General features: G+C 64.9%; 55 protein-coding genes and 1 tRNA gene (1 of these 56 cut by a window edge). 42 read left to right on the top strand and 14 right to left on the bottom strand.

The features are described 5' to 3' along the window. Positions 1-555, bottom strand: the start of a protein-coding gene (locus tag QM712_RS20470) for a flagellar hook-length control protein FliK (protein WP_415024949.1). Its footprint begins 1,050 nt before the window's first position; the window shows 555 of its 1,605 coding nt (coding positions 1-555); the start codon lies at positions 553-555; its stop codon lies beyond the left edge, outside the window. A gap of 346 nt (positions 556-901) precedes the next feature. On the opposite strand from QM712_RS20470, the gene mnmA reads away from it, so the two are divergent. The 4 genes from mnmA (at position 902) to QM712_RS20450 (ending at position 3,858) form a co-directional block, all read left to right on the top strand. Next, complete coding sequence (gene mnmA / locus QM712_RS20465; RefSeq protein WP_415024948.1) at positions 902-2,083, top strand: tRNA 2-thiouridine(34) synthase MnmA; 1,182 nt, start codon at positions 902-904, stop codon at positions 2,081-2,083. 247 nt (positions 2,084-2,330) lie between these two features. Further along, entirely contained in the window at positions 2,331-2,969 is a 639-nt protein-coding gene (locus QM712_RS20460; protein WP_415024947.1) for a class I SAM-dependent methyltransferase, read from the top strand. A 168-nt stretch (positions 2,970-3,137) separates the two neighbouring features. Continuing rightward, positions 3,138-3,500, top strand: a complete 363-nt coding sequence (locus QM712_RS20455) for a hypothetical protein (protein ID WP_415024946.1) — start codon at positions 3,138-3,140, stop codon at positions 3,498-3,500. Positions 3,501-3,781: 281 nt separating this feature from the next. Further along, positions 3,782-3,858, top strand: a tRNA-Met gene (locus QM712_RS20450). Positions 3,859-3,980: 122 nt separating this feature from the next. Here the strand turns inward: QM712_RS20450 and QM712_RS20445 are convergent. Then, the gene (locus QM712_RS20445; protein ID WP_415024945.1) at positions 3,981-4,151 is read right to left on the bottom strand and encodes a hypothetical protein; all 171 of its coding nucleotides are present in this window, start codon (positions 4,149-4,151) and stop codon (positions 3,981-3,983) included. A 50-nt stretch (positions 4,152-4,201) separates the two neighbouring features. On the opposite strand from QM712_RS20445, the gene hemC reads away from it, so the two are divergent. The 3 genes from hemC to QM712_RS20430 are packed head-to-tail and all read left to right on the top strand — an operon-like array spanning position 4,202 to position 7,953. Further along, positions 4,202-5,194 (top strand): hydroxymethylbilane synthase, encoded by a 993-nt coding sequence (hemC, locus tag QM712_RS20440; protein WP_415024944.1) that lies wholly within the window; start codon positions 4,202-4,204, stop codon positions 5,192-5,194. Positions 5,195-5,197: 3 nt separating this feature from the next. Further along, positions 5,198-6,223 carry a magnesium chelatase ATPase subunit I gene (bchI, locus tag QM712_RS20435; RefSeq protein ID WP_415024943.1) on the top strand — a complete coding sequence of 342 codons (1,026 nt, stop codon included), beginning with the start codon at positions 5,198-5,200 and terminating at the stop codon, positions 6,221-6,223. Further along, entirely contained in the window at positions 6,220-7,953 is a 1,734-nt protein-coding gene (locus tag QM712_RS20430; RefSeq protein ID WP_415024942.1) for a magnesium chelatase subunit D, read from the top strand. Before bchI ends, QM712_RS20430 begins: the two co-directional genes overlap by 4 nt. Here QM712_RS20430 and hemE read toward each other — a convergent pair whose 3' ends face one another. Continuing rightward, a complete protein-coding gene (hemE, locus tag QM712_RS20425; protein WP_415024941.1) occupies positions 7,954-9,000 on the bottom strand; it encodes a uroporphyrinogen decarboxylase in 1,047 nt (348 codons plus the stop codon). A 158-nt stretch (positions 9,001-9,158) separates the two neighbouring features. Between hemE and QM712_RS20420 the strand changes: the two genes are divergently transcribed. Genes QM712_RS20420 through QM712_RS20400 form a run of 5 tightly spaced genes read left to right on the top strand, consistent with a single transcriptional unit; the run spans position 9,159 to position 13,803 of the window. After that, complete coding sequence (locus QM712_RS20420) at positions 9,159-10,073, top strand: alpha/beta fold hydrolase (RefSeq protein ID WP_415024940.1); 915 nt, start codon at positions 9,159-9,161, stop codon at positions 10,071-10,073. A 51-nt stretch (positions 10,074-10,124) separates the two neighbouring features. Further along, complete coding sequence (gene bchO, locus QM712_RS20415) at positions 10,125-11,024, top strand: alpha/beta fold hydrolase BchO (protein ID WP_415024939.1); 900 nt, start codon at positions 10,125-10,127, stop codon at positions 11,022-11,024. A gap of 57 nt (positions 11,025-11,081) precedes the next feature. Further along, complete coding sequence (locus QM712_RS20410) at positions 11,082-12,623, top strand: phytoene desaturase (protein WP_415024938.1); 1,542 nt, start codon at positions 11,082-11,084, stop codon at positions 12,621-12,623. Continuing rightward, a complete protein-coding gene (locus QM712_RS20405; protein WP_415024937.1) occupies positions 12,620-13,663 on the top strand; it encodes a phytoene/squalene synthase family protein in 1,044 nt (347 codons plus the stop codon). Before QM712_RS20410 ends, QM712_RS20405 begins: the two co-directional genes overlap by 4 nt. Beyond that, on the top strand, positions 13,660-13,803 hold the full coding sequence (locus QM712_RS20400) for a hypothetical protein (RefSeq protein WP_415024936.1): 144 nt from the start codon (positions 13,660-13,662) through the stop codon (positions 13,801-13,803). Before QM712_RS20405 ends, QM712_RS20400 begins: the two co-directional genes overlap by 4 nt. Here the strand turns inward: QM712_RS20400 and QM712_RS20395 are convergent. Both QM712_RS20395 and crtD read right to left on the bottom strand, forming a co-directional pair. Beyond that, a complete protein-coding gene (locus QM712_RS20395; RefSeq protein WP_415024935.1) occupies positions 13,800-14,552 on the bottom strand; it encodes a hydratase in 753 nt (250 codons plus the stop codon). The two genes, QM712_RS20400 and QM712_RS20395, sit on opposite strands and share 4 nt — an antisense overlap. Positions 14,553-14,665: 113 nt before the next feature. Next, entirely contained in the window at positions 14,666-16,195 is a 1,530-nt protein-coding gene (gene crtD / locus QM712_RS20390; RefSeq protein WP_415024934.1) for a 1-hydroxycarotenoid 3,4-desaturase CrtD, read from the bottom strand. 119 nt (positions 16,196-16,314) lie between these two features. On the opposite strand from crtD, the gene QM712_RS20385 reads away from it, so the two are divergent. From QM712_RS20385 to QM712_RS20330, 12 genes are all read left to right on the top strand, one after another. Continuing rightward, entirely contained in the window at positions 16,315-17,184 is an 870-nt protein-coding gene (locus tag QM712_RS20385; protein ID WP_415024933.1) for a polyprenyl synthetase family protein, read from the top strand. Positions 17,185-17,202: 18 nt separating this feature from the next. After that, positions 17,203-18,339: a methyltransferase gene (locus QM712_RS20380; RefSeq protein WP_415024932.1), complete on the top strand. Its 1,137-nt coding sequence runs from the start codon at positions 17,203-17,205 to the stop codon at positions 18,337-18,339. 83 nt (positions 18,340-18,422) lie between these two features. Further along, a complete protein-coding gene (gene bchC / locus QM712_RS20375) occupies positions 18,423-19,361 on the top strand; it encodes a chlorophyll synthesis pathway protein BchC (protein ID WP_415024931.1) in 939 nt (312 codons plus the stop codon). Next, a complete protein-coding gene (locus tag QM712_RS20370; protein ID WP_415024930.1) occupies positions 19,358-20,356 on the top strand; it encodes a chlorophyllide a reductase iron protein subunit X in 999 nt (332 codons plus the stop codon). Before bchC ends, QM712_RS20370 begins: the two co-directional genes overlap by 4 nt. A gap of 14 nt (positions 20,357-20,370) precedes the next feature. Further along, complete coding sequence (gene bchY, locus QM712_RS20365) at positions 20,371-21,948, top strand: chlorophyllide a reductase subunit Y (RefSeq protein WP_415024929.1); 1,578 nt, start codon at positions 20,371-20,373, stop codon at positions 21,946-21,948. Next, on the top strand, positions 21,948-23,396 hold the full coding sequence (bchZ, locus tag QM712_RS20360; protein WP_415024928.1) for a chlorophyllide a reductase subunit Z: 1,449 nt from the start codon (positions 21,948-21,950) through the stop codon (positions 23,394-23,396). The genes bchY and bchZ overlap by 1 nt, the downstream gene beginning before the upstream one ends. Positions 23,397-23,432: 36 nt before the next feature. Continuing rightward, positions 23,433-23,657, top strand: a complete 225-nt coding sequence (locus QM712_RS20355; RefSeq protein WP_415024927.1) for a hypothetical protein — start codon at positions 23,433-23,435, stop codon at positions 23,655-23,657. Between the two features lie 116 nt (positions 23,658-23,773). After that, a complete protein-coding gene (pufB, locus tag QM712_RS20350; RefSeq protein WP_415024926.1) occupies positions 23,774-24,004 on the top strand; it encodes a light-harvesting antenna LH1, beta subunit in 231 nt (76 codons plus the stop codon). A gap of 14 nt (positions 24,005-24,018) precedes the next feature. After that, a complete protein-coding gene (gene pufA / locus QM712_RS20345) occupies positions 24,019-24,207 on the top strand; it encodes a light-harvesting antenna LH1, alpha subunit (protein WP_415024925.1) in 189 nt (62 codons plus the stop codon). A 101-nt stretch (positions 24,208-24,308) separates the two neighbouring features. Next, entirely contained in the window at positions 24,309-25,154 is an 846-nt protein-coding gene (gene pufL / locus QM712_RS20340) for a photosynthetic reaction center subunit L (protein ID WP_415024924.1), read from the top strand. Between the two features lie 12 nt (positions 25,155-25,166). After that, entirely contained in the window at positions 25,167-26,093 is a 927-nt protein-coding gene (gene pufM, locus QM712_RS20335; protein WP_415024923.1) for a photosynthetic reaction center subunit M, read from the top strand. 21 nt (positions 26,094-26,114) lie between these two features. Further along, complete coding sequence (locus QM712_RS20330; protein WP_415024922.1) at positions 26,115-26,789, top strand: heme oxygenase (biliverdin-producing); 675 nt, start codon at positions 26,115-26,117, stop codon at positions 26,787-26,789. Here the strand turns inward: QM712_RS20330 and QM712_RS20325 are convergent. Both QM712_RS20325 and ppsR (QM712_RS20320) read right to left on the bottom strand, forming a co-directional pair. Continuing rightward, positions 26,786-28,963 carry a GAF domain-containing protein gene (locus QM712_RS20325; RefSeq protein WP_415024921.1) on the bottom strand — a complete coding sequence of 726 codons (2,178 nt, stop codon included), beginning with the start codon at positions 28,961-28,963 and terminating at the stop codon, positions 26,786-26,788. The two genes, QM712_RS20330 and QM712_RS20325, sit on opposite strands and share 4 nt — an antisense overlap. Before the next feature lie 20 nt (positions 28,964-28,983). Next, positions 28,984-30,345 (bottom strand): transcriptional regulator PpsR, encoded by a 1,362-nt coding sequence (gene ppsR, locus QM712_RS20320; RefSeq protein ID WP_415024970.1) that lies wholly within the window; start codon positions 30,343-30,345, stop codon positions 28,984-28,986. A gap of 318 nt (positions 30,346-30,663) precedes the next feature. Between ppsR (QM712_RS20320) and QM712_RS20315 the strand changes: the two genes are divergently transcribed. Then, positions 30,664-31,122, top strand: a complete 459-nt coding sequence (locus QM712_RS20315; protein WP_415024920.1) for a c-type cytochrome — start codon at positions 30,664-30,666, stop codon at positions 31,120-31,122. A 9-nt stretch (positions 31,123-31,131) separates the two neighbouring features. Here QM712_RS20315 and QM712_RS20310 read toward each other — a convergent pair whose 3' ends face one another. From QM712_RS20310 to QM712_RS20285, 6 genes are all read right to left on the bottom strand, one after another. Further along, positions 31,132-31,395, bottom strand: coding sequence for a hypothetical protein (locus QM712_RS20310; RefSeq protein ID WP_415024919.1), 264 nt, complete (start codon positions 31,393-31,395; stop codon positions 31,132-31,134). Between the two features lie 17 nt (positions 31,396-31,412). Next, complete coding sequence (locus QM712_RS20305) at positions 31,413-32,615, bottom strand: geranylgeranyl diphosphate reductase (protein WP_415024918.1); 1,203 nt, start codon at positions 32,613-32,615, stop codon at positions 31,413-31,415. Continuing rightward, the gene (locus tag QM712_RS20300; protein WP_415024969.1) at positions 32,612-33,955 is read right to left on the bottom strand and encodes a BCD family MFS transporter; all 1,344 of its coding nucleotides are present in this window, start codon (positions 33,953-33,955) and stop codon (positions 32,612-32,614) included. The genes QM712_RS20305 and QM712_RS20300 overlap by 4 nt, the downstream gene beginning before the upstream one ends. Then, complete coding sequence (chlG, locus tag QM712_RS20295; RefSeq protein WP_415024917.1) at positions 33,955-34,857, bottom strand: chlorophyll synthase ChlG; 903 nt, start codon at positions 34,855-34,857, stop codon at positions 33,955-33,957. The genes QM712_RS20300 and chlG overlap by 1 nt, the downstream gene beginning before the upstream one ends. A 6-nt stretch (positions 34,858-34,863) precedes the next feature. Continuing rightward, on the bottom strand, positions 34,864-36,294 hold the full coding sequence (ppsR, locus tag QM712_RS20290; RefSeq protein ID WP_415024916.1) for a transcriptional regulator PpsR: 1,431 nt from the start codon (positions 36,292-36,294) through the stop codon (positions 34,864-34,866). A 75-nt stretch (positions 36,295-36,369) separates the two neighbouring features. Further along, positions 36,370-37,269 carry a B12-binding domain-containing protein gene (locus QM712_RS20285; RefSeq protein ID WP_415024915.1) on the bottom strand — a complete coding sequence of 300 codons (900 nt, stop codon included), beginning with the start codon at positions 37,267-37,269 and terminating at the stop codon, positions 36,370-36,372. 233 nt (positions 37,270-37,502) lie between these two features. Between QM712_RS20285 and bchF the strand changes: the two genes are divergently transcribed. From bchF to QM712_RS20205, 16 genes are read left to right on the top strand one after another with little or no spacing between them, the layout of a single operon-like run. After that, positions 37,503-38,111 (top strand): 2-vinyl bacteriochlorophyllide hydratase, encoded by a 609-nt coding sequence (gene bchF / locus QM712_RS20280; protein ID WP_415024914.1) that lies wholly within the window; start codon positions 37,503-37,505, stop codon positions 38,109-38,111. Further along, positions 38,108-39,379: a ferredoxin:protochlorophyllide reductase (ATP-dependent) subunit N gene (locus QM712_RS20275; RefSeq protein ID WP_415024913.1), complete on the top strand. Its 1,272-nt coding sequence runs from the start codon at positions 38,108-38,110 to the stop codon at positions 39,377-39,379. Before bchF ends, QM712_RS20275 begins: the two co-directional genes overlap by 4 nt. Beyond that, complete coding sequence (bchB, locus tag QM712_RS20270; protein WP_415024912.1) at positions 39,380-40,936, top strand: ferredoxin:protochlorophyllide reductase (ATP-dependent) subunit B; 1,557 nt, start codon at positions 39,380-39,382, stop codon at positions 40,934-40,936. Then, positions 40,911-44,498: a magnesium chelatase subunit H gene (locus QM712_RS20265; RefSeq protein ID WP_415024911.1), complete on the top strand. Its 3,588-nt coding sequence runs from the start codon at positions 40,911-40,913 to the stop codon at positions 44,496-44,498. Before bchB ends, QM712_RS20265 begins: the two co-directional genes overlap by 26 nt. After that, positions 44,495-45,403 (top strand): ferredoxin:protochlorophyllide reductase (ATP-dependent) iron-sulfur ATP-binding protein, encoded by a 909-nt coding sequence (gene bchL, locus QM712_RS20260; protein WP_415024910.1) that lies wholly within the window; start codon positions 44,495-44,497, stop codon positions 45,401-45,403. Before QM712_RS20265 ends, bchL begins: the two co-directional genes overlap by 4 nt. Beyond that, positions 45,403-46,104 (top strand): magnesium protoporphyrin IX methyltransferase, encoded by a 702-nt coding sequence (gene bchM, locus QM712_RS20255; protein WP_415024909.1) that lies wholly within the window; start codon positions 45,403-45,405, stop codon positions 46,102-46,104. Before bchL ends, bchM begins: the two co-directional genes overlap by 1 nt. Further along, positions 46,101-47,531 carry a PucC family protein gene (locus QM712_RS20250; RefSeq protein ID WP_415024908.1) on the top strand — a complete coding sequence of 477 codons (1,431 nt, stop codon included), beginning with the start codon at positions 46,101-46,103 and terminating at the stop codon, positions 47,529-47,531. Before bchM ends, QM712_RS20250 begins: the two co-directional genes overlap by 4 nt. Before the next feature lie 18 nt (positions 47,532-47,549). Further along, a complete protein-coding gene (puhA, locus tag QM712_RS20245) occupies positions 47,550-48,326 on the top strand; it encodes a photosynthetic reaction center subunit H (RefSeq protein WP_415024907.1) in 777 nt (258 codons plus the stop codon). Then, positions 48,323-48,973, top strand: coding sequence for a photosynthetic complex putative assembly protein PuhB (gene puhB, locus QM712_RS20240; RefSeq protein ID WP_415024906.1), 651 nt, complete (start codon positions 48,323-48,325; stop codon positions 48,971-48,973). The genes puhA and puhB overlap by 4 nt, the downstream gene beginning before the upstream one ends. Before the next feature lie 9 nt (positions 48,974-48,982). Beyond that, complete coding sequence (gene puhC, locus QM712_RS20235; protein ID WP_415024905.1) at positions 48,983-49,441, top strand: photosynthetic complex assembly protein PuhC; 459 nt, start codon at positions 48,983-48,985, stop codon at positions 49,439-49,441. Further along, complete coding sequence (locus QM712_RS20230) at positions 49,438-49,743, top strand: hypothetical protein (protein WP_415024904.1); 306 nt, start codon at positions 49,438-49,440, stop codon at positions 49,741-49,743. Before puhC ends, QM712_RS20230 begins: the two co-directional genes overlap by 4 nt. Next, entirely contained in the window at positions 49,740-50,804 is a 1,065-nt protein-coding gene (gene acsF, locus QM712_RS20225) for a magnesium-protoporphyrin IX monomethyl ester (oxidative) cyclase (RefSeq protein WP_415024903.1), read from the top strand. The genes QM712_RS20230 and acsF overlap by 4 nt, the downstream gene beginning before the upstream one ends. A 12-nt stretch (positions 50,805-50,816) precedes the next feature. Beyond that, complete coding sequence (puhE, locus tag QM712_RS20220) at positions 50,817-51,761, top strand: putative photosynthetic complex assembly protein PuhE (protein WP_415024902.1); 945 nt, start codon at positions 50,817-50,819, stop codon at positions 51,759-51,761. Between the two features lie 32 nt (positions 51,762-51,793). Next, positions 51,794-53,005, top strand: a complete 1,212-nt coding sequence (hemA, locus tag QM712_RS20215) for a 5-aminolevulinate synthase (protein WP_415024901.1) — start codon at positions 51,794-51,796, stop codon at positions 53,003-53,005. 8 nt (positions 53,006-53,013) lie between these two features. Continuing rightward, positions 53,014-53,898 (top strand): oxygen-dependent coproporphyrinogen oxidase, encoded by an 885-nt coding sequence (gene hemF / locus QM712_RS20210; protein WP_415024900.1) that lies wholly within the window; start codon positions 53,014-53,016, stop codon positions 53,896-53,898. Between the two features lie 28 nt (positions 53,899-53,926). Next, positions 53,927-54,406, top strand: a complete 480-nt coding sequence (locus tag QM712_RS20205; RefSeq protein ID WP_415024899.1) for a hypothetical protein — start codon at positions 53,927-53,929, stop codon at positions 54,404-54,406. 44 nt (positions 54,407-54,450) lie between these two features. On the opposite strand, the gene QM712_RS20200 is transcribed toward QM712_RS20205, so the two are convergent. Continuing rightward, complete coding sequence (locus QM712_RS20200; protein ID WP_415024898.1) at positions 54,451-54,882, bottom strand: hypothetical protein; 432 nt, start codon at positions 54,880-54,882, stop codon at positions 54,451-54,453. Between the two features lie 416 nt (positions 54,883-55,298). Here QM712_RS20200 and QM712_RS20195 point away from each other — a divergent pair, with 416 nt between their 5' ends. Then, positions 55,299-56,180 carry an AraC family transcriptional regulator gene (locus QM712_RS20195; protein WP_415024897.1) on the top strand — a complete coding sequence of 294 codons (882 nt, stop codon included), beginning with the start codon at positions 55,299-55,301 and terminating at the stop codon, positions 56,178-56,180. The last annotated feature ends 230 nt before the right edge of the window (positions 56,181-56,410 follow it).

Genomic DNA, 56,410 nt, shown 5'->3' with positions numbered 1-56,410 from the left:
CTGGTTGGCCGCCGCGTTCGGATCGACCGGCACGACGGGCGCGGCGACGACGATCGCGTTCGGATCCGGCACCGCGGCTTGCGTCTGATCGGTCTGCGCGGCCGCAGCGGCATCCACCGCGTTGCCGAGGCTGTCGCTGCCGTCGGTCTTGTCGCCCTTCGTGTCCTCGGACTTGTCGGCCGACTTGGCGCCCGATGCGTCGGACTTGTCCTTGGTCTTGCCGGCCGGCTTGGCTGGATCGGCGGTCGCGTCGTTCGCGGCGGGGGCGGACGAATCGGTGTTGTCGCTCGCCTTGCTCGATCCGGACCGGTCGGTGGAGGAGGAGGTGTCGCGCGCGCTCTTGTCGGAGGACGAACTGGTCGGATCGGTACGGCGCGGCGTCGTGTCCTGCGTCGAGGACGACGCGCTGTTGCCGATCGCCGAATTGTTGCTGTCGACCAGCGCGCTGAACGGGCTGCTGGTGGACGAGCTTTGCGAGGCCTGCGACCGGGCGGCCTTCTGCGACGCGCTCGGCACCGGCACGCTGGCAGCGACGTCTGACGTTACACCAACCACAGGCAACCCCTTGAAAACATCTTCGGGACAAGAGGTAGCAAGGAGTGGGCCAGCGTCACGTTCCCCGGCTTTATCTATGAAAATCAATACTTTAATAATATCGTGCACCCCTCCGGCGAGGCCCGTGAGCCCGCGCGTTTCTGCCTCCCGGCAAGAATTGCCCTAAGCTGGCCTGCCCTGCGATTGCTTCACCGGAATGCCGCCTATATTAAAGAGGTGCTCTCAGCCGCTTTCGACCGGGCAAGCCGCCCCCGCGGGAATTCTGGTTCCCCGGGACCTCGGCCGTCCCGGCCAAAGGTAATCGCGGATCGCCCAACGCCGCCGCCGGATTCAATATCGATCAGCCATGCTCAACAGTCTGGATATCGAAGGCCGTCCGCAGGACACCAGGGTCGTCGTCGCCATGTCGGGCGGCGTCGATTCCTCGACGACGGCTGCGCTGCTGAAGGCTGAAGGCTACGACGTCGTCGGCATCACGCTTCAGCTCTACGACCATGGCGCCGCGACCCATCGCAAGGGCGCCTGCTGCGCCGGCCAGGACATCCACGACGCCCGCGACGTCGCCGCCAAGCTCGGCATTCCCCACTACGTGCTCGATTACGAGGACCGTTTCCGCGAGTCCGTCATTGACAATTTCGCCGACAGCTACGCGCTCGGCGAGACGCCGGTGCCGTGCATCGAGTGCAACCGCTCGGTCAAGTTCCGCGATCTGCTGAAGACCGCGCGCGAACTCGGGGCGCATGCGCTCGCCACCGGCCATTACGTCGCCTCGCGCCGCCTCGACAACGGCTCGCGCGCGCTGGTCTGCGCGGCCGACAGCGACCGCGACCAGAGCTATTTCCTGTTCGCGACCACGCGCGAGCAGCTCGATTTCCTGCGCTTTCCGCTCGGCGACATGACCAAGCCCGAGACGCGCGAGCTCGCGCGTCGCTTCGGCCTCGCGGTCGCCGACAAGCACGATAGCCAGGACATCTGCTTCGTGCCGACCGGCCGCTACACCGACATCATCACCCGCCTGCGTCCGAACGCGATGGATCCCGGCGAGATCGTCGATCTCGACGGCCGCGTGCTCGGCCGGCACAGCGGCATCGCGAATTTCACCGTCGGCCAGCGTCGCGGCCTCGGTATCGCGTCCGGCTCTCCGCTGTTCGTGGTGCGGCTGGATGCAGCAAACCGCCGCGTCGTCGTCGGCCCGCGCGATGCGCTGAAGATGCACCGCATCGTGCTGCGCGACGTCAACTGGATCGGCGATGGCGACATCGACCGCGCCATCGGCAACGGCCTCGAGATGTTCGTGCGCGTGCGCTCGACCCGCAGCCCGCAGCCGGCGTGGCTGCGCGGCGCCAACGGCCAGTACGAGGTCGAACTGGTCGCCGGCGAGGAGGGCGTTTCGCCCGGCCAGGCCTGCGTGTTCTACGACGCGCCCGCCGGCCAGGCGCGCGTGCTCGGCGGCGGCTTCATCCAGAGCGCCGCCGCGAAGGCCGCGAGCAGCACGGCGCGGCCGCTGGTGGAAGCGGTCCGCGGCTAACTTGCCGTGATCGGTCTCAACTGCTACCGCGATGGACGTGCACCCCTTTCTCCCACGTGCGGGGGAAGGGTTCGGGGAGGGGGCTCTCTCCACCAGCGATGTCTCGCCAGCGGAACCAACCCTCTCACCCTGCACGGCGTGTCGACCTCTCCCGCAAGCGGGCGTGGCGCTAGACCGAGTTCGGGGCTGACTTCGATCTCACCAAACGATCGTCAGGGTTAAGTAGAGTATCAGGCAGGGCAGGGGCATGGCAGCAGACATCTCGCGGGCCGGGGTCGAGAAGGCCTATGGCCGTTGGGCGCCGGTCTACGATCTCGTGTTCGGCAAGGTCTTCGACGCCGGGAGGCAGTCGACCATCGCCGAGGCCGACCGCATCGGCGGCCGCATCCTCGACGTCGGCGTCGGCACCGGACTGTCGCTCTCGGACTACGCGCGCACCACCAAGGTCTGCGGCGTCGACATCTCCGAGCCGATGCTGCGCCGGGCGATCAAGCGCGTGCGCGAGGAGAAGCTCGACAATGTCGAGGTGCTCTCGGTGATGGACGCCAAGAACCTCGCCTTCCCCGAAAACTTCTTCGACGCGGTAGTCGCGCAATACGTCATCACCGCCGTGCCCGATCCCGAAGGCACGCTCGACGAGTTCGTGCGCGTGCTCAAGCCCGGCGGAGAGCTGATCCTCGTCAACCACATCGGCGCCGAGAAGGGCCTGCGACGGCTCTCCGAGCTCGCCTTCGCGCCGCTCGCGCGCCGCCTCGGCTGGCGCCCGGAATTTCCTTGGGCGCGTCTCGTCAATTGGGCCGGCAAGCACGGCGGCGTCACCTTGGCCGAGCGCCGCCCGATGCCGCCGATGGGCCATTTTTCGCTGATCCGCTACCACAAGGCCTGATCGCGATTTTTCGCGGCGTTTGTTCGCTGTCGCCGCGAAACCACATGCTTAGAGTCCGCCGCAGCCGGGCGTCTGAACGATGCGCCGCAAGCGTGACGCGGTCTCAAAGGCTGCATCACTTCGCGCCGCTGCTTGGAACATCAGCCCCGATCCGCGCGTTGGCCCCCCATGCGCACGACATCAAACATCATTCTGGCCGGCCTCCTGATCGCCGCCTCTGGCGCAGCGATCGCACAGGCCCCGCCCGCCCCGGCGACGCCGCCCCAACAGACCGCGCCGCCGTCCCCGCAACGCGCCGCCGACTGCGTCCCACAGGACCGCCCGAACCGCGCCACCGCGCCTGACGGAACCACCACCGGCCAATCCCGGGAACCGCTCGGCGACAAGCTGGCCAAGTCGGACGGCGTGCTGTGTCCGCCCTCCGGCGTCGATCCCGAGATGCACGCTCCGGCGCCGAGCACCGACGGCAGCATGCCGGTCATCCCGCCGCCCGGCAGCCCCGGCGGCGACCCCACGGTCAAGCCGAAATAACGGCGATTCCGCCTTCCCGATCTCGTCATGCCCGGGCACGTCCCGGGCATTCGCGTTCCCGCGCGGGTGCGGAGAGGCGCGGCCGGCCGGTACGAGCCCGGTCCGGACCGTCATCGCGCCGAAAATGCCAATATTCCCGTGAGCTTGTCCGCCTAAGCGGCTCGGCGGAGGCTGAAGCCTTGGCGAGGCGGAAGGCATCCCACTCAGCTTGACTTCCCGCCGCCCCCTTCCTTATATGCCGCGCGTTCGCGAGATCACCGTTTCGGCGCTCGCGACCCTGTGGCGGGGTAGCTCAGCTGGTTAGAGCACGGGAATCATAATCCTGGGGTCGGGGGTTCGAGTCCCTCTCCCGCTACCAAACGTACTATTTTCCAAGCTCGCGATTTCCTGCGATTGCCCGCACCTCCAGGGTGGTGCCGAATGGCTCAGGCGCAATGCTCGCGACTGGCCGTTCTCGAGCCGATCTTCAGCGCTTCTTTGTCACTGTTTGACGGTCATGCCCGGCTCGAAGCCCGCCGACAATTCGGCAGCGAACGACTGAAGTGCCAGTTTTCCGATGCAGGTTTCCGGACCGCGCGGGCGGTTGTCCTGTTCTCTTTGCGCGCAATATCTCCAGTCCCCAGTCCACTCTCCGTTGACGAAATCGTCCAATCTGCATAACGTCAACTAAAGTTGACATTTGCAGCTCGATCGGAGCCGGCGTGTCGGGACAGAGCCTTCGGATTGGGACGCGCAAGAGCGGCGCCATGGCCCGGGCGCAGACGGAAGAGATTGCGCGCCGTCTGCGCAGCGAGAACGAGAATCTCGACGTAGCGATCATCAAGTTCGAAACGCCGGGCGATCAGGATCAGTCCAGCCGGCTCGCGCGCCACGGCGGCAAGGGCGGCGCGTTCGTGGTGGGGATCCTCAGCGCCATCCATCGCGGCGAGCTGCACGCGGCGATGCATTCGCTGAAGGACCTGCCGGGGAACGAGGGCACGCCTAGTCTTGTCGTCGCAGCGGCGCTGCCGCGCGATGCGGCCAACGATCGCCTCGTGCTTCGTCGCGGCCTCTCACTCGAGGAGATGCGAAAGTCCCACGGTATGGGCTTCAAGATCGGTACCAATGCCGTGCGCCGCGCGGCTCACGTGCGACGCCTGTTTCCGGAAGCCGACGTCATTCATTTTCGCGGCGCTGCCGACACGCGGATCAGAAAGCTCGACAATGGCGAGATGCAGCGTCTCGCCGATGCGCGCGAGGTCGGCCCCGACGACGCGCTGGTGGTGGCGCGATCGGGATTGCAGCGCATCGGGCTTGCCTCGCGCATCGCCCGTGATTTCTCGCCTGTCGAGATGCTGCCCGCGGCAGGTCAAGGCATCGTCGCCGTCGAATGCGCGGAGCGGGACTGGCCGACACGGATGCGGCTCGCGTGGATCGACGATGCCCCGTCGCGCTTGAGCGCCGAGGCCGAACGCGAGGTGCTGTGGGTGCTGAACGGCCACTGCAATTCTCCGATTGCCGCGCATGCCGTCCTGTCCGGACACGACATGACATCGTTCGCGTCGGTGCTCGACGAACAGGGCGGTCAGTTGATTGAAACATCGCGGTGCGGGCCGGCGAACCGTCCCCGCGAACTTGGCCGCGCGGTCGGCTTTGACTTGCTCGACAAGGGCGCGGCCGATCTGATCGCGCGGTGCAGGCCGGAGGACGATTAGCTCATGGCAATGGTGTTCCCATTTTCCGCGATCGTCGGCCAGGACGAGATGAAGCTCGCGCTGATGATCGCCGCCGTCGATCCGCGTGTCGGTGGTGTGCTCGCATTCGGCGATCGCGGCTCGGGCAAGTCGACGGCCGTGCGCGCGCTTGCCGCGCTGCTGCCGACCATGCGTGCGGTCGTGGGCTGCCGCTACAGTTGCGATCCGGCCGACGCGACCTCGCAGTGTGATGATTGCAAGGCACGCGCGTCCAAGGGGAAGCTGAAGTCGCATCCGGTGCCGGTGCCGGTGGTCGATCTGCCGCTCGGCGCGACGGAAGATCGCGTGGTGGGCGCGCTCGATCTCGAGCGTGCGCTGGCGCATGGCGAGAAGACCTTCGAGGCTGGCCTGCTGGCGCGCGCCAATCGCGGATTCCTCTACATCGACGAGGTGAACCTGCTGGAGGATCATCTGGTCGATCTGCTGCTCGATGTCGCCGCTTCCGGTGAGAATGTGGTCGAGCGCGACGGGCTCAGCATCAGGCACCCGGCCAAGATCGTGCTGGTCGGCACCGGCAATCCCGAAGAGGGCGAGTTGCGGCCGCAATTGCTGGATCGCTTCGGCCTTTCGGTCGAGGTGAAGACGCCGGGCGATCTGCCGACGCGCATCGACGTGATCAAGCGTCGGGATGCGTTTGAAAGCGATCCGGCCGGCTTCGTCTCGCAATGGGCGAGGGAGGAGTCGAAGTCGCGCAAGCGGATACAGGTTGCGCGCGAACGGGTCGATGCGATTGCGGTGTCCGACGCGATGCTCGCCAGGGCGGCGCAGCTCTGCATGTCGCTCGGCACTGACGGCCTGCGCGGTGAGTTGACGCTCATGCGCGCCGCGCGCGCGGTCGCGGCGCTCGAGGGCGCAAAGGCAGTCGGCGAAGATCATCTGAAGCGTGTTGCGCCGGCCGCTCTGCGCCATCGGCTACGCCGCAATCCGCTCGACGAATCCGGATCGAGCGTGCGGGTCGAGCGCGCGCTTGCCGAATGCTTTGCCGCATGAGCGCGGGTGCGGACATCTGGTCGGATGCGGTGACCGCGGCCGCCTTGTTCGCGGTCGATCCTGTCGGGACCGGCGGCATCTGCATTCGTGTGGGTGCCGGCGCGGTCAGGGATCGCTGGCAAGACGTCCTGCGAAGCTGCTTCCCGCCGTTCATTCCGTTCCGGAAGTTGCCGCCGTCGATTTCCGAGGACCGGCTGCTCGGCGGCCTCGATCTGGCCGCAACGCTGCAGGCGGGACGCCCGGTCGTGCAGCGCGGGCTATTGGCTGATATCGATGGCGGTGTGCTGCTTGCGGTGATGGCCGAACGGCTGTCGCCGGCCACGGTGGTGCATCTGAATGCTGCGATGGATCGTGGCGAGATCGTCGTCGAACGCGACGGCGTGTCGCGACGAGCATCATCGCGCTTCGGCGTCGTTGCGTTCGATGAGGGCCTCGAGGATGAACGGACACCATCCGCGTTGTGCGATCGTCTCGCGTTCCACATCGACCTCCAGCCTCTGTCCAACGCTGATATCTGCTCCGCCGGCGTCGAGGCCGAGGATGTGATGGCTGCGCGGCTCCGCCTGGGGCAGGTGACGCTGGCGGCAGACTCGATCGAAGCCCTGTGTCACGCGGCGGCATCGCTTGGCATCGCATCGCTTCGCGCCCCGCTGCTCGCCGTCCGCGTGGCGCGCGCAGCGGCAGGGTTTGACGGTGAGGAGGTGGTGCAGCGGACACATCTCGAACTCGCCGCACGATTGGTCCTGGCGCCGCGCGCCACCACGCTGCCTTCGACGCCCGAGCAGAGCGCCGAAACCGCGCCCGATCAGGAGCCCGGCGAGGCGGACAACAGGCAGGAGGATGACATCCCGATCGAGGATCTCGTGCTCGAAGCCGCCCAGGCCGCAATCCCGCCCGACTTGTTGAAACGGTTGCAGGAAAAGAGCTTGCACGGACCTCGCAACATCAGTGTCGGCAAGCAGGGGCAGTCAAGAGCAGGGCCGCGACGCGGTCGGCCGATCGGCGTCCGCCGTGGCGAACTCGGCGCCGGCGCCCGGCTCAACCTGCTGGAAACGCTGCGCGCAGCCGCGCCCTGGCAAGCGCTTCGCCGGGGCAAACAGTCGGGCGGGACGACCCGCCTGCTGATCCGCAAGGAGGATTTCCGCATCAAGCGCTTCAAGCAGCAGAGCGCGACGTCCACGATCTTCGTCGTCGACGCCTCCGGCTCTTCGGCCTTGCAGCGGCTCGCCGAAGTCAAGGGCGCGATCGAACTGCTGCTGGCCGATTGCTACGTGCGGCGTGACGAGGTGGCCTTGATCTCGTTCCGCGGCCAGACGGCTGAGTTGATCCTGCCGCCGACGCGTTCGTTGACACGGGTCAGGCGCAGCCTTGCGGCGCTCGCCGGCGGTGGCGGAACGCCATTGTCGGCGGCCATCGCCTCGGCGACCACGCTCGCGGTCGCAGTGCGCGGCAAGGGCCATTCGCCGACGGTCGTGTTGATGACGGACGGCCGGGCAAATGTCGCACGCGACGGCAGCGGCGGACGTGCCGTGGCCGAAGCCGAGGCGCATGAGGCGGCGCGGCAATTATGCGTGAGCGGTATTCCCGCCGTCGTCATCGATACCTCGCCGCGGCCGCAGCCGCAGGCCGAGAAAATCGCGGTGGAGATGCGGGCGCGCTATGTCGCGTTGCCCTATGCCGATGCCGCGCGGCTCTCGCGCGCGGTGCAGGCCAACATGTCCTTGGGATGATCAGGCGCGATGATCGCGAACACGCTGCAGCATTCGCTCCACATGCGCGATCGGCATCTCGGGCTGGATGCCGTGGCCAAGATTGAAGATCAACCGGCCCCGGCCGTAGTTCGTCAGCACCTCGTCGACGGCGCGATCGAGCGCATCGCCGCCGGCAATCAGCGCCATCGGATCGAGATTGCCCTGCACGGCGACGCGGCTCTGCACGCGCTCGCGGATCAGCCGCGGCTCCGCGGTCCAGTCCATGCCGACGGCATCGACGCCGGTCCGCTCAATGTAGTCGGGCAGCAGCGCGCCTGCGCCGCGCGGAAAGCCGATGATCTTCGCGCCCGGACTCCTTGCGCGCACGCCGGCAACGATGCGCTGCGTCGGTTCGATCGACCAGCGCGCAAATTCATGCGGCGGCAGGACGCCGGCCCAGGTGTCGAAGATCTGCACGGCGTCGGCGCCCGCCTCGAGCTGTGCCGAGAGATAATCGATGCAAGCCTCCACCAGTACGTCCACCAGCGTCGCGAACGCTTTGGGCTCACGGTAGGCGAGCAGCCGCGCCGGGGCCTGGTCGGAAGTGCCTTTGCCCGCGATCATGTAGGTTGCGACCGTCCAGGGCGCGCCGCAGAAGCCGAGCAAAGTGACGCTTGGCTTCAACTCGCGCCTGACCAGCCGGAGCGTTTCATAAATTGGCGCAAACACGGATGCGTCGGCCTCGCGCGGCAGGTCGGCGATGTCCTCGACGCGATCGAGCGGATCGAGGCGTGGGCCTTCGCCGGCCTCGAACCGGACAGTGCGGCCAAGCGCATGGGGAACGACCAGGATGTCGGAAAACAGGATCGCCGCGTCGAAACCAAAGCGCCTGATCGGCTGCAGCGTCACCTCGGCGGCCAATTCCGGCGTGAAACACAGATTGAGGAAGCCGCCCGCCTTGGCGCGAACCTCCCTGTATTCAGGCAGGTAGCGGCCGGCCTGCCGCATCATCCAGATCGGCGGCACGGCGGGGCGCTCGCCCGAGAGGACGCCGAGCACCGGTTGATGGGAACGAACATCAGTCAACTTGCGTTTTCAGCATTTGGTGACAAGGTGTCTTGTCACTCTGATACTCCAACGGCGCCGTTTGGCCAAGCGTGAGCCCGCCGGGGATAGCGAGAGGACCGTCGATGCAGCAGATCTCGTCCATGGCGAGCGCCACGAACTCGGCGCGAGAGGCGGCAATGCCCGCGCCACTCCCTGGCAGGCGCGTCGAGCTGGCGGATCGACGCGCCGGCCGGCTCATGCTGTATGGAGAAGCCAAGGCATCGTCAGGCGCAACAGCGACGCCGCCTTTGCTGCTGGTGCACAGCGTCAATGCCGCCGCGACGGCTTACGAGATGAAGCCTCTGTTCGAGCACTACCGCAGCCAGCGTGCGGTCTATGCCTTGGACCTTCCCGGCTTCGGCCTGTCCGACCGCAGCAACAGAAAATATACGCCGCGGCTGATGACGGATGCGATCCATGCCGCTGTCCACGACATTCAAGCGGCCCACGGCGATGGCGCCATCGACATCGTCGCGCTGTCGCTGGGCTGCGAGTTCGCGGCACGCGCCGCGACCGAGGCGCCGAACGCGTTTCGCAGCATCGCGCTGATCAGCCCGACCGGCTTCGATCGGCGCTCCGCCCGCGCCGCGACGCATAGCGGTGGCAATGGTACGCGCGCGATGCCTTGGCTGCATGGACTGCTGAGCGTTCCCCTGTGGAAGCGCGGCTTCTTCTCGGCACTCACCTCCCGCGCCAGCATCCGGTTTTTCCTGCAGAAGACCTGGGGCGCGAAGCAGATCGACGAAGGGTTGCTCGAATACGACTACATCACGACGCATCAACCGGGCGCGGAGAACGCGCCGTATTATTTCGTGTCGGGCTATCTGTTCAGCACCGACGCGATGAAGCTCTACCAGAACCTATCGATGCCGGTCTGGATGTCCCATGGCGTGCGGGGAGATTTTGTCGACTACGCGCAAAAAGTTCAGATCAAGCGGCTGCCGAACTGGAGCGTCTCGGTGCTCCAGACCGGTGCCATGCCGCATTTTGAAAAGCCGGTGGAATTCATCGCTCAGTTCGAGACTTTTCTGAAGGGCGCAACGCCTGAATGATCTCGTCTCCACGTCGCTTGGGGACCTCGTCGCTTCGTGGATGTTGGCGTGATGGGTGCAAGACTATCCTGGCGTTGCGACGGCGCGGATTGGCCCAACCGCGAGGCAAGTCGCTTTCTGGACGTCGTAGGATATCGCTGGCACGTTCAAATCATGGGATCGGGACCGGTTGCGCTGCTCGCGCACGGGACCGGCGCTTCCACGCATTCCTGGCGCGCGCTGATGCCGCTTCTCGCGCGGCACTTCACGGTCGTCGCGCCGGACCTGCCCGGGCATGGCTTCACGGAGGCGCCGCCGCGCCATCGCTTGTCGCTGCCGGGCATGTCGAAGGACATCGCCGCGCTTTGCAGGCAGCTCGACGTCAGGCCGCAACTTGCCGTCGGCCATTCGGCGGGGGCTGCGATCCTCGCCCGCATGTCGCTCGACCGCTCGATCGATCCGGCGCTGATCGTCAGTCTCAACGGCGCCTTCCTGCCGTTCGGAGGCGTTGCGGCGCTCGTGCTCTCGCCGCTCGCCAAGGCGCTGACGTTCAATCCGTTCGTGCCGCGGATGTTCGCCTGGCGCGGCAGCGATCCCGCCGCCGTGCATCGGCTGATCGCCGGGACGGGATCCACCATCGACGCCGAAGGCGAGCGTCTCTACGGCAAGCTCGTCTCGAGCCCCGCACATGTATCGGCCGCGCTGCAGATGATGGCGAATTGGGATCTGCATCCGCTGGTTCGCGATCTTCCAAGGCTGCGCCCGGCCCTCTTGCTGATCGCAGCGTCGAAGGACCGCGCGATTCCACCCGATGTTGCGCGCAGGGTTCGCGAGATCTTGCCGAAGGCGAAGCTCGAACTGGTCCGAGGCTATGGGCACCTCATGCACGAGGAAGCGCCTGAACTTGCCGCGGCGACCATCATCGATGCGGCAACGGAGTCCGGCGTGGTTGCGTTGCAGCACGACGCGTAAATTCTTGTTGACGTTTTTGACTGGCAAAACCGTCAATCTAGATTTACACTCCGTGTCATGCTCGACGTCTCGCCTCGCATCGATGCGCGGTCGTTCCGCGCTGATATCAGGCCGCATGCTGTCGTCATCGGCAGTGGGTTCGGCGGATTGGCTGCGGCCGTGCGATTGGGGGCCCGGGGATATCGCGTCACTGTGCTGGAAAAGCTCGATGCGCCAGGTGGCCGGGCCTATGTGCATCGGCAAGACGGCTTCACCTTCGACGCCGGCCCGACCATCATCACCGCGCCGTTCCTGTTCGAGGAGTTGTGGCGGCTGTGCGGACGCCGGCTGGCCGACGACGTCACGCTAAAACCCGTCTCGCCATTCTACCGCATTCGCTTCGACGACGGCGCGGTGTTCGATTGCTCCGGCGACGCGGAGGCGATGCGCGAACAGATCGCCCGATTTTCGCCGGACGACGTTGCAGGCTACGAGCGCTTCCTGAAAGCCAGCGAAGCAATATTCAAGGTCGGATTCGAAGAGCTGGGCGACGTGCCCTTCGATTCCTGGAAAGATATGGCGCGCATCGTGCCGGCGATGCTTCGCCTGAAGAGCTACCGCACGGTGTATGATTTCGTTGCGTCCTACATTCGTGACGAACGGCTGCGAGTCGTGCTGAGCTTCCATCCGCTCCTGATCGGCGGAAATCCCTTCACCACCACCTCGATCTACTGCCTCATCGCGTTTCTGGAGCGGCGCTGGGGCGTTCACTTCGCGCTCGGCGGCACCGGCCAGCTGGTGGAGGGACTTGTTCGTCTGATCGAAGGGCAGGGTGGCGCGGTCCGGTGCGGCTCGGAGGTCGCTGAGATCCTCACGCAGCGAGGAATCGCCACCGGCGTCAGGCTTGCAAGCGGCCAGACCATGCAGGCCGACATCGTCGTATCGAACGCCGACTCTGCCTGGACCTACAAAAAGTTGCTCCCGGGCATTGTCCGCAAGCGCTGGACCGATCGCCGCATCGACCGCGCGCGTTATTCGATGAGCCTGTTCGTCTGGTATTTCGGCACGCGGCGCCGCTACGATGATGTCGCGCATCACACCATCCTGCTCGGGCCGCGCTATCGCGGGCTGCTGGACGACATTTTCGAGCGGAAGGTGCTGGCGGACGATTTCAGCCTCTATCTGCATCGGCCGACCGCAACGGATCCCTCGTTGGCGCCGCCGGGCTGCGATGCCTTTTACGTGCTGTCGCCGGTGCCGCACCTCCAAAGCGGTATCGACTGGGCAATCCAGGCCGAGCCTTATCGACGACGCATCGAACAGGCACTCGGCGCCACCGTCTTGCCGAATCTCGAACGCGAAGTGGTGACCTCGCGGCTCCTGACCCCGCAGGATTTTCAGGATCGGTTGTCATCCTATCGCGGTGCGGCCTTCGGGCTCGAGCCGATCCTGACCCAGAGTGCGTGGTTCCGGCCGCACAACAGGAGCGAGGAAGTCGAGCGGCTGTTTCTGGTCGGTGCGGGCACGCATCCCGGCGCCGGCCTGCCCGGCGTCCTGTCGTCGGCCCGCGTCCTCGACGACATCGTCCCCGATGCGCAATCTCTGGAGCGGATTGCATGATTGCTGCTTCCGACATCACGGCCTGCAAGGAGCTCCTCCGCGGCGGCTCGCGGACCTTTTTCGCGGCTTCGCTGGTGTTGCCACGCGCCGTCAGCGATCCCGCCATCGCGCTGTATGCCTTCTGCCGTCTGGCCGACGATGCCGTCGATCTTGATGGCGGTCGTTTGGATGCCGTCGACAGGTTGAGGGATCGTCTGGACCGCGCCTATGCCGGTGCGCCGCTGCCGTCGCCCACGGATCGCGCGTTTGCGGGCGTCGTCGCGCGCTTTGCCATTCCGCGAGAATTGCCGGAAGCTTTGCTCGAGGGACTGGCCTGGGACGTCGAAGGCCGCCGTTATGAGACGCTGGGCGAGCTCCTGGATTACGCCGCGCGCGTTGCTGGGACCGTCGGTGCGATGATGTCGCTGCTGATGCGCCGCCGCGATCCGGCTGTCGTCGCGCGCGCCTGCGACCTCGGTATCGCGATGCAGCTCACCAACATCGCCCGCGATGTGGGCGAAGACGCACGCGCCGGTCGCCTTTATTTGCCTCGACAGTGGCTGCGCGAGGCCGGGATCGATCCTGAAGCATGGTTGGCCGATCCGCATTTCGATGTGCGAATCGGCGAGGTGGTCAGGCGTGTGCTGACCATCGCCGAAGCATTCTATCGACGATCCATCGCCGGCATTGGCGCGCTCCCCGCGTCTTGCCGTCCCGGCATCCATGCCGCGCGGCTGATCTATGCCGAGATTGGTCGCGAGCTGGAACGTGAGGGGCTCGATTCGGTCTCGCGTCGCACGGTCGTGTCGGGCCCGCGCAAGCTTCGCTTGCTTTCCGATGCGTTGGCGCTGTCCTTCGCGCGCCCCGGGATTGTCGGCGATCATGTCGAGCCCGCGGTTCGCTTTTTGGTGGATGCGGTCGCGGCGTCGCAGCCGGCCGTCGTTTTGGCCAATTCGGCGTCCCGGCGACGAAGCGTGGTCGAGCAGGCCGTTTGGGTGCTCGATCTGTTCGAGCGGCTCGAGCGCCGCGACCAGTTGCTGCGCGCGGGCGATACCTCATGAACGAGATGGGCGGGCTCGTCGAGTTCTGCCTGGTGGCGATGTTTGCGCTCGGCTGGGGTGTTCTCGAATGGCAGGGACGCCGCCTGGATCGGAAGCGCGCCGAACGCGAAGCGGCGGAGGCCCGAGCCGACGATCGCTAGAACGATTTGCGCGGCATGCGGAAAGGAAGCATTGCCTGCACGATCGGCATGCGGAAACGGTCGAGCGACAGGCTCTCATGCATGATATCGGCGGTTTCGCCGAGGAGCGTCGCCGACAATTGCGAACGTGCGTAAAACGGCGCGTCCTCGAGGGTCCGCGTCACGGTGACGAGCTGCTGCGCGTCGCCTCGTGCCGTTCGCGGGACACGCCAGCCGGTGGGATGCAATTTGGCTCTGGGCAACGGCTCCAGATGTTCCACTGCGCCCGTGCGGTCGACGCGCATGGCAAGGCTCGTGCGTTCGTGATCGCTCTCCACCATGTCATACGAGACGACGGTGCCCTTGCGCGTGTCCGCACGCGACCACTCCCAGCTGCTGAAATCGCGCTCAAGCGGCCTGTCCCCGTAATTCATGTCGAAATAGCCCACGCCGAGCCAGCGCATGGAGGGCTGCCGGAAATCGACCTGCACCCGCGAACAGGGGGCGATCGGATGCCAGTGGTGAAGCCCGGCTGGGTCGAGCGTGAAAGCCTTGCTGGTCAATGCGGAGGGATGAACTCGCACGACGCCCTGCAGGCGGTGCGGAAACGGCGTCGCCACCTCGTCGATCCGGAACGTCAACGCTTCGCCGTCCCAGTCAACGGAGCTCGGACCGATGACGAACTCATCTCTGTTGCGACTGACCGCATTGCGACCGCGCTCCGTCATCGCCCAATGTTTGCGGCGTTCGCCATAGAGCGCGACGTTCAACGCGCAATGATTGCGTGGGTCGCCCCGGCCGATGCGGCGGGCAAATGCGTAGTAGGGTGAGAAGACGCTGCCGACGAAGGCGATCAGCGTGATGCCTTGTTTGCCGTCATCGCTCAGCGCGTCGACATACCACCACGCATAGCCGTTTTGCGGAACGGTGCGGTCGAAGCGAGGTCCGCGATCAGGCTCGTCGCGGCCATCCGTCCCGACAGCGCCGCCATCGGCACGCCCGGGCCCGGATGGGCGCTCCCGCCTGCCAAATAAAGCCCCGGAAGCTTCGTTCGCGCTCCCGGCCGCTGGAATGACGCCATCCAGCCGTGCGAGCTTCGGCCATACAGCGCACCGCCCGTTCCCGGAAACATCCGGTTGAAGTCGTTCGGGCTCGTGACTTCCGTCAACTCCGGGACGGTCTTGATGGTGAGGCCACACCGTTCCAGCATTCCGAAGGTCCGCTCCGTGCATTGGCTGATCTCCGCTGGCGTGAATTGATGGTGGTCGCCGGTGGCCGGTGCATTGGCGAGAATGAAAAGCCGCTGCGGCGAAGAATCCGCTGCCGGCGTGTCGCCGCGGTCCTGCGCGCAGACATAGACGGTCGGCTCGTCAGGCATCTGCCGGCGGCTGACGATGCTGCCGAACTCGGCGCGGTAGTCGCGTGAGAAGAACACGGAATGGCGCAGCAGCGGAAAGCCGGTCGCAGGGGCCAGGCAACTCCATGTCATGGCCGAGAGCGAGCGTGCCTTGTCGGGAATGACAGCCGTCGTTCGCGCGGCGTCGGCACCGAACAGACCGGTCGCCAGCGCGGCCACGTCGGCGGTCATGACGACGCTGCCGGCCGCGATGCGCTCGCCATTGGCCAACGCGACACCGCGCGCGTGGCCGGATTCGACGATGATGCGCGACACGTCGATGCCGTAGTGGAACAGCACACCGCGGCTTGCGGCCATCGCGGACATGATTGAGGCAAGGCGATGCATGCCGCCATTGACCAGCCAGACGCCTGCGCTCTCGACATGGGCGACCAGCATCAGCGTTGCCGGTGCGTCGAACGGTGATGAGCCGCAATAGGTGGCGTAGCGACCGAACAGTTGTTGCAGGCGCGGATCGCTGAAATATCGGCCGAGCGCCTTCGAGAGCGTCTGGAACGGCTTGATCGCCAGCAGATCGCGAAAGCCCGAATTGCGCAGCAAGGAGGCCATGCTCGGCGCGGGCACGGTGATGAAGGGACCTTTGAGAACGTCGAAGATTCTCTTCGCGTCCGCACTGAAGGCCCTGAAGCCCTCGGCATCGGAATGGCCCGCAAAGCTGCCGATGGCGTCGGCCGAGCGCTCTTGATCGGCGAAGAGATCGAGCTGGCTGCCGTCGGTCCAGGCGTGACGTGCGAGCACGCTCAACGGATGAAGCGAGATATGGTCGTCGAGCCGCTCGCCGAGCGTATCGAACAGCTCGTCGAACACCCAGCGCATGGTGAAAACTGTTGGACCGCAATCGATTCGCGTATCGCCGAAGGCGGCTTGCCGCATTTTGCCGCCGGGGCTGGTTGCACGCTCGATGACGATGACCTCCAGGCCTCGGGCCGCCAGCGTAAGCGCGGCGCTTAGTCCCGCAATCCCGGCCCCGATCACGACCACCCGTTGGCTGCTCATCGCGCGCCTCAGAACAATCCGCTTGCAGTCCGGCAATATCTGTCTATTCTAATTGACATGTCAAACGTCAATTAAAGATGACATTTGGCTGGGCGTGACCCGAAGCGGGGAGGCAGGCCATGGACGTCGCGACGCGGATCGAGAGTGTACTCACTCAGGCGGTCGGATCCGCCGGGCAGCCCGGTTGTCCGCCGCGGTTGGCGGCGGCGATGCGGGCTGCGGTGTTCCCCAAGGGCGCGCGGGTCCGTCCACGGCTTTGCCATGCCGTCGCAAGCGCCTGCGGCGACGACGAGCCAGAAGCGACGGCGGCGGCAGGCGCTGCCATCGAGCTGCTGCATTGTGCTTCGCTCGTGCATGACGATCTGCCTTGCTTCGACGATGCTGCGATCCGCCGCGGGCGTCCGTCGGTGCATGCCGCCTTCGGTGAGCCGCTCGCCGTCCTCGCCGGCGATGCACTGATCGTGCTCGCCTTCCAGACCATGGCGCGCGCGGCATGCTCGCCGCGGCGCTTAACGCGCCTGATCGCAACGGTCGGTGCTGCCGTGGGCGTGCCGCATGGCATCGTCGCCGGCCAGGCCTGGGAGTGCGAAGAGGAAATCGACCTGTCGCACTATCATCGCTCCAAGACCGGTGCGTTGTTTGCCGCCGCGACGATCTGCGGCGCCGCTGCCGCCGGCGCTGACGACCCAGACGCCTGGCGCAGCCTCGGTGAGAAGATCGGCGAGGCCTATCAGGTTGCTGACGATATCAGGGACGCCGCAAGTGACGAGGACGAGGCGGGCAAGCCCGTCGGCAAGGACGTCGCGCTTGGCCGTCCGAGTGCCGTGATCCGTTATGGGCTCACCGGTGCGATTTCCTACCTGCACGAGCTCGTCGCCGATGGCATCCGCACGATGCCGCCCTGCGCCAACGCTCACGAGTTGAAGATGTTGATGGAGCAGGAGGCGAAGCGCCTGGTGCCGAAACGTCTCGAGCAATTCGCTGCATAACCATTTTCGAGGCCAGTCATGGCCCTCAGCGATGGAATGGAATCGAACCGCGTCTTCAGCGATGGTTGGCGCGGGCTTCGCGATTTCCTCCTGTCCAGCAGGCGCTTTCAGCGTTTTGCGGCCGCATTTCCGTTGACACGGCCGATCGCGCGACGGCGCGCGGCGCAATTGTTCGATCTCTGTGCCGGCTTCGTTTATTCGCAGGTCCTGGTCGCCTGCGTCCGGCTGAATGTCTTCGCGCAATTGCGGGACGGGGCGCTGCCAGTTGCGACGATGGCGGCGCGAGCATCTGTTCCGGTCGATGCCATGACGACGCTGCTCGATGCGGCGGCTTCGCTCCAGTTGCTGGAGCGTCGCAGTCGCGCGCGTTACGGCCTCGGCCCGCTCGGCGCCGCCATGCTGGGTAATCCCGGCGTTGCCGCCATGGTCGAGCATCACGCGGCGCTTTATGCCGATCTCGCCGATCCCGTCGCGCTGCTGCGGGGCGAGCCCGGCGAGCGAAGACTTGCGGGATATTGGCCGTATGCGGATCGAGCGGCGCCTTCCACGCTGACACGCGAGGCGGTCTCGCCCTACACCGCGTTGATGTCGGCCTCTCAGCCGATGGTCGCAGAGATGGTGCTTGGTGCCTATTCCTTTGCGCGCCACCATTGCCTGCTCGACGTCGGCGGCGGTGACGGCAGCTTTCTGATTGCAGCCGGACAACAGGCCCCCAGGCTGGCGTTGAAATTGTTCGATCTGCCCGGTGTCGCGGCGATCGCCCGGGAGCGGCTCGCAACGGCGGGACTTGGCCAACGCGCATCGGTGACCGAAGGAAGTTTTCTCGCGGACCCGCTGCCATCGGGAGCCGACGTCATCTCGCTGATCCGCGTCGTGCACGACCATGACGACGATGTCGTGTTGCAATTGTTCGCGCGCGTCCGCGAAGCGCTGCCGCGAAACGGTGTGCTGGTGATCGGCGAACCGATGTCCGGTGCATCCGGCGCCGATCCGATCGGCGCCTATTTCGGCATGTACCTGCACGCCATGGGGAGTGGCCGCCCGCGCAGCGTTGCTGCGCTGCAGAGCATGCTGGAGCAGTCGGGTTTTACCGACATTCGAGAGCGCTCCAGCCGGATTCCCATGATCGCGAAGGTCATCGTCGCGCGCGCCTGACAAAACATGTTAATTTTAGTTGACACAAAAAATAGTCAGGATAGCCTGACACTCAAATAAGCATTCCGCCGGGGAATGGGCAGATGGATGCGTTAGCCGTAGTGCTGGAGAATCCAAGGCAGCTCGCGTTGCGGCGACTTCCTTTGGCGGAAGGCTCCGGCGGCGATATCGCGGTCGATATCGAATGGACGGCGATCAGCACGGGCACCGAACGTTTGCTGTTCGAAGGGCGCATGCCCGCCTTCCCAGGCATGGGCTACCCGCTGGTGCCCGGCTATGAAGCGGTCGGTCGTGTCACATCCTGCGATGCCACGTCAGGCTTCCGCAAAGGCGAGCGTGTGTTCGTGCCCGGCGCAGCCGGTTGCTTCGGCGAGGTCCGCAGCCTGTTCGGTGCAGCTGCCTCCCATCTCGTGGTGCCGGCGAAGCGCGTCATTGCCTGCGATGAAGCGCTCGGCGAGCAGGGGGCGTTGCTCGCGCTGGCCGCGACGGCCTATCACGCGTTGCGCGGTGGCGCGAAGCCCGACTGCATCGTCGGGCATGGGGTGCTCGGACGGCTGCTGGCGCGCCTCACGATCGCGCTAGACGCCGCGCCACCGGTCGTGTGGGAGCGCGATGCCGATCGTGCCAAAGGCGCCGTCGGCTACGACGTCATCGATCCCGCGGCCAACACACGGCGCGACTACCGCGTGATCTGCGACGTCAGTGGTGACGCGTCACTGCTTGACCACTTGATCGCGCACCTTGCGCCCGGTGGCGAGATCGTTCTCGCCGGCTTCTACAGCGCCCCGCTCAGCTTCGTCTTCCCGCCGGCCTTCATGCGCGAGGCGCGCATTCGCATCGCCGCCGAATGGCGCCATGAGGATCTGGTCGCCGTGCGCGATCTCGTCGACAGCGGGAAGCTGTCGCTCGACGGCCTGATCACCCACCGCTCCGACGCCACCGCGGCAAGCGAAGCCTATCGAACCGCATTCGATGATCCCTCCTGCCTGAAAATGGCCCTCGACTGGAGAGCATGCGCATGAACGCCCATCAGAAGCTCAGCGCCATGACGGACAATCTGCGAGCCGAAGCCGCGATCGAGCCGGACGCGCCGGTCACAACAGCGCCGACCAAGACGACGCAGATCATCGCGATCTACGGCAAAGGCGGCATCGGCAAGAGTTTCACGCTCGCCAACCTCTCTTACATGATGGCGCAGCAGGGCAAGAAGGTGCTCCTGATCGGCTGTGATCCCAAGAGCGACACCACCTCTTTGCTGTTCGGCGGGCGTGCCTGTCCGACCATTCTGGAGACCTCGTCGAAAAAGAAGCTTGCCGGTGAGGACGTCAAGATCGGCGACGTGTGCTTCAAGCGTGACGGCGTGTTCGCCATGGAGCTCGGAGGACCTGAGGTGGGCCGCGGTTGCGGCGGACGTGGAATCATCCACGGTTTCGAGCTGATCGAGAAGCTCGGCTTTCACGATTGGGGTTTCGATTACGTGCTGCTCGACTTCCTCGGCGACGTCGTCTGCGGCGGCTTCGGCCTGCCGATCGCGCGCGACATGTGCCAGAAGGTGATCATCGTCGGCTCGAACGATCTGCAGTCGCTCTACGTCGCCAACAATGTCTGCTCGGCCGTGGAGTATTTTCGCAAGCTAGGCGGCAATGTCGGCGTCGCCGGCATCGTCATCAACAAGGACGACGGCACCGGAGAGGCCACCGCCTTTGCCGAGGCGGTCGGCATTCCCGTGCTGTCGTCGATTCCTGCCGATGACGATATCCGTCGCAAGAGCGCCAGTTATCAGATCATCGGCAGGCCGGGCACGCCCTGGGCGCCGCTGTTCGAGAATCTCGCGACCAATGTCGCCGAAGCGCCGCCGCGGCAGCCGAAAACTCTGACCCATGACGGGTTGCTCGGCCTGTTCAAGAGCTCGGATGTCGGCCGCGACGTGGTGCTCGAGCAGGCGACGCTCGAAGACATGTGCGGCACGCAAGTGACGGCCAAGCCGTCGCTCGAAGTGATCTACGACAAGGTCTGACTGGACATGATGCGATGACCGACGCAGTTCATCTCGACGAAGCCAGTGCAGCGGAGCGCGCGGAACTCCCGTCCACCGCAGATGCCGCGGCGATTTCGGCATCGGTCAAGGCCGGTGACGGCCTCGGATGTCATGCCGGCAAGGCTGAGCTGAAGAAGGCCGCGGAAGCCGCCGGCAAAAGCGAGACGCTGGCGCGCTATGCCGAGGACTATCCGGTCGGTCCGCACGATCAGCCGCAGAGCATGTGCCCGGCGTTCGGCTCTCTGCGCGTGGGACTGCGCATGCGCCGAACCGCGACGGTGCTGTCGGGGTCGGCCTGCTGCGTCTACGGGCTGACTTTCACCTCGCATTTCTACGGCGCCCGCCGCAGCGTCGGCTACGTTCCCTTCAACTCCGAGACGCTGGTCACCGGAAAGCTTTTCGAGGACATCCGCGAGGCGGTGTTCAAGCTGGCCGATCCCGATCACTACGATTCGATCGTCGTCATCAATCTCTGTGTTCCGACCGCTTCGGGCGTGCCGTTGCAGATCCTGCCCAAGGAGATCAACGGCGTTCGCGTCATCGGCATTGACGTGCCCGGCTTTGGCGTGCCGACGCACGCGGAAGCCAAGGACGTGCTTGCCGCCGCGATGCTGAACTATGCCCGGCGTGAGGCCGAGCAGGGGCCCGTGCAGGCACCGCGCCTGAACCCCGGCGATCGGCCGACGGTGACCTTGCTCGGCGAAATGTTCCCGGCCGATCCCGTGGGCATCGGCATGTTGCTCGCACCGCTCGGTTTGGCGGCGGGGCCGACGGTCCCGACGCGCGAATGGCGCGAGCTCTATGGTGCGCTCGATTGCGCCGCTGTTGCCGCGATCCATCCGTTCTACAAGGCGTCGATCCGCGAGTTTGAAGCCGCGGGACGAACGATCGTCGGTTCGGCTCCGGTCGGACGTGATGGCACCGCCGCCTGGCTGGAATCGATCGGCGCGGCCTGCGGCATCGCGCGCAGCACCATCGACGCTGCGCAGAATGCGGTGTTGCCGGCAATTTCCGGCGCGCTCGCGGCAACGCCGATCAACGGGCGTATCACGCTGTCCGGCTACGAGGGCTCGGAGCTGCTGGTCGGCCGGCTGCTGGTCGAGAGTGGCGCAGACCTGCGTTATGTCGGCACCGCCTGTCCGCGCACGCCGTGGTCGGACGCTGATCGCGAGTGGCTCGAGGCGAAAGGGGTGCGGGTGCAATACCGCGCTTCACTGGAGCAGGATCTCGCGGCGATGGAGGAGTTCTCGCCGGATCTTGCCATCGGCACCACGCCGGTCGTGCAGAAGGCGAAAGCCAAGGCGATCCCCGCGCTTTATTTCACCAATCTGATCTCGGCGCGTCCGTTGTTCGGCGTCGCCGGCGCCGGATCGCTGGCGCAGGTCGTCAATGCCGCCATCGCCGGCAAGGCGCGCTTTGAAACCATGCGGGAATTCTTCGAAGGCGTCGGTGAAGGCGACAAGGCCGGCGTCTGGCAGGACACGCCGGTTCTGCGCCCGGACTTTCGCGAAAAGTTCCGCAAGGCGGCCGCTGCGCAAGCGAAGAAGCGCAAGTCCGAGGAGATGGTGTGATGCTGATCCTCGATCACGATCGCGCCGGCGGCTATTGGGGCTCGGTCTACGCCTTCACGGCAATCAAGGGTCTGCAGGTCATCATCGACGGGCCGGTCGGTTGCGAGAACCTGCCGGTGACGTCCGTGCTGCATTATACCGACGGCCTGCCGCCGCATGAACTGCCGATCGTGGTCACGGGCCTCGCCGAAGAAGAGCTCGGCCAGAAGGGGACCGAGCATGCCATGAAGCGCGCCCGCGCCGTGCTCGATCCTGACCTGCCCGCCGTGGTGGTCACCGGCTCGATCGCCGAGATGATCGGCGGCGGCGTGACGCCCGAAGGCAGCAACATCAAGCGCTTCCTTCCGCGCACGATCGACGAGGATCAATGGCAGAGCGCCAATCGCGCGCTGTCATGGCTGTGGAGCGAATACGGCCTGCGGAAGATTCCCGAGCGCAAGCCGTGCGCGGAGGGTGCCAGGCCGCGCGTCAACATCATCGGCCCGATGTACGGCACGTTCAACATGCCGTCCGATCTCGCCGAGATCTGCCGTCTTGTCGAGGGGATCGGCGCCGAGATCAACATGGTCTTCCCGCTCGGCAGCCACCTCGTCGACGTTCCGAAGCTCGTCAACGCCGGCGCCAACGTCTGCATGTATCGTGAGTTCGGGCGGTTGTTGTGCGAGACATTGGAGCGGCCGTATCTGCAGGCGCCGATCGGCCTGCACTCGACCACAGCCTTCCTGCGTTCCCTCGGTGACATTCTCGGGCTCGATCCGGAGCCCTTCATCGCACGCGAGAAGCACACGACCATCAAGCCGCTCTGGGACCTCTGGCGCTCGGTGACGCAGGATTTCTTCGGCACCGCGAGCTTCGGCATCGTCGCCAACGAGACCTACACGCGGGGGGTGCGGAATTTCCTCGAAACCGAGATGGGCCTGCCCTGCATGTTCGCTTTCGCGCGCACGGCCGGGACCAAGACCGACAACGACACCATCCGCAAATCGGTGCATGAGAAGACACCGCTGGTGCTGTTCGGCAGTTACAACGAGCGCATGTACGCATCCGAGGCCGGCGGCCGGGCGATCTATATTCCAGCCTCGTTCCCCGGCGCAGTGATAAGGCGCCACACGGGAACGCCGTTCATGGGCTATGCGGGCGCCACTTATCTCGTACAGGAAGTCTGCAACGCGCTGTTCGATGCGCTGTTTCACATTCTCCCGCTCGCAACCAGCCTCGACAAGATCGAGGCGACGCCTTCGCGGGTTCACCGCGAACTCGCCTGGGACGAAGACGCCAAGCTCGCGCTCGATCGCATCGTCGACAATCAGCCCGTATTGGTGCGGATCTCGGCGGCCAAGCGCCTGCGTGACGCCGCCGAACGCGGTGCGCGCCGTTCGGGCCTGGAGCGGGTGACGGCGGAGGCGCTTGCAGAGGCAAGCACCGCCTTGGAAGGGCAGGCGGCATGAGCAGGAAATCGCAGTTCAACCGGGAAGGAGAGGCCGATGTCGCTCTATGAAGGCACACATCGTCACGCAGTTTCAGGCTCGAAGGCGGGTTTCGACTATCTGCTGGTCTATGCCGCCTGCTTCGCCGCCTACCTCGTTCCGGTCACGCTCCGGCGCATCAACGCGCGCGCGGGCAGCGAAGCGCAACATCGTCATTCGATCCTCGGCGAAACCAGTGCGCTCGCTGCGAACTGCGCATCATCGTCGTTCGTAGGCTTGTGACAGGGAATTCGTGCGGCTCGCCGCACGGATGGCCATGCCGGCAACGGGATGGCACTCGACGCCGCTCATGCTTCGGGCGGCATTCGGCCGAAAGGCCAACATAGGAGGTACCACACATGGTGGACGTACCAAATACGGGACGCTCTCTGTCGGGGCTGACCGAAGCGGAAGCCAAGGAATTCCACAGCATCTTCATGACGAGCTTTGTGATCTTCACGGTGATTGCGATCATCGCGCACATTCTCGCCTGGATGTGGCGTCCCTGGCTGCCGGGCCCCGGTGGGTATAAAGCGGCGATGGATGGAGCAATCCACTACGCCAGCATCGTTGGCTCCTACCTGACCTGAAGAAGGAGAAGACTATGTGGCGCTTGTGGTTGTTGTTCGATCCGCGCAGGACGCTGGTTGCTCTGTTCACGTTCCTGTTCGCGCTGGCTCTGGTGATTCACTTCATCCTGCTCAGCACGAACCGGTTCAACTGGCTGGAGGGACCGCGTGCGGCAAAGACGTCGTCGATTTCCGAACCGGCGACTCCACTCAAGCTCGGCTAGGGCTCGATACCTGGAAGCGGGCGAATCCGGACGGCAGATCCGGTTCGCCCGCTCCCAATTCCAACAGCGAGGCCGCATCGTTAGCACCGGAGGAATGACCGATGGCCATGCTCAGCTTTGAACGCAAATACCGCGTCCGCGGCGGGACGCTGATCGGCGGCGATCTCTTCGATTTCTGGGTCGGCCCGTTCTATGTCGGCTTCTTCGGGGTGACGACGATCTTCTTCACGTTCGTCGGCGTGTCCCTCATTTTGTACGCGGCGTCCCTTGGGCCGACCTGGAACATCTGGCAGATCAGCATCAATCCGCCGGACGCCCAATACGGCCTGTCCTTTGCGCCATTGGCGGAGGGCGGTTTCTGGCAGCTCATCACGGTCTGCGCGCTGGGTGCGTTCATCTCCTGGGCGCTTCGTGAAGTCGAGATCTGCAGGAAGCTCGCGATCGGCTATCATGTGCCGTTTGCGTTCAGCTTCGCCATCTTTGCCTATTTCACGCTCGAGGTCATCCGTCCCGTCCTGATGGGATCGTGGAGCTACGGCTTTCCCTACGGCATCATCTCGCATCTCGATTGGGTGTCGAACACCGGCTACCAGTTCGGCAACTTCCACTACAACCCCGCGCACATGGTGGCGATCAGCTTCTTCTTCACCACCTGCTTTGCGCTGGCGCTGCACGGTTCACTCATCTTGTCGTCGACCAATCCGGGCCGCGGCGAGGAGGTCAAGTCGCCGGAACACGAGAATACGATGTTTCGGGATCTGCTCGGCTATTCGATCGGGACGCTCGGAATTCACCGGCTCGGATTGTTCCTGGCATTGTCGGCGGTCTTCTTCAGCGCGGTCTGCATCGTGATCAGCGGGCCGGCGTGGCTGCGGCCGGAGGGCGCATTGTGGTCGGATTGGTGGGAGTGGTGGCGGAGCGTGCCGATCTGGACGCCGCACGGTTAAATGGAGGTCGCGATGGCCGAATATCAGAATATCTTCACACAGGTTCAGGTCCGCAGTCCCATCTATCCCGGCATCCCGCTACAGCCCGGGATCTGGGAGCGCCTCGGAAAGGGCAGCCACCATTACTGGCTCGGCAAGATCGGCGATTCGCAGATTGGGCCGGTTTATCTCGGCTTCTTCGGACTCGCCTCGCTGATGGCGGGCTTCGTCGCGATCGAGATCATCGGTCTCAACATGCTGGCGTCCGTCAATTGGAGCCCGCTAGAGTTCATCCGGCAGTTTCCGTGGCTGGCCTTGCAGCCGCCGGCGCCGGAGTACGGGCTGCAGATATTCCCGCCCCTGCAGGAAGGTGGGTGGTGGCTGATGGCCGGCTTCTTCCTGACGACCTCGATCCTGTTGTGGTGGGTGCGAACCTATCGCCGTGCCCGTGCGCTCGGGCTCGGCACCCATGTCTCCTGGGCGTTTGCGGCGGCGATCTGGCTCTATCTCGTGCTCGGCTTCATCAGGCCGATCCTGATGGGGAGCTGGAGTGAGGCGGTGCCGTTCGGAATCCTCCCGCACCTGGACTGGACCAACAATTTCTCGATCACGCACGGCAACCTGTTCTACAACCCGTTCCACATGCTCTCGATCGCTTTCCTCTACGGCTCGGCGCTGCTGTTCGCGATGCACGGCGCGACCGTGCTCGCCATCAGCCGCTACGGCGGCGAGCGCGAGATCGAGCAGGTCGTCGACCGCGGGACGGCGTTCGAGCGTGGTGCATTGTTCTGGCGCTGGACCATGGGCTTTAACGCGACGGCCGAATCCATTCACCGCTGGGCCTGGTGGTTCGCAGTGCTTTGCCCCTTGACCGGCGGCATCGGTATCCTACTGTCGGGAACGGTCGTGGATAACTGGTTCGACTGGGGTGTGAAGCATGGCTTGGCGGTGCCTCGCTAGGCCATGAAACTGGGGGATTGAATGCTCGAACGAACTGATAGCGCCGGGCTCGCATTGCGCCCGGCGAGCCTGCTGGAAGCATTGCGCGAGCGAACGCGGGATTTGCATGTCCAAGCTGAGCGGTCCGGGATCATCGCCGACATCCTGAAGGGCCGTTGCACGCGCGAGGACTATGTCCGCCTGCTGCGAAGTCTCCTTCCGGTCTACCAGATGCTCGAGCAGCAATTGAGGCGACGCGCCGGATCGTCCTCGATAGCTCCGATCTTCCGTCCGGAGCTTGAGCGCGCCGAGGCATTATCTGGGGATCTGCGACACCTCTCGCCCGGCCAGGAAGATCAGCTTCCAGCAGTCGAGCGGTATGTCAGCGCGATCGTGGCAGCTTCTGATGGTGACGGGAGCCGCCTGGTCGCCCACGCCTATGCGCGCTATCTCGGCGATCTCAGCGGCGGCCAAATCCTCAGTCGCCTGCTTGCGCGCTCGCTCGGTCTTCCGCCTGAAGCGCTGTCCTTCTATGCCTTTCCCGCGATTTCCGACATCGGAGCATTCAAGTCGGATTATCGGGCCGCCATCGATCGTGCGGGCGACGAATGCGAGGACTTCGACGCGGTCGTCGAAGAAGGCGCGCGGGCCTTCGAGCTGAACATCGATCTTTCGGTCGCGCTGCAGGCGGACATCGCGGGGGCGCTTCGCAACTAGCTGTCCGAATGCGAGGTGTGCCAGACCAGATGCTCGAGAATGTCGAGCGTGCGGCTGGTGGAGCTGCGAATGCTGTCGAGCATTTCCGGCATCCGGCTGATCTCCGCGCCATGCGTGACCTCGAGTGCCGCGAGCTGCGCGTTTTCCACGGCTGATGCCGCAAGCTCCTGGTAGAGCAGGCTGGCGCTCGAATCGAGACGGAGGCTCGGTCGTCGCGGGCCTGCAATGTCTTCCTGGAAGCGGGTTCTTGCCGACTCCGCGGCCTTGCGATCGCTGAGGTCGGAGAAGATGATGACGAACCCGAGCACGCGCTCGTGCGGTCCGACGACCGGATCGGCACGCACCATCAGGGAACGACGCTGGGCTCCGCTGTTGTCGATTTGCAATTCGCCGCGCCAGCTCCGCTTGTTGCGCAGCAGATCTTCGAGGTTCGCGCGGAACTCGGCCGGCGAGGCGAAATAGCTGCTGAGGTCGCGAAGGTGAGGCAGATGCGGATGCGATGCGCGCAATTGCTCTTCAAAGGCTTCATTGAGCAGCAGGATGCGACCCTCGACATCGGCGATGATGACGGGTTGCTCCGAGCGCGTCACCTGGCGGCTGATGGTTTCAAGCTGGTCCTGGGCAATCACCATGCGCACCGAGCGAAACTGTAGCGCGACGTCGGCTACGGTTTCGCCGATCATGCGCGCGGAGGATATCTCGGCTGGCGACCAGGGATCCGACTTGCCTTCCACCAGCTGGTGCCACTGGGCGAAGGAGCGACGTGGCGACAGATCGGATGGATCATCGCCGATGATGACGGCCTTGAGCGGATCGCCGCCCCAGGTGACGGTGGTGATTCGTTCCGGCCTGAACCAGATCAGATATTCACCGGGACTCGCTGAAAGCGGCGCCGCGATGAGGCCACTGGCGACCGAGCGCAGATCGATGAAGGAAGGTTCGTCGATCGTGAGTGAAGCCGTGACGAGGTTTTCAGGTTTCGAACCCGGCTTTTCCGTTCGCTTGCGGTCGAGCCATGCGCCGATTTCGCGGATACGCTGCGTCCCGGGCACGTCGCCGGTTGTCGTGACCTGCCCCTCGAACAGAAGCGCTGCGCCGGAAGCACCTAGCGGTTGGAGCAACGATTGCGCGCCGTCAAACAGCGCCGTCTGCCAATCGCCGTCGCGGGACACGGCTTCGATCAGGCGCTGCTCCAGCCTGCGGACCACGAGCTCGGACTGGCTCTGCGCAAAACTTTCGAGCGCCGCGATGCGGATCGCACAGGCTTCCGCCAGCGCCTCACACACGGCTCTCATGTCGAAGGGAATGAAGCGCGGGGAGTAATGGTGGCAGGCGACGAGCCCCCATAGTCGATTGCAGACCATCAAGGAGCAGACCAGCGTCGCGCCGACGCCCATGTTCTGCAGATATTTCTGGTGGATCGGCGACATGCTCCGCAGGCAGCTCAAGGACATGTCGAGATCGCGGCCGTTCAGCGGCGAGAGGCGCGGCTGCAAGGGCACCGGTGTGTAATTGACGTCGACCAGCAGGCGGACGCGGTTACGCTCGTAAAGCTTGCGCGCGATCTGCGGAATGTCGGATGCGGGATAGCGGTTGCCGAGGAAAGCTTCGAGGTCCTGGCGCCGCCGCTCGGAAAAGACTTCGCCGTGTCCTTCGTCGTCGAAGCGATAGACCATCACGCGATCGTAGCCGGTGATTTCCTTGAAGATGGCAGCGGTCTCATCGCAAAGCGCACGCAGCGAGGACGAGGACGTGATGCGGTGAAAGGCGCCGTCGAGCGCAGGCGTCGGATCGGCCGATGGCGCGGCGGGTTCGAGCTCCAGCATGAGACCGCCGTTCGACGGGCGATGGACGGTGCAATCGAAGCGTTGCTGTGGGCTGCCGAGGCTGCAGCGAACCGTCATCGATTTGGAATGCAGCGGACCCGACAGATGCGGCAGGATTTGAAGAAGCAGATTGCCGTCGAAATCGGACAATGGGCGGCCGACGACCGGGCTGATTTTCAGAATTTCGCCGGCATTGGCGCTCGCCTGAATGACGATATTGTCGGGCTCCTGCACAACGAGGAGTGCGCCATGGGGCTGGATCGATCCTGCAAGGTGAATCTGTTCGCGCTCGCAATTGGCGAGCGTCGCCTGTCCGAAGGCCGGCGATGCAAGAGGGACCGAGGTCAACTAACCCCCCTTATGTTTCCTCACTGCCCGGTGCTATCCGGTTCTTTATCGTCGATTTTATACCGATCGAGTTTGGCGTAAAGGCTTTGCCGGCTCAACCCCAGGATGTCCGCCGCTGTCGTGCGGTTACCCTCGGCCAGTTGCAGTGCGGCACGTACATAGTACTGCTCGACAACTTCGACAGTGCTCTTGACCAGTTTTCGCAACGGCGTCTTGCCGACGGTCTCGTTCATCGACGCCAGCGCCGTTCGCAGGGAGTCGCTCTCGGGGCTGGGTGAAAGCCGCCGCGCGACGTTCCGCAAGACCAGAACGATCCGGTTGTCGCCGCCGTGCTGATAGCCGGATGCGGAAATCTCGATCTCGGTCTCCGTGCCGAGTTCGCCTTGCACCGTGGTCGACAGCAGTCGCACCATTCCGTGGCGCTGGATGTTCGAGATCAGAACGGACAGGTCGGCGCCTGGACGCGACAGCCAGCGGCCGAGATTTTCACCCGTTACGGCCCCCGTCGATCCGATTTCGACGAGCTCGGTAAAAGCCCGATTGGCGCGTTTGATCTCACCACTGTCGTCGGTGATCGCCACTGCGTCGGGGAGCCGATCAAGCAGCCCTTCGAGATCTTCGTGCTCGGCGGCGGCCGCCCCGGTCGGCTTTCCGATCGGCGTCATCTGGAGCAGGAATACAGGCGTCGATTCCTGCGTCATCAGGGAGCCGCGCAAGGTCCACGGCGTGCCTTCCGCGCCGAGATGAACCACGATTCCCGGCGCCTTGCCCTGGTCGCGCACCCGACGCAGCATCAGCTCGATCGGTTCGCGGTCCTTGGCGGCGATTTCCTGAAGGAAGTCCCGGCCGACCAGGCCTTCCTTGCGACGTCCGGTCCCGGCCAGTACGTTGGCGGCGGTCCGGTTCGCTTCTGCGACGCGCAGATCGGCGACTTTGACCAGCAGAACCGCGTCGTTGGAATCTTCGATCACGAGGCGATATCGCGTTTCGATCTCGCGGAGCTTCCAGTAATCGCGCTCGATGGTTTGTTGCGCGGAGATCAGTCTCGCCTGCAGTTCGGCGACCGCTTGCAGGTTCTTGCCGATCGCGAGCATCCCCGCACGGCCACCGAGCAGCACCGTCGTGAACTCCATGGGCAGTTCAAGGCCGCTCGGGAATCTCTGCGTGATCTGGCGGAACGCCGAGATGCCGGTCCGCTGCGTGTCCTGCATCATGCGCTGAATCTTGTCGGCAGCGCCTCCCACGACGTCCGACCACGGACGTCCCACCCAGGCGTCGATGTTCTCCCTGGACATGGCCGGGGCCAGCGTCACTTCGCGAATGACGCCGTCCATATCGAGAAGCAATGTCACGTCGGGTTGGGGAGCGTTGAACTCCGACATCGCACTCTGCATCCAGGTTTCAGTTGCCGGATCGAACACCCGGCCGTCACCCGCGCCATTGACGGGCGTCAAGGTGAACCAACGCTAACACATCAGCCGTCCGGTCAGTGTGACCGTTTGCCTGCCGGGGCAGGACTGTCAAGCCAAATTTACGAGCTTGGTGGCTTTCGTGCCAACAGGGCCATTTCGGGCATGTTTATGCCGGTGGCCGGGAACGATGGCACGCACGATACATTATTGATGACAAGCATGATTGACAGTATTCTCTGTTAAGTAATCATAACGATATCCGGGAAACGACCTTCGGGAGGTAAATCGATGATCGGAAAAATGGTGACGATCGCAACTGGCCTCGTGGCCGTTGCCGCGCTGGCCCCGTCCAACGGCTTTGCCGCGGGCGAGGGATCGGGCGGCGACGCGACAAAGGGCGAGCAGATATTCAAGCAGTGCATGACCTGCCATCGCATCGGTCCCGATGCGAAGAACATGGTCGGCCCGGTCCTGACGGGCGTCATCGGCCGGCAATCGGGTACCGCACCAGGCTTCGCTTATTCCGATCTCAACAAGCATGCGGGAGAGAATGGCCTCGTGTGGAGCGAGGATCTGATCTTTCAGTATCTGCCCGATCCCAACGCCTTCCTGAAGAAGTTCCTCACCGACAAGGGCAAGGCCGATCTCGCCACCGGCTCGACCAAGATGGTGTTCAAGCTCGCCAATGAGCAGCAACGCAAGGACGTCATCGCCTACATCAAGACGTTCTCGCCGGACAAGAAGTAGTCTCTCGCCTCAGCGCCAGCGTTGCCTCAGATCGGCAACGTTGGCCACGCCCGCGAGCGCCAGGCACGCCGTGGTCCACGGCCAGGAATAATCGCTCAGAGACAGTCGTAGCGCGAGCAGCAGGAGCGCGCCTGCGGCCAGGTTCGGCAGCAATTGCGCCGGCGCGATGCCGCGTCGGGTCGCGTGCCAGTACAGCGTGATCGCGACGATCTCCGCTGCGACGATCACCAGGATCAGATCGACAGCGTGGACACTGGACAGGAAATCGATCATCGAAGCCACGTCCTTGATCAGCTCGCGCGGGCGAGCCCGGTCAGATGTGCGATATTCTTGAAGAGGATCCGCACATGCGACAACGGCCTGGCCCGCACCAGGGCCTTGTTCATGTAGGCATCCCAGGTCAGTTGCTGGACGTCGCGGTCCCGGCAGATCGCGACAAAGCGTTCCCGTCGGCTGTCGTTGGTGTACCAATAGCGCTGCATCAGGCCGAGGATCCAGAAGACGCCGCCATGCAGGCGCATGAAGCGCTTGCGCGCTCGCTTGAGCTGCCGCGCGTCTCCGGTGAGCAGAAACTGATGGATTGCATCGGCCGCGAAACGTCCGCAGGCCATCGCGTAGTAAATCCCCTCGCCAGATGCCGGGGCTACGACGCCGGCGGCGTCGCCTGCCAGCACGACGTCGCGGCCGTTGTCCCAACGTTTGAGCGGTTCGAGCGGGATCGGAGCGCCTTCGCGCCGAACCGTGGTGGCCTGGTCGAGACCAAGCGTCTGTCGCAACTCGCTCACAGAGCCGCGCAGGGAAAATCCCTTGCGGGCGCTGCCGGTGCCGATGCTGGTGGTGGCGCCATGCGGAAAGATCCAGCTGTAGAAATCCGGCGACAGCTTGCCGCGATAGATCACGTCGCACCGCGTGCCGTCGAAGGGAATCTGCCCCTGTTCGGGTGACCGGACAATCTCGTGGTAGGCAAAGACATAGCGAATGCTGTCCGCACCGGGAACACATTGACGGCCGATCGCCGATAGCGCGCCATCGGCGCCGATCACCGCGCGGGCGCGAATCTTGATCGTCTGCGCGATACCATCCGCGCCGCGCGACTCGCAGACGAGCGTTGCCGTGCCGTCGGGGTCGCGTTGAAACTGCCTGAAGGTCCCGGTCCGCCGCTCGGCACCCGAACACGCGGCGCGCTTGCGCAGCCATTCGTCGAAGACGTCGCGATCGACCATGCCGACAAAGCCGCCGTCGATCGGCATGTCGACCTGCCTGTCGGTGGGCGACACCATCCGGGCCGATGAAATCCGCGCCACGAGAAGCTCGTCGGGGATCTCGAATTCGGCGATCAGCCGCGGCGGGATCGCGCCTCCGCACGGCTTGATCCGGCCGGCGCGGTCGAGCAGAAGCACCTGATATCCAAGGCGGGCGAGATCATCGGCCGCGGTGGCGCCGGCGGGTCCGCCTCCGACGACCGCGACATCGAAAGTCCGGGCCTGGATCATGTCGCGCTCCTTGCCTGGCCTGCGACGGCCAGCGAATTGTCGGCGTCATCGCTGGACAGCGGCCTGCCGATCCACACGGCGAGGTAGGCCGCCACGACGAACAGTCCGGCCTCGGCAGCGAACACAGCGGCGTAGGACAGCGACGGTGACGGCAGGATGAGCCGGGCACCGTCGCTGGCGAGCGTGCCCAGCAAACCACCCAGCCCGAACGAGATCGCCTGCGACGCGCCCCACACGCCCATGCGGGTGCCTTCGCGGTCGCGCTGTCCGGCTCCGACGAGATTCATCATCGCCCCGATCGCGGCGATCGCATAGACGCCGTTGGTGATGCCGAGCGCGAGGACCGAGAGCTGCAGCGGCCATGGAGGGCCGACGAATGCCGCAAGCGCGAGGCTGGACAAGGCCAGGGCCGATGCGATGCAGCCGCCCATGATCCAGGGTCTGGTGCGCGTCCGCCATGATGGCATCAGCAGGTTGATGATGGGAACGAGGATCATGCCGATCAGGGCACCGCCATGTTGGGTGCCTGATAATCTCGTCGTTTCGCCCGGTGTCATGCCGAACACGGCGCCGGCGAACGGCTCGAGGATGAGATCCTGGGCGCTGTAGGCCAGCATCGAAACGAAGATGAAGATCGCGAAACGGCGGACTTTCGGCTCCCCCCATATCTCTTTCAGCTCGTGCGAGAAGGATGTTTCGCGTTGCGCGATGCTCACGCGTTGCTGCGGCAACGCTTCGCCTTCGATGTTCCAGATAGCCGCGATGGTGAGGACCAGGGCGATCGCAGAGACCGTCGACGATACGAGGACAAGCCGGCTGCCCGAATAGGGATCGAGCGCGCGGCCTGCAACGATTGTGGTGATGATGAAACCCGCGATCATCATGATCCAGGCAATCGATGCGGCCGCGCTTCGGCGCTCCGGCGCCGTGCGCTTGGCGAGCAGCACGAGCAGCGATGTCCCGGCGGCGCCGACGCCGATGCCGATCATGATGAAAGCGGCTACGGCCAGGATAATCCCGGCGAGCAACCATGTCGCCATCCAGGCGGTCGCGACCGCCGCGAGCGCGCCGCCCGTTGCGAGCACGGCCATGCCGCCGATGATCCATGGCGTTCGGCGGCCACCTAGGTCGGAGCCATAGCCGAGACGCGGGCGGAAGATCTGCATCGCGTAGTGAAGGCCGACGAGCAGGCCGGGCAGCATCGCCGGCAATGCGAGCTCGACCACCATGACCCGGTTCAATGTCGAGGTCGTCAGCACCACGACCGCGCCGAGGGCGGCTTGCACGAGGCCGAGGCGGATCATTCCAAACCAGGATAGTGGTGGCAGATTGGCCTGCATCATACGTGAAGCCCTCCGAGCGCGAATGCCGTCACCAGCATGCCCAGCACATACAGGCTGACGCCGGTTGCGTTGTACCAGGGCGCGCGTTCACGCGGATCCTGCAGCAGGCGACGCATCAACGCGAATTGGCCGATGAGCATGGCCGCGACGATCGCGGCATGATACGGCCGTGCCCACACCCACAACAGCGCGACGACCGTCGCCTGCGCCAGCGCCATCGTGACGCAGGCCAGCAGCGCAGACCGATGCGCCCCGAGGTGTACCGGCAAGGAGAGGATGCCCATCCTGCGGTCGCCCTCGATGGACTTGAAATCGTTGAGGGTCATGATGCCGTGGGCGCCAAGGCTATAAAGCAGTGCCACAACGGCGATGCGCCAGTCCGGCGTGCCATTGGTCATGATCGCGGCGGCGGTCAGCCACGGCAGCCCCTCGTAGCAAAGACCGACTGCACTGTTGCCGATCCAGCCATTCTGCTTGAGCCGGATCGGCGGTGCGCTATAGGCCCACGCCAAAATCAGCCCGAAGATTGTCGCGCCACAAGCCCAAGGGCCGAGCTGAGCTGCGACTGCGAGCGACAGGGCCGTCCACACCAGGGCAATGTAAAATCCCCAGCGGCCCGGAATGCGCCCGGACGGGATTGGCCGGTTCGGTTCGTTGATGGCATCGACGTGGCGATCGAACCAGTCGTTGGCGGCCTGGCTCGTCGCGCAGACGAGCGGCCCGACGAGCAGCAGACCTGTCAGCACCAGGGGCCAGCGTCCGGCTGGGCTCTGCCCCGACGACACGATCCCGCAGCAGAATGCCCACATCGGCGGAAACCAGGTAATCGGCTTCAGCAGCTCGAGGACGACCAGCGGGGAAGGGTGTCTGAGGGGGGAGGTTGGAGCGATATCGGTCATGATGGATTACCCGACCTTGCCTTCGTCATATTCACCGGCTTCGGCGAGGCCGAAGCGACGAAGCTTCACATAAAGGCTCTGACGGCTGAGCCCGAGCATTTCGGCGGCGGTGGCACGGTTGTCGCCGGTCAGCTTCAGCGCCGCCTCGATGCACATGCGCTCGATCACGTCGGTGGTCTCGCGCACCAGCTCCTTCAGCGGAACGCGCCCGATCAGCTCGGTGAGCTGTTCGCGCGACCGCGGGATTTCGGAGTGGGGGCCCGAGATGGCGCCAATGCGCCGTTCGACGTTGCGGATGACAAAGCCGAGGCTCGGAACATCCTGCGGGCCGAGGGCGACCGCGGAGATTTCGACGTTGACGGGCGAGCCATGCTCGCCACGCACCACGCTCGAAAACAGCTTGAGCGACCTGTGCTGCCGCAGATTTGTCAGCAGGATCTCGAAATCGACGCTGGATTTGCCGATCCAGCGATCGATGTTCTCGCCATGAACGTGCTTCTCATGCTCGATCTGGGCCAGCTGCAGGAAGGCGGCGTTGGCGCGGAGCAGGCGGCCGTCGCGGTCGGTGAGGACGAAACCATCAGGCGCGTCCTCGACAAACTGAAGCACCTGCAACGTGTCGTCGGCGCGGGCCGCGGAAGGCGGCAGCGCTGGTGCCATCGACACGAAGCGCAACAGGAAGAACGATGAAAGGTCCTGTCTGAAGAACATCCCGTCGAGCGAGAATTCCCGGCCATTGTCCAGCCGGAGCTTCAGCGCCTCGATCCGCCCCTGCGTGCGCAGCGCAAGGGAAATGGACTGGACCGCGGCGAGGTCATCGATCAACAGCGCGTCCGGAAAGAGCTTTCCGATCAAATGCGTCGGGCCTTCGCCGACCAGGATGGAGGCTGCCGGATTGGCTTCGACGACACGGTGAGTTGAGGCATCGACGATCAGTACCGGCTCCGAATACATCTGGAACAGGATCCGGTAACGCGATTCCACGTTGCGCATCTTCGAGTAATCGCGCTCGATGGCGATCTGCGCCTCGACCAGCTTCTGCTGGAGCGCTGCGGCGGCGCGAACGTCTCGGCCGATGGCGACGAAGCGCTGCTCACCGGTCGCGACCACGGAATAGAGGATCGGAATGTCGGGGCCGCGCATTGCCGGGTAGCGGATTTCCCGCCACCGCGAGACTCTTTTCGTGGCCGCTTCCTCCAGCAATTGTTCGATCTTTCTCTGGCTTTCCTCGGCCACCGTTGCCTGCCAGGACCGTCCGACCCATTGGTCGCTGTATTTCAGCTCGAGCGGTAGATCCGCGCGCTGGAAGGCGGCGTCGTGGATCGCTCCTTCATGATCGATGGCGAGCGCAATGTCGGAGGCGGCGGCAATCAGCAAGGCCGCGACATCCGCATCGAGATCGCCAAGCGATTCTTTCGGAGCCCTGAAAGCCTTCACGGACGAAATCACCCTCCGACAACAGCGGTCCTCTCGCGGCGAATGTCATCCCGGCGTCGCTTTCACAAGGCCAGCCTATCGCCGCTCGGTCAGGAGGTTGACGACATTCTGGGCTTGCAAGGCTTCATGACTGAAGTCGGAGACGACTGCGTCGCCACCGACCAGCAGGACGAGTTCGGGCCGTTCGGTGAACGCGGGACCGCAGACCATGACACCGATATTGCGATTGGACGATTCACGCCGGATCGTGCGGATGCTCGTGGCGAGGTCGTCAAGCTTCTTGTCGTTGCTCGCAAAGAACTCGACGACGTCGAACCATTGCGTCCGGATCGTTTCGATGAAGGCGGCCCCGGCGGGATCGGGCTCGATCCAGGTGTCCCAGCCGTCACGCCGAAAGAACTCGCCGGCCAGGACCAGGCCGAACATCATATGGGCAATGTCGTGCTTTTCGTCGGGACCTGCCGTGAGCAGGGCGCGCAAGCCGGCCGACTTGACGCCGGCGTCGGCGCAAAACGCGGGGCTGAAGTCGCGCAGCAATTGCTGCATGCGCCACAACGCGAGCGTGACATCGGCGAAATCCCACTCGTCGTTCATCCAGAGATGACGCAGATGGCGCGCGGCCGGGACCATGAGGTTGAGATAGATCGTCTGGAGCGGCACGCCGCGATCGCGATAGGACTGGATCAGGTCCGCTGCCCGATGGTTTTCGGTTCCCAGCACCAGTTCGGCGAAGCCTGCCACGCCGCCATCGTCCGCGGGCATTGGCGACGGCACCGCTTGCTGCACCGCATTGCCGTGCGCCATCACCAGACGGGGGATGATCTCGACCTCAACGGTCCGGCTGAGATGAGAGAGCGTGGTGCCGCGGATGACGAGCGGCGGAAGCTTGCGGTGAAGACCGGTTTGAATGCTCGGACGGGCGGTGCGAACGCCGAACCCGGCCGGTGGAGGGGCGGTTTCATTGAGATCAGTCATCGAATGCCTCCCTGAGCATTTGAACGGAAGCGAGTCAGATCGTCAAGTATTATTGACGTCAGTTTTTATTGACACTCGTTTTGGAGGGGTCTAGCCTCTCCGCATCGGGCTCGCACTTCCGGGGTCAAGCGATGCACCATTTCAGGGCCAATCGATCGCTAGGCGATAATGCCGGCCTTGATGTTTTGCTGGTGTCCCCTGATCCCGCACCATCGCAGCACTCGTCCAACGAGTTGTCAAATAGTCTTTACAATTGCTGTGATGCACAGTTCACATTTCCGACCGATCCGGCGCTGCGGCGAAACCTCGAAGCAGCCGGGGAGCCGCGACCACCGCAGGTGAGCCGGACATCGCGCCCGCTCTATTCCAGCGAAGAGAGGCGCCGCCGCGATGAGACGCCCTGGACTCTGGTGCAGGGAATCCTGGCGCCCGTCCAGTTTGTCGCCTTCGCGATCAGCCTCGTTCTGGTGTTGCACTATCTCGCGACCGGCGAGGGGCTCTGGATCGCGACGTGCTCCATCGTGATCAAGACCCTGTTGCTCTACGCGATCATGATCACGGGCTCGATCTGGGAGCGCGTCGTGTTCGGCCGCTACCTCTTCGCGCACGCCTTCTTCTGGGAAGACGTCTTCAGCATGCTGGTGCTGGCCCTGCACACCGCCTACCTCGTCGCGATCATCGGCGGCATCGGCAGTTCGCGGCAGCAGATGGTGCTGGTGCTCGCGGCCTACGCCTCCTACGCGATCAATGCCACGCAATTTCTCCTCAAGCTCCGTGCCGCGCGCCTGCAGGATCAGGCCGCGCGATCGCCGGCGCATCTCGCCGTCGGGGGAGCCAAATGAACATGCGCGCAAAACCCTGTTCGGTCGGCGACAATGTCCTGCGTGAGCGCGGTCAGCGCGAAGTGTTTTGCGGGTTAACCGGCATTGTCTGGCTGCATCGCAAGATCCAGGATGCCTTCTTCCTGGTCGTGGGATCCAGGACCTGTGCGCACCTGATCCAGTCGGCGGCCGGCGTGATGATCTTTGCCGAGCCGCGCTTTGCCACGGCGATCATGGAGGAGCGCGATCTTGCCGGCCTGGTCGATGCCAATGACGAACTCGACCGCATCGTCGCGCAGTTGCTGGCGCGCCGTCCCGATATCAAGCTGCTGTTCCTGGTCGGCTCCTGTCCGTCGGAAGTGATCAAGCTCGATCTGTCGCGCGCCGCGCTGCGGCTGTCGCAACGATTTTCGCCGGCCGTTCGTGTGCTGAATTATTCCGGGAGCGGGATCGAGACAACGTTCACGCAAGGCGAGGACGCCTGCCTTGCCTCCCTCGTGCCTGTTTTGCCCGAGGCCGGCCCGAATTCTCCGCCGTCTTTATTGATCGTCGGAGCGCTTGCCGATGTCGTGGAAGATCAGTTCCGCCGGCTGTTCGCGGCGCTCGGAATCTCGTCTGTCTCGTTCCTGCCGCCGCGGCGTTCGTCCGAGCTGCCGGCCGTGGGTTCGAACACGCATTATCTGTTGGCCCAGCCGTTCCTGAGCGAAACCGCCCGCGCGCTCGAACAGCGCGGCTGCACGCGAATTGCAGCGCCATTTCCGCTGGGCAGTGAAGGCACCACCGCCTGGCTTCGCGCGGCAGCGGCGCAATTCGCCGTCGGCGAAGCGCATTTCAATGCCGTGACCGCACCGCTCCGCGAGCGCGCCGATCGTGCCGTCGGACGTTACAGGGCGCAGCTGTCGGGCAAGCGCATCTTCCTGTTCCCGGATTCCCAGATCGAGATCCCCCTTGCGCGGTTCCTGGCACGCGAGCTCGGCATGGATCTCGTCGAGATCGGCACGCCCTATCTGCATCGCGAGCATCTCGCCGACGAGCTGGCGCTGCTTCCGCCGGACGTGAGTGTCAGCGAAGGCCAGGATGTCGAGCGTCAACTCGATCGCTGCCGCCAGGCGGCGCCGGACCTCGTCGTCTGCGGCCTCGGTCTCGCCAACCCGCTGGAGGCGGAAGGCTTCGCCACGAAATGGTCGATCGAACTGATCTTCACGCCGATCCAGGGGTACGAGCAGGCCGGCGACCTCGCCGAACTGTTCGCGCGTCCCCTGGTTCGCCGGGCAAGGCTGGTGGCCTAGATGCAGCTCACCGTCTGGACATATGAAGGACCTCCCCATGTCGGGGCGATGCGGATCGCCACCGCCATGCGCGGGGTCCATTATGTCCTGCACGCGCCGCAGGGAGACACCTACGCGGATTTGCTCTTCACCATGATCGAGCGGCGCGACCATCGCCCGCCGGTCACTTACACCACGTTCCAGGCGCGTGACCTCGGCGGCGACACCGCGGGCCTGCTGCAAACGGCGATGCGCGAGGCCTATGCGCGCTTCGCGCCCGCGGCGATGCTGGTCGGTGCATCCTGCACGGCCGAGCTGATCCAGGATGACCCTGCGGGCCTCGCGCAGGCGCTCGACCTTCCGATTCCGGTCGTGCCGCTGGAACTGCCGTCATACCAGCGCAAGGAGAACTGGGGCGCCTCCGAGACGCTGTATCGCATTGTGCGTGCGCTCGCCAACCCTCTCCGGGAAAGCCCCCCTGACCCGCGAGCAAAGAGAGCACGTTCAGTCTGCAATCTGCTTGGTCCGACGGCCCTCGGGTTCCGTCACCGCGATGACCTCGCGGAAGTGACCAGGCTGGTTGTGGACATGGGGATCGACATCGGCGTCGTCGCGCCGTGGGAGGCGACGCCTGCGGATATCGCGCGCCTGCCCGAAGCCGATTTCAACATCGTTCTGTACCCCGAGATCGCGCTGACGACGGCGCAATGGCTGCAGCGGCAGTTCAATCAGCCCTACACCAGGACGGTGCCGATCGGTGCGGCCGCGACGCGGCAGTTCATCGAGGAGGTGGCGCAGCTCGCCGGCATTGACCCTGCAAGGGCGTTGGCCGGCGCCGGGCAGCGCTCGTCCTGGTACGCGCGTTCGGTGGATTCGACCTATCTCACCGACAAGCGCGTTTTCGTCTTCGGCGATGCCACCCATGCGATTGCCGCGGCGCGCGTCGCGGCGAATGAACTGGGCTTCAAAATCGTCGGTCTCGGCACCTACAGCCGGGAGTTCGCCCGCGACGTTCGCGAGGCGGCGGCGTCCTACGGCCTCGAGGCCCTCATCACCGACGATTATCTGGAGGTCGAGGCGACGGTCAGCGAGCTGCAGCCCGAACTGGTGCTCGGCACGCAGATGGAGCGCCATATCGCCAAGCGGCTCGGCATTCCCTGCGCGGTCATCTCCGCACCCACGCATGTGCAGGATTTTCCGGCGCGCTACTCGCCCCAGATGGGGGTCGAAGGCGCCAATGTCATCTTCGACACCTGGGTTCATCCGTTGATGATGGGCCTCGAGGAGCATCTGCTCGGCATGTTCCGCGAGGACGCCGAATTCAACGACACTGCTCCGTCGCATCTCGGAGGCCAGCAACTGCCAATTGCTGACGCCCCGACGCATCGCCCCATCGCGCTGCCGCAGGCCCTCGCTGGATCCAGATGGACCGCGGAGGCCGAGCAGGAGCTTCACAAGATTCCTTTCTTCGTGCGCGGCAAGGCGCGTCGCAACACGGAGCGCTTTGCTCAGGAGCGCAATGTCGGCCTGATCACACTCGAGACCCTGTACGATGCCAAAGCGCATTTCGGCCGCTGACAAGACACCCATCCGGGTCGTCATCGTGACGATGGACAGCCATCTGGCGTCCGCAGCGTCGCGCGCGCGGGCAGCGCTTCGCGCGGAATTGCCCGGGCTCGATCTCGCAATTCACGCGGCCGACGAATGGAGCTGCAATCCGGCTGCGCTGGAGCACTGCCGGGAGGATATCGCGAAAGGCGACATCGTCATCGCCACGATGCTGTTTCTCGACGAGCACATCCAGGCGGTGCTGCCGGCACTCGCCGCCCGCCGTGACCATTGCGATGCCATGATCGGCTGCCTGTCGGCCGGCGAGGTGGTGCGACTGACCCGGCTCGGTCGCCTCACCATGTCCGGTTCGAGCGGCGGCATGCTGTCTCTCTTGAAGCGGCTGCGGGGCAGCCGAACCGGCGATTCCAGTGGCGCAGGCCAGATGAAGATGCTGCGGCAGATGCCGCGGCTGCTGCGTTTCATCCCCGGCACCGCGCAGGATTTGCGCGCCTATTTCCTGACGCTGCAATATTGGCTCGCGGGATCGGAGCAGAATTTCGCGAGCCTCGTGAAGTTCCTGATCGGCCGGTATGCCGACGGCGCGCGCGCCTCCTTGCGCGGCAAGGTCCGGGGTGCCGAGCCCATCGTCTATCCCGAACTCGGGCTCTATCACCCCAGGCTCGCGCAGAAGATTTTGACGGACATCGAAGATCTGCCGTCGCTGCCGCAGGCCGCAGGCCGCGTCGGCGTGCTGGTGATGCGGTCCTATCTGCTTGCCGGTAACACCGCGCATTATGACGGCGTGTTGGACGCGCTCGAAGCGAAAGGCCTCCGCGTCATTCCGGCCTTCGCCAGTGGCCTCGATTCACGCCCGGCGATCGAGCAGTATTTTATCCGCGATGGCGTGGCCACAGTCGATGCGGTGGTGTCGCTGACCGGCTTCTCGCTCGTAGGGGGGCCCGCCTACAACGACGTCCATGCCGCCGAAGCGATGCTCGCGCGGCTCGATGTTCCCTACATCGCCGCGCACCCGCTCGAATTTCAGACCGTGGAGCAATGGCGCGAGGATTCCCGGGGGCTGACGCCGGTGGAAGCCACCATGATGGTGGCGATCCCGGAGCTTGACGGCGCGATTGCGCCGATGACGTTCGGCGGGCGGTCCTCCATCGTCGATGCCGGTCACGACATGGCCGTGCTGCCGGAGCGCGCGGCCATGCTGGCGGCGCGTGTGGCAAGGCTGGTTGCGCTGCGCAGGAGCGCACGGGCGGAACGCAGGCTCGCCGTCGTGCTGTTCAATTTCCCGCCGAACGGCGGCAGCGCCGGGACGGCCGCCTATCTTTCGGTGTTCGAGTCCCTGCACAACACGATGAAGTCGCTCGAGGCGGCCGGATACCGGATCGATGTCCCCAAGACCGTCGACGAGCTTCGCGCGGGCGTGCTGAAGGGTAACGCGCCGCGGTTCGGCACAGACGCGAACGTCGCCGCGCGGATTCCGGTCGACGATTACATGCGCCGCGAGCGCTGGCTGCCTGAGATCGAAAAGCAGTGGGGCGCAGCACCAGGCAGGCACCAGACCGATGGCAGTCATCTGCTAGTCCTCGGCGAGCAGTTCGGCAATCTGTTCGTCGGCCTGCAACCGGCCTTCGGCTACGAAGGCGACCCGATGCGGCTGTTGTTCGAGCGCGGATTCGCGCCGACACATGCTTTCGCGGCCTTCTATCGCTGGATGCGGGAAGAGTTCGGCGCTCATGCAGTTCTGCATTTCGGTACGCATGGCGCCCTCGAATTCATGCCCGGTAAGCAGGTCGGCCTTTCCGGCGATTGCTGGCCGGATCGGCTGATCGGCGATCTCCCCAACTTCTATCTCTATGCCTCCAACAATCCGTCGGAGGGAACGTTGGCCAAGCGCCGCGGATCGGCAACGCTGATCAGTTATCTGACGCCGGCGATCGCGAAGGCAGGCCTGTACAAGGGGCTCGCCGATCTCAAGGCCTCGCTTGACAGCTGGCGCGCGATGGCGCCCCAGGCGAGGGACGGGGAGCGAGCCGACGCGCTTGCACTGATCCAGGCTCAGGCCGCCGCGGTCGATCTTGCCGAGGCGGAGGCTGCCTGGGGAGGCGATGCGGCCCAGCGTGTCGCGGCGTTGGCGAATGCCGTCCTCGAGCTCGAATACTCCCTGATCCCGCACGGATTGCACGTCGTCGGGGCGCCGCCGTCGGCCGCGCAGCGTGCGGATATTCTGGACGCCGCCGATATCACCGAGAGCGAGCAACGCGCTGCGCTCGACGAGTTGCTGGCGAGGGATCACGAGACGCCCGCCATCATCCACGCGCTCGATGGCGGCTACATCCACCCCGTCGCCGGCGGTGACCTCCTGCGCAACGTCGAGGTGCTGCCGACCGGACGCAATCTGCACGGCTTCGATCCTTTCCGCATCCCCAGTGCATTCGCCGTGCTGGACGGGGCGCGGCAGGCCGACCGCCTGCTGGCACGCCACGCAAGCGAGGCCGCCGCCTTGCCGGAGACCGTCGCGCTGGTGCTCTGGGGCACCGACAATCTCAAGACCGAGGGCGCGCCGATCGCGCAGGCGCTGTGGCTGCTCGGCGCAGAACCCCGCCGTGACAGCTATGGCCGCCTTGCCGGGGCGCAGTTGATCCCGCTCGAACGGCTGGGCCGGCCGCGCATCGACGTCGTCATGACTCTCTCGGGCATCTTCCGTGACCTGATGCCGTTGCAGACGAAGTTGCTCGCCGAGGCGGCCTGGCTCGCCGCCGTCGCAGACGAGCCCATCGAGCGAAATTTCGTTCGCAAGCATGCGCTCGACTATCAGAAGACGCACGGTGGTGATCTCAGGGAGGCCGCACTGCGCGTGTTCGGCAACGCCGAGGGCGCTTACGGGGCCAACGTCAATCATCTCATTGATTGCGGCGCCTGGACCGACGAGCAGGAACTTGCTGAGGCCTATACGCGACGCAAGGGCTTTGCCTACGGCACGGACGGCCGCCCCGTCCGCCGCGACGCGTTGCTCGGCCACGTTCTCGCCGGCGTCGATGCGGCCTACCAGAACATCGATTCCGTCGAGCTCGGCGTCACCACCGTGGACCATTATTTCGATACGCTCGGCGGCATCAGCCGTGCGGTGAAGCGCGCGCGCGGCGAGGCGGCACCCGTCTATATCGGCGACCAGACCAGGGGCGAGGGCACGGTCCGTACGCTCTCCGAACAGGTTGCGCTGGAAACGCGCACGCGAACGCTCAATCCGAAATGGTACGAGGCGCTGCTCGCGCACGGCTACGAAGGTGTTCGCCAGATCGAATCGCATGTCACCAACACCGTCGGATGGTCCGCCACCACCGGCCAGGTCGCGCCCTGGGTCTATCAGCAGATCACGACCACCTACGTGCTGGACGAAGCGATGCGTGAGCGGCTCGCCGCGCTCAACCCTGCCGCTTCGGCCAAGATCGCCAATCGCCTGATCGAAGCACACGAACGAAACTACTGGTCGCCCGACCAGGCCATGCTCGACATGCTCCGCAAGGCGGGGGAGCAGTTCGAGGATCGTCTCGAAGGCGTGGGAGTTGCAGCATGAACATTCCAGTCCGACAACCTTCTGCGTCCGCGCCGATCCGCCGCCCCGACGGCGCAGGCAGCGTGCAGGTCCAGATGGACCCCAACCTCGTCATCGGGACTGCAAAGGTGTTTTCGGTCTATGGCAAGGGCGGTATCGGCAAGAGCACGACATCGTCCAACCTGTCAGTCGCCTTCTCGAAGCTCGGCAAGCGCGTGCTTCAGATCGGCTGCGACCCCAAGCATGATTCGACCTTCACGCTGACCAAGCGTCTGGTGCCGACCGTGATTGACGTGCTCGAGCAGGTGAATTTCCACGCCGAGGAGCTCCGCACCGACGACTTCGTCTATCAGGGCTACAACGGCGTGATGTGCGTCGAGGCCGGCGGACCGCCGGCCGGGACCGGCTGCGGCGGCTACGTGGTCGGCCAGACCGTCAAGCTCCTGAAGGAGCATCACCTCCTCGACGACACCGACATCGTGATCTTCGACGTGCTCGGCGATGTCGTCTGCGGCGGGTTTGCATCGCCATTGCAGCATGCCGATCGCGCGCTGATCGTCGCGGCCAACGACTTCGACTCGATCTTTGCGATGAACCGGATCGTGGCCGCGATCCAGGCCAAGTCGCGGAATTATCCGGTGCGGCTCGGCGGCGTGATCGTCAACCGCAGCGCCGGCACCGATCAGGTCGACAAGTTCAATGAAAAGACCGGACTGAAGACGGTCGCGCACTTCCCGGACCTCGATGTCATCCGCAAGAGCCGGCTGAAGAAGTCGACGCTGTTCGAGATGGAGCCGTCGCCCGAGGTCGAGGCCGTCCAGAACGAATATCTCCGGCTTGCCGCCTCGCTGTTGGCGGGCGCCGAGCCCTTGAACGCCATTCCCCTGAAAGATCGCGACATCTTCGACCTCCTGGGATTCGACTGATGACCACGGCACACTATCTTGAACGGCGCGGTGAGCTGGAAACCTATTTCGACAGGACCGCGGTCGCGGCCTGGACGCGGCTCACCTCCGATGCGCCGGTCGGGCGCATCCGCGCCACGGTGCGGGCGGGCCGCGATGAGATGCGGCAGACGCTTCTGTCCTGGCTGCCGGAAGACATGCGAGGCGCGCGTCTGCTCGATGCAGGCTGCGGAACTGGCGCGCTGTCGATCGATGCCGCGCGGCGCGGTGCCGACGTCGTTGCCGTCGATATTTCGCCGAGCCTGGTACAGATCGCGAGCGGCCGGCTTCCCGCGGACATCAGTCCCCACGCTATTCGCTTCGTCGCCGGCGATATGCTCGATCCGAAGCTCGGCAGGTTCGATTTCGTCGTCGCGATGGACTCCGTCATCCATTATCGCCCGGATGACGTGGTGCGGATCTTTGCCGGCCTCGCGACGCGCACGCTGCATTCGTTGCTCGTCACCTTCGCGCCGAGGACACCGGCGTTGACGCTGATGCACACGGTCGGCCGGGCTTTTCCGCGCGAGAACCGCGCGCCCGCGATCGAGCCGGTGACCGAGCAGTACCTCAAGAAGCTGATCACCGAGCATCCGGACCTCGAAGACTGGTCGTTCGGCCGCGGCCGCCGCGTCGCGAGCGGCTTCTACAAGTCCCACGCCCTGGAGTTATTGCGACGATGACCAGGCTCGCTTCATCGCTTGCGCAAGGCTGGATGCGACTGGGGTCGCGTTTCCTGCCCTTTGCGGATGCGGCGACGAGCGAGCTGCCTTTGCCTCGGCTGATGCGGCTGTCGCTGTTTCAGGTGTCCGTCGGCATATCCGTGGTCTTGCTGGACGGGACGCTGAACCGGGTGATGATCGTCGAGCTCGGCGTGCCGAGCTGGCTGGTGGCCCTGATGGTCGCGCTGCCGCTGGTGTTCGCGCCGCTGCGCGTGCTGATCGGCTTCCGGTCGGATCATCACCGCTCGGTGCTCGGCTGGCGCCGCGTGCCCTACATCTGGATGGGCACGCTGCTGCAGTTCGGCGGCCTCGCGATCATGCCCTTTGCGCTGCTGGTGCTGTCGGGCGATGAGCCCGGGCAAGTCATCGCCGGGCGGATCGGCGCGGCGATCGCGTTCCTGCTCGTCGGCGCCGGGCTGCACACCACGCAGACGGCCGGGCTTTCGCTCGCGACCGACATCGCGCCCGAGCATTCGCGCCCGCGGGTGGTGGCATTCCTCTATGTCATGCTGATGCTGGGCATGATGGCGAGCGCGCTCGCCTTCGGCGCGCTGCTTTCCAGTTTCAGCGAGATGCGGCTGATCCAGGTGGTCCAGGGCGCTGCGCTGACCGAGATGGTGCTCAACATCATCGCCCTGTGGAAGCAGGAAGCGCGCGATCCGTCGCGAACGTCAGGCGAGAACGAGCGGCCGCGGTTCCAGGACTCCTGGCGGAAGTTCCAGGATGCGGGCGGTTCGTTGCGCGTGCTTCTCGCGGTCGGCCTCGGCACCGCGGGTTTCACCATGCAGGATATTCTGCTCGAGCCTTACGGTGCCGAGATATTGCATCTCACCGTCGGTGAGACCACGGCGCTCACCGCATTATTCGCGGCGGGCACGCTGACCGGCTTTGCCATTTCGGCGCGGCGTCTCGGCAACGGATCTGATCCCTATCGTATCGCCGCGGTCGGCGCGCTGGTTGGCCTCTTGGCCTTCTCCGCCGTCATCTTCTCCGCGCCGATGATGTCGCCCTTGCTGTTCAGGATCGGCACGACGCTGATCGGGTTTGGCGGCGGCCTGTTTGCCGTCGGCACCCTGACGGCCGCCATGGCGCTCGCGCGTGACGGTGCGAGCGGCCTTGCACTCGGCACCTGGGGCGCCGTGCAGGCGACGGCTGCCGGGGCCGCGATTGCCGGCGGCGGCGCCATTCGCGACGTGATGTCGGCGCTGGCTGCCGAAGGCCATCTCGGCGTGGCGCTCGCCGGTCCCGCGACCGGTTACAGCATCGTCTACCACATCGAGATTGCATTGCTCTTCGCAACGCTCGCGGTGATCGGACCTCTGGTGCGATCGCGGCATCCGGCCACCCAACAGAAGCTCGAGTTCGGCATCGCGGAATTTCCAAATTAGTCCATTCGGGAGGACGTCATGCACACAGATCTCACCGGTTACCTCGACGTCGCGCAGGTCACGCTCTACGCCTTCTGGATCTTCTTTGCGTGCCTGATCTTCTATCTCAGGCGCGAGGACAAGCGCGAAGGCTATCCGCTGCAATATGAGGACGGCGGCCGCGGCAGGGGCACCGGCTTTCCCACCTATCCCGGCTTCAAGAAGTACCTGCTGCGCCACGGGCATACCGCGACCCTGCCGAACTGGAAGAACGACCGCGGCGACGCGCCCGTCACGCCGATGGCGCCTTGGCCCGGATCACCCTACGTGCCGACAGGCAACCCGATGCTCGACGGCGTTGGGCCTGCCTCCTATGCGGATCGCGAGGACATTCCTGAGCTCTCGATGGACGACGTCCCCGCGATCGTGCCGCTGCGCGCCGATACCACGATCACGATCGAGCAGCGCGACCCCGATCCGCGCGGCATGCCGGTCATCGGCGCCGATGGCGAGGTCGGCGGCACCGTTCGTGAAGTCTGGGTCGACCGCGCCGAAATGCTGATCCGCTACCTCGAGGTCGAGGTGGCGGGCGCCGCCGGCCGCAACGTGCTGGTGCCGATGACGATGGTGCGCGTCAAGATGCGCTGGGGCAAGGGGCGCGTCGTGGTGCAATCGATCCTCGGCCGGCAATTCGCGGATGCGCCGGTGCTGGCCAATCCCGAGCAGGTCACCAAGCGTGAGGAGGACAGGATCGTCGGCTATTTCGGCGGCGGCAATCTCTACGCCACCGCCGCGCGACAGGAGCCGCTGCTGTGAGCATCCGGATGCGCCAGTTCGAAGACCTCGATCTGCCCCGCGGCGAGAGCCTGGTCTGGCAGGGCAGACCGGATGCACGGGGCCTTGCCGTGCGGGTGTTTCATGTCAGGCTCGTCGCGGTCTATTTCGCATTGCTCTTCGCCGTGCGGATCGCGATCGGTGTCTCCGACGGGCAGCCGCTGTTCGACACGATGGTCGCTGCGAGCCGGCTGGCGATTCCATTCGCGATCGTCATGGTCCTGCTGTGCGGCCTCGCCGTCCTCTATAGCCGCACCACGCGCTACAGCGTGACCGACCGGCGCCTGCTGCTGCAATTCGGCGCGGTGCTGCCGATGACGCTCAACATTCCCTTCCGGCAGATCGCCAGCGCCGCCGTGAAGGAATATGCCGACGGCAGCGGCGATCTGCCCATTTCAGTCGCCGGCGAGCAGCGGCTGGCATTCCTGCTGCTGTGGCCGCATGTGCGGCCGTGGCGGCTAACGAAGGTTGAGCCGATGCTCCGCTGCGTGCCTGACGCACGCGGCGTGGGCCATCTGCTGACCAAGGCCTTGACCGCTGCTTCGTCGCCGGCGCCCGAACCCGTCGTCACTGCGATGCCGGTGCCGCGATCGGCCGAGCTGGGCTCGACTGTCGCGACCGCGGCTTAGGAGGAGACCATGAGCGCAGCCGTTGCCGACAGAATGGTTCCGCGGGGCGCGATCCTCGGAGCGGCCTCGCTCATCGTCTTCTCGCTGGTCGTGGCGAGCGTCGGCCGGCTCACAGGCATCGGCGCGGTTCGCGAGAACTATGCGACGGCGGTGCAGAACCTGTCGTTCCGGTTCGAGGACCGTACCGATGGCGGCATTGCCGTGATTGCACCCGAGAGCGGCGCGGTGATCGGCGTTGTGCCCGCGGGGACCGACGGCTTCGTCCGCACCGTGCTGCGCAGCTTCGCCTTCGACCGCCAGCGCCATGGCCTCGGCGCGGGGCCGGCCTTCGTCATCGCCAGATGGTCGGACGGCCATTCCACCATCGAGGATCCCGCCACCGGCCGCCGCGTCGATCTCGCGGCGTTCGGCGCCGCCAACATGCAGGCCTTCGAACACGTCGTCGCCATGCGAGGTAACAAGCCATGACCCTGCTGCACAATGGAGAGCCCCGGAGTTTCGATGTCGGATGCACGATCGAGATCGAGCAGACCGGCGAGAGCCTGCATGCGCATGTCAGCCTCGACGGCAATGTCGAGATCCGCCCGGGCGACGAGGTCACCATCCATGGCGCGCCGGTGCGGGTCGCGTTCGGCGACACCGTCCATCTGCGCCGCACCGCGACGGTGGTGCGCGCGGGCACGCTCAAGCGGCTCATGACCCATGTCGCCGGCTATCTCGAGCTCACCGAACTCTATGACGTCAGCTTCTCGGACGGGAGGGCATCATGATTGCGATCGAAGGTGGCACCAGGACATCGTCCAGCACCGACATGGCGCGCGAGGACACCATCCTCAGCCCGAGCTTCTACACCACCGATTTCGAGGCGATGGACCGGCTCAACGTCGATCTGGTGCGGCGGGAATGGGACGCGGTGATCTCGGACCTGCGCGCGGATTTCAACCGCAAGCATTTCGTCAAGACGACGGAGTTCGAGCGGGATCTCAACGATCTGCCGGAAGATCTGCGCAAGGAATTCAAGGATTTCCTGGTCAGCTCGCTGACGGCGGAATTTTCAGGCTGCGTGCTCTATGCCGAGATCAAGAAGCGCATCCAGAACCCCGATATTCGCGAGCTCTTCACCTATATGAGCCGCGACGAGGCGCGCCATGCCGGCTTCATCAACGAAATCCTGAAAGATCACGGCATCGGCGTCGATCTCAGCTTCCTGACCAAGGTCAAGAAGTACACCTACTTCAAGCCGAAATTCATCTTCTATGCGACCTATCTGTCCGAGAAAATCGGCTATGCCCGCTACATCACGATCTATCGGCAGATGGAGCGCAATCCGGACCGGCAATTCCATCCGATCTTCCGCTGGTTCGAGAAGTGGTGCAACGACGAGTTCCGCCACGGCGAGGCGTTTGCGCTGTTGATGCGCGCCGACCCCGCGCTGTTGAAGGGCCGCAACAAGCTCTGGATCAAGTTCTTCCTGCTCGCGGTGTTCGCGACCATGTATGTGCGCGATCACATGCGCCCCGCGTTCCATGAAGCCCTCGGCATGAAGCCGACCGATTACGACATGCGGGTGTTCCGCATCACGTCGGATATCTCGCGCCAAGTCTTTCCGGTCGTGCTCGATATCGACGATCCGCGCTTCCTGGCCGGGCTCGAAAGGCTGCGGAAGGTTTCGGAAGCGATCGCCGACGCGAAGGCGAGCGGTGGCCTCGCCTCGCGGCTCAAGCGTGTCATCCTGCCGCTTGCAGCGGCCACAGCCTTCGCCCGGCTGTTCCTGCTGCCGGCCAAGAACAACGAGTTGCCGCAGGAAATCAGGCTTCAACCCGCTTGGTGATGGGAGCCCGTCATGGGCGCACTTGCAATCGCAATTCCCTACGTCCTCTTCGTCTGGTGGTTCTCCACGGGCACGGTTCTCTTGCTGGTGGGGATGTCGCTGCGCCATGATGTGCTGCTGAAGGTGGGCGCAGCGGTCCTGTTCGTGGCGTCGCTGGTGGGCCTTGCAGCCAGCAGCCGGGAAGCCAGTGCGGCAGGCGCCTATTGCGTCTTCACCTGCGCGATCCTGCTCTGGGGCGCCGTCGAGATATCGCTGTTGGCGGGCTGGATCACCGGCCCGCGGCCGCAAGCCTGCCCGCGCGATTGCACCACGGTCGATCGCGTCTGGTTCGCGTTGCAGGCGACCGCCTATCACGAGTTCGCGCTCATCGCCACGGCAGGCCTTGCCTTTGCGGTGACGGTGGGCGCGCCCAATCAGCTCGGCTGGTGGACCTTTGGGGCGATGCTGGTGCTGCGGCAGAGCGCCAAGATCAATCTCTTTCTCGGCGTGCGCACGCTCAACGACGAACTGTTGCCGTCGCAGGTTGATTTCCTGCGAAGCTATTTTGCGCGAAAGCCGATCAATGCGCTGTTCCCTTTCTCGGTGACGCTCGCGACAGCGGCTGCGGCCTGGCTCGCGGTGGCTGCGGTCGGCGCCGAGTCGCGCTTCGACGCGCTCTCTTACTCGCTGCTCGCCGCCCTGGTGGCGCTCGGCGCGCTCGAGCACTGGTTCATGGTGCTTCCGATGCCGGTGGTCGATCTCTGGCGCTGGAGCGTCCGCGCTCAGGCGCCGATGGCTCCGACGCCCGAGCCTATCGTGCGACCGGTGCTTGCGGTGATCCCGGGCGGTGCCGCGGCGGCCGAACGTCCGGCTGTGAAGAGCGCCGCCTTCCTCGCCAGGCAGCGCCTGGAAGACCAGTTTCGCCAATCCTATCGCGACAGCAAGGCCGCAAGCGCGCTCGGACAGGACGTTTCATAGGATTTCAATCGAACAGCAGAGGGGAGATCGCCATGAACTACGAAGACTATTTCCGCCGCCAACTGGATGGTCTCCGCCGCGAGGGCCGCTATCGCGTCTTTGCCGATCTCGAGCGCAAGGCCGGTGCATTTCCGCGCGCCGCGCATCACACGCCGTCCGGCGAACGCGAGGTGACGGTGTGGTGCTCGAACGATTATCTCGGGATGGGGCAGCACCCCAAGGTGCTGGCCGCGATGCACGAGGCGCTCGATCGCTGCGGTGCAGGCGCCGGGGGCACCCGTAACATCGCCGGCACCAATCATTACCACGTGTTGCTGGAGGCCGAACTCGCCGATCTCCACGGCAAGCAGGCCGCGTTGTTGTTCAATTCCGGCTACGTCTCGAACTGGACGACGCTCAGCACGCTGGCCTCGCGCATGCCCGGCTGCGTGATCCTGTCGGACGAGTTGAACCATGCCTCGATGATCGAGGGCATGAAGCACAGCCGCTGCGCCACGCGCGTGTTCCGTCACAACGATGTCGCCGACCTCAGGAGCAAGCTGTCCGACCTCGAACGCGACGCGCCCAAGCTGATCGCCTTCGAGTCGGTCTATTCGATGGATGGCGACATCGCGCCGATCGCCGATATCTGCGATGTCGCGGACGAACATGGCGCGTTGACCTATCTCGACGAGGTGCATGCGACGGGCCTGTACGGGCCGCGCGGTGGCGGTATCTCGGACCGCGAGGGGCTCAGCGACCGCTTGACCGTGATCGAGGGAACGCTGGCGAAGGCGTTCGGCGTGATTGGTGGCTACATCACCGGCTCCCACACCATCTGCGACTTCGTGCGCAGCTTCGCGTCGGGCTTCATCTTCTCCAGCGCGCTGCCGCCGGCGGTTGCAGCAGGGGCGTTGACCAGCATCCGCCATCTCAAGGCAAGCTCGCACGAGCGCGAGCGGCATCAGGATCGCGTCGCGACCCTGCGGCGCAAGCTCGATGAAGCAGGCGTGCAGCATCTCGACAATCCCAGCCACATCGTGCCGGTGATGGTGCGCGACCCCGTGCTCTGCAAGGAGATCAGCGACATGCTGCTCGATCGCTACGGCATCTATGTCCAGCCGATCAACTATCCAACCGTCGCCCGCGGCACCGAGCGGCTACGCATCACGCCGTCACCGCTTCACTCGGATGCGGACATCGATGCGCTGGTGGCGGCATTGTCCGAGATCTGGGCGGAGGTCGGGCTGGCACGCGCGGCCTGACGCCGGCTATGACCTGTCGCGAGGCCGGATCGACCGTGCTGCAGCGGGCGCAGGCGCGTCGCTGGTTCGAGCGGCTGCGCGATGAGATCTGCAGCGCGATCGAGACGCTGGAAGAGGAGGCGCCGACCGCGCTGTTTCCCGGCGAGCCGGCGCGGTTCGTCCGCAAGCCGTGGCAGCGCGCAACGGGCGAGGGCGGCGGTATCGGCGGCTTCCTGATCGATGGCCGGCTGTTCGAGAAGGCAGCCGTTCACACTTCGTCGGCGAACGGCGTGCTGACGCCCGAATTGGCGCGAACGCTCCCGGGCGACGGCAAGCAGCTGGGCTATCTCTCCACCAGCATCAGCCTGATCATTCACCCGCGCAGCCCGCATGTTCCGACCGTGCATATGAACACGCGCTACCTCGCGACCTCGCAAGGCTGGTTCGGCGGCGGGGCCGACCTGACGCCGATGCTGCCGGACCAGCGCTCGCAGACGGCCGAGGATGCGGTGGCGTTTCATCACGCCATGCGGCAGGCCTGCGACGCCCATGACGTCGATTATTATCCCCGCTTCAAGGCCTGGGCCGATGAATATTTCTTCCTGCCGCATCGCGGCCAGACCCGCGGCGTCGGCGGCATCTTCTTCGACCACTTGAACTCCGGCGACTTCGCCGGCGATTTCGCCTTCGCGCGCGATGTCGGCACGGCCTTGCTCGAGGTCTATCCCGCAATCGTTCGCAGGCGGATGGGCGAGACGTGGAGCCAAGAGGACAGGCGGCAACAGCTGGCCTGCCGTGGCCTCTATGCCGAGTTCAATTTGCTGTACGACCGCGGCACCACGTTCGGGCTGCGGACCGGCGGAAACGTCGAGACCATTCTCAGCTCGATGCCGCCGGCGGTGAGCTGGCCCTGACGCATCCTTCACGAGGCCTGGAAGCGCGATGCGACGGTTGATGAAATTCCTGCACACGATCGGCGCCATCGGCCTGATGGGCGCGATGGCATGCCTCGTTGTGCTGCTCGGATTTCTCCCCAAGCCGTCGTCTCTGCCGGAATACGCATTGATGAGCGCGGCGATCGGCGCCATCGCGACATGGGTGTTCTTTCCGTCGCTCGCATTGACACTGATCGCGGGTCTATTGGCGATTGCCTTGAATCGCGCCTACCACAGCGCCGGCTGGGCCTGGGCCAAGCTCGCGACCGGGATCATAATTTTCGAATGGGGCTTTACGGCCGTGCTGGGCCCGCTGCAGGAAGAAGCCGAGGCCAGCGCGCGGGTGCTGTCCGGTGAGGCGGATCCGGGAACGCTGGTGTTATCGGTCACGGCAGAGCGCACATCGCTCTGGGTGTTGCTCGCTGTTGCGGCCGCCAATGTCGTTCTCGGCATCTGGCGGCCACGGCTCACCAGTCTTCCGGACTGACGCAGCGATGCGTCGCTCCGCCGGCCCAGGGGACCGCGGCGCCATTACTTCTGCGTCCCCTCCTGATGGCCTCCGCTGTCCGGACCGGATCCGCTCGACGACCCCGTCGGCGCCGTGCGCGTATCCGGCGCCGGATTCTGCGGCTGGTAGGGTTTTGGCGTGGTGGGGTCCGTCCGCTCGGTCGATAATTGGTTGTTGCGTTGCGCGACCTCCGAGACGGCGGTCCCGGAATGAGAGCGATAGCCGAAGGTCAGCAGAGCCATTGCGATCAGCGCGACCGCGAACAGGCCGGCGAGCTCGGCGCCCGCGCCGGATGGCTCGACACCGCGCGACCTGCCGTTGCCCTCGAGTGCATATGCCGCAACCTCCCGGTTGTGGCGTGAGCGCAGAAACGAGAGGAAGAATCCGGCCGCGACGATGACGCCTGCGGCCAGGGTGAAGAACATCAGCCAACTGAGGGGCGCATCACCAGTCATGGGCAGCTCCGAAAAACCCGTTCGACAGCTTACGCGCCGAGCGACGGAGTGTTCCTATTTGCCATCTCGTCGGATTGGTAAAGGAAGAGCGACTGCGCTGGACAGTCGCGTGAAGTCGTGTGGTGATCCGATTATGCGGTTACTAAGTAATTGATTATATTATTTTCTTGGCGGTCTCCTGGTTGCTGCTCCGATTTCGGATGTGCGGACCGGGAAACCTGCATGCGACGATCAGAGTTCGGCACGTTATGAAGGCAACCCGGTCTGCAGACGTCCCCGGTCGCCGTTCATCCCTAAATTGGTTGAGGCCGTAAACGGTCCTTGGCGAGGTTCTGCGCCCGCAGACAAAACCGCAAGATCAGTCGAGCGCCTCATGTCCGCGCGGGCTTAGCTGGTGCTGCCACGGAGAAAGAACGATGAAGGCCCCGCTGCAAAACTATCAGACCCGGATGCGGCGGGTGCTGGACCATATCGACCGGCATCTTGACGATGATCTGGACCTGGAAACGGTGAGCGGCGTTGCGGCCTTCTCGAAGTTTCATTTCCATCGGCAGTTCACGGCAACCTTCGGGTTGTCCGTGCATCGCTATATCCAGCTTGCCCGTCTGAAGCGCGCTTCATGCCGGCTGGCCTACATGGACGCCCAAAGCGTCACCGACGTAGCAATGGATGCCGGTTACGATGCACCGGATGCTTTCGCCCGGGCCTTTCGGCAGCGGTTCGGACAATCGCCTTCATCGTTCCAAAAGGCTCCCGACTGGGAGCGGTGGCTTGCGGCCTTAGGGCCTCTCGACAATGCGAGGAGCAAACTCATGCAGAAGACTTTCACCGCCGAGGACGTCAAGATCCGCGATGTGCCCTCCACGCCGGTGGCCATCATGGAGCACCGGGGCGACCCGGCGATGCTTGGCGCCACCATCCAGCGGTTCATCGCGTGGCGCAAGGCTGCCGGCCTGCACCCCAAGACAAACCCGACTTTCAATGTCTGGCGTTCCGAGCGGCGTCCTGCGTCGCGTGCCGATTACAGCGTGGACCTTTGTGTCGGGACAGACCAACCGATCGAGGCGAACGGCGAGCGGATCAAGGCTGGCGAGATCCCTGGTGGGCGCTGCGCGGTGCTGCGTATCGTCGGAAATACCGACAATCTGGAGCCCGCCGCACTTTACCTTTATCGCGACTGGCTTCCGGCCAGCGGAGAGGAAACACGCGATTTCCCGATCTATTGCCAGCGCCTGAGCTTCTTCCCCGAGGTGCCGGAGCATGAAGCGGTTGCGGAACTGTTCCTGCCGCTGAAATAGCGCCCACTGACGGCGGCTCGTGTCTTCCGATCGCAAGAGTCGCGCTTGGCCGTTTCGATGGGGGCACCGAGCGGCACTCTTTGCATCGTCGGGCAAAACACCAGACACCCCGTCAAGCCTTCGCCACAAAAATATTCCGCTTTACCGAAATTCGGAAATCGCGTATCCGTCGTTCATCCCGGCTCATCCTTGAGGGGCGATCTCGTGTCGTCTTGTTCGCAGGGCCGGGC

Source organism: Bradyrhizobium sp. (genome assembly GCF_047605465.1).
Classification (GTDB): Bacteria; Pseudomonadota; Alphaproteobacteria; order Rhizobiales; family Xanthobacteraceae; genus Bradyrhizobium.
Note: the sequence above shows the minus strand (reverse complement) of the source record. Positions and strands in the feature narration are given on the sequence as shown.

What these genes read in the sequence shown, in the direction of transcription:
- mnmA (WP_415024948.1), top strand. Translation starts at nt 902, where the DNA reads ATGCTCAACAGTCTGGATATCGAAGGCCGTCCGCAGGACACCAGGGTC.
- QM712_RS20460 (WP_415024947.1), top strand. Translation starts at nt 2,331, where the DNA reads ATGGCAGCAGACATCTCGCGGGCCGGGGTCGAGAAGGCCTATGGCCGT.
- QM712_RS20455 (WP_415024946.1), top strand. Translation starts at nt 3,138, where the DNA reads ATGCGCACGACATCAAACATCATTCTGGCCGGCCTCCTGATCGCCGCC.
- bchI (WP_415024943.1), top strand. Translation starts at nt 5,198, where the DNA reads ATGGCAATGGTGTTCCCATTTTCCGCGATCGTCGGCCAGGACGAGATG.
- QM712_RS20430 (WP_415024942.1), top strand. Translation starts at nt 6,220, where the DNA reads ATGAGCGCGGGTGCGGACATCTGGTCGGATGCGGTGACCGCGGCCGCC.
- QM712_RS20420 (WP_415024940.1), top strand. Translation starts at nt 9,159, where the DNA reads ATGCCCGCGCCACTCCCTGGCAGGCGCGTCGAGCTGGCGGATCGACGC.
- bchO (WP_415024939.1), top strand. Translation starts at nt 10,125, where the DNA reads ATGGGTGCAAGACTATCCTGGCGTTGCGACGGCGCGGATTGGCCCAAC.
- QM712_RS20410 (WP_415024938.1), top strand. Translation starts at nt 11,082, where the DNA reads ATGCTCGACGTCTCGCCTCGCATCGATGCGCGGTCGTTCCGCGCTGAT.
- QM712_RS20405 (WP_415024937.1), top strand. Translation starts at nt 12,620, where the DNA reads ATGATTGCTGCTTCCGACATCACGGCCTGCAAGGAGCTCCTCCGCGGC.
- QM712_RS20400 (WP_415024936.1), top strand. Translation starts at nt 13,660, where the DNA reads ATGAACGAGATGGGCGGGCTCGTCGAGTTCTGCCTGGTGGCGATGTTT.
- crtD (WP_415024934.1), bottom strand. Translation starts at nt 16,195, where the DNA reads ATGAGCAGCCAACGGGTGGTCGTGATCGGGGCCGGGATTGCGGGACTA.
- QM712_RS20385 (WP_415024933.1), top strand. Translation starts at nt 16,315, where the DNA reads ATGGACGTCGCGACGCGGATCGAGAGTGTACTCACTCAGGCGGTCGGA.
- QM712_RS20380 (WP_415024932.1), top strand. Translation starts at nt 17,203, where the DNA reads ATGGCCCTCAGCGATGGAATGGAATCGAACCGCGTCTTCAGCGATGGT.
- bchC (WP_415024931.1), top strand. Translation starts at nt 18,423, where the DNA reads ATGGATGCGTTAGCCGTAGTGCTGGAGAATCCAAGGCAGCTCGCGTTG.
- QM712_RS20370 (WP_415024930.1), top strand. Translation starts at nt 19,358, where the DNA reads ATGAACGCCCATCAGAAGCTCAGCGCCATGACGGACAATCTGCGAGCC.
- bchY (WP_415024929.1), top strand. Translation starts at nt 20,371, where the DNA reads ATGACCGACGCAGTTCATCTCGACGAAGCCAGTGCAGCGGAGCGCGCG.
- bchZ (WP_415024928.1), top strand. Translation starts at nt 21,948, where the DNA reads ATGCTGATCCTCGATCACGATCGCGCCGGCGGCTATTGGGGCTCGGTC.
- QM712_RS20355 (WP_415024927.1), top strand. Translation starts at nt 23,433, where the DNA reads ATGTCGCTCTATGAAGGCACACATCGTCACGCAGTTTCAGGCTCGAAG.
- pufB (WP_415024926.1), top strand. Translation starts at nt 23,774, where the DNA reads ATGGTGGACGTACCAAATACGGGACGCTCTCTGTCGGGGCTGACCGAA.
- pufA (WP_415024925.1), top strand. Translation starts at nt 24,019, where the DNA reads ATGTGGCGCTTGTGGTTGTTGTTCGATCCGCGCAGGACGCTGGTTGCT.
- pufL (WP_415024924.1), top strand. Translation starts at nt 24,309, where the DNA reads ATGGCCATGCTCAGCTTTGAACGCAAATACCGCGTCCGCGGCGGGACG.
- pufM (WP_415024923.1), top strand. Translation starts at nt 25,167, where the DNA reads ATGGCCGAATATCAGAATATCTTCACACAGGTTCAGGTCCGCAGTCCC.
- QM712_RS20330 (WP_415024922.1), top strand. Translation starts at nt 26,115, where the DNA reads ATGCTCGAACGAACTGATAGCGCCGGGCTCGCATTGCGCCCGGCGAGC.
- ppsR (WP_415024970.1), bottom strand. Translation starts at nt 30,345, where the DNA reads ATGTCGGAGTTCAACGCTCCCCAACCCGACGTGACATTGCTTCTCGAT.
- QM712_RS20315 (WP_415024920.1), top strand. Translation starts at nt 30,664, where the DNA reads ATGATCGGAAAAATGGTGACGATCGCAACTGGCCTCGTGGCCGTTGCC.
- QM712_RS20310 (WP_415024919.1), bottom strand. Translation starts at nt 31,395, where the DNA reads ATGATCGATTTCCTGTCCAGTGTCCACGCTGTCGATCTGATCCTGGTG.
- QM712_RS20305 (WP_415024918.1), bottom strand. Translation starts at nt 32,615, where the DNA reads ATGATCCAGGCCCGGACTTTCGATGTCGCGGTCGTCGGAGGCGGACCC.
- QM712_RS20300 (WP_415024969.1), bottom strand. Translation starts at nt 33,955, where the DNA reads ATGCAGGCCAATCTGCCACCACTATCCTGGTTTGGAATGATCCGCCTC.
- chlG (WP_415024917.1), bottom strand. Translation starts at nt 34,857, where the DNA reads ATGACCGATATCGCTCCAACCTCCCCCCTCAGACACCCTTCCCCGCTG.
- QM712_RS20285 (WP_415024915.1), bottom strand. Translation starts at nt 37,269, where the DNA reads ATGACTGATCTCAATGAAACCGCCCCTCCACCGGCCGGGTTCGGCGTT.
- QM712_RS20275 (WP_415024913.1), top strand. Translation starts at nt 38,108, where the DNA reads ATGAACATGCGCGCAAAACCCTGTTCGGTCGGCGACAATGTCCTGCGT.
- bchB (WP_415024912.1), top strand. Translation starts at nt 39,380, where the DNA reads ATGCAGCTCACCGTCTGGACATATGAAGGACCTCCCCATGTCGGGGCG.
- QM712_RS20265 (WP_415024911.1), top strand. Translation starts at nt 40,911, where the DNA reads ATGCCAAAGCGCATTTCGGCCGCTGACAAGACACCCATCCGGGTCGTC.
- bchL (WP_415024910.1), top strand. Translation starts at nt 44,495, where the DNA reads ATGAACATTCCAGTCCGACAACCTTCTGCGTCCGCGCCGATCCGCCGC.
- bchM (WP_415024909.1), top strand. Translation starts at nt 45,403, where the DNA reads ATGACCACGGCACACTATCTTGAACGGCGCGGTGAGCTGGAAACCTAT.
- QM712_RS20250 (WP_415024908.1), top strand. Translation starts at nt 46,101, where the DNA reads ATGACCAGGCTCGCTTCATCGCTTGCGCAAGGCTGGATGCGACTGGGG.
- puhA (WP_415024907.1), top strand. Translation starts at nt 47,550, where the DNA reads ATGCACACAGATCTCACCGGTTACCTCGACGTCGCGCAGGTCACGCTC.
- puhC (WP_415024905.1), top strand. Translation starts at nt 48,983, where the DNA reads ATGAGCGCAGCCGTTGCCGACAGAATGGTTCCGCGGGGCGCGATCCTC.
- QM712_RS20230 (WP_415024904.1), top strand. Translation starts at nt 49,438, where the DNA reads ATGACCCTGCTGCACAATGGAGAGCCCCGGAGTTTCGATGTCGGATGC.
- acsF (WP_415024903.1), top strand. Translation starts at nt 49,740, where the DNA reads ATGATTGCGATCGAAGGTGGCACCAGGACATCGTCCAGCACCGACATG.
- puhE (WP_415024902.1), top strand. Translation starts at nt 50,817, where the DNA reads ATGGGCGCACTTGCAATCGCAATTCCCTACGTCCTCTTCGTCTGGTGG.
- hemA (WP_415024901.1), top strand. Translation starts at nt 51,794, where the DNA reads ATGAACTACGAAGACTATTTCCGCCGCCAACTGGATGGTCTCCGCCGC.
- hemF (WP_415024900.1), top strand. Translation starts at nt 53,014, where the DNA reads ATGACCTGTCGCGAGGCCGGATCGACCGTGCTGCAGCGGGCGCAGGCG.
- QM712_RS20205 (WP_415024899.1), top strand. Translation starts at nt 53,927, where the DNA reads ATGCGACGGTTGATGAAATTCCTGCACACGATCGGCGCCATCGGCCTG.
- QM712_RS20200 (WP_415024898.1), bottom strand. Translation starts at nt 54,882, where the DNA reads ATGACTGGTGATGCGCCCCTCAGTTGGCTGATGTTCTTCACCCTGGCC.
- QM712_RS20195 (WP_415024897.1), top strand. Translation starts at nt 55,299, where the DNA reads ATGAAGGCCCCGCTGCAAAACTATCAGACCCGGATGCGGCGGGTGCTG.